The sequence below is a fragment of the Rhizobium sp. LC145 genome, assembly GCF_001005825.1.
In the GTDB taxonomy this organism is placed as follows: Bacteria; Pseudomonadota; Alphaproteobacteria; order Rhizobiales; family Rhizobiaceae; genus Neorhizobium.
Genome location: NZ_LBHV01000004.1, coordinates 500,563 through 556,615 on the forward strand (window position 1 = coordinate 500,563; position 56,053 = coordinate 556,615).

The 56,053-nt window shown below is 62.1% G+C and carries 57 protein-coding genes (2 of these 57 running past the window's edge); 22 read left to right on the plus strand and 35 right to left on the minus strand.

From position 1 onward, the window contains the following. Together YH62_RS13975 and YH62_RS13980 are read left to right on the plus strand one after the other, a co-directional pair. A protein-coding gene (locus YH62_RS13975; protein ID WP_046794817.1) for a cupin domain-containing protein crosses the window boundary here: on the plus strand, positions 1-115 show its final stretch. The gene continues 467 nt to the left of window position 1, outside the view; 115 of the gene's 582 nt are visible here — the last part of the coding sequence; the start codon falls outside the window, past its left edge; its stop codon occupies positions 113-115. A 266-nt stretch (positions 116-381) separates the two neighbouring features. After that, positions 382-1,830, plus strand: coding sequence for an NAD-dependent succinate-semialdehyde dehydrogenase (locus YH62_RS13980; protein WP_348625757.1), 1,449 nt, complete (start codon positions 382-384; stop codon positions 1,828-1,830). A gap of 120 nt (positions 1,831-1,950) precedes the next feature. On the opposite strand, the gene YH62_RS13985 is transcribed toward YH62_RS13980, so the two are convergent. The 11 genes from YH62_RS13985 to YH62_RS14035 all read right to left on the minus strand — a co-directional run bounded on the left by YH62_RS13985 (position 1,951) and on the right by YH62_RS14035 (position 13,450). Beyond that, the gene (locus YH62_RS13985; protein WP_046794819.1) at positions 1,951-2,982 is read right to left on the minus strand and encodes a sulfate/molybdate ABC transporter ATP-binding protein; all 1,032 of its coding nucleotides are present in this window, start codon (positions 2,980-2,982) and stop codon (positions 1,951-1,953) included. Beyond that, positions 2,979-3,890, minus strand: a complete 912-nt coding sequence (gene cysW / locus YH62_RS13990; protein ID WP_046794820.1) for a sulfate ABC transporter permease subunit CysW — start codon at positions 3,888-3,890, stop codon at positions 2,979-2,981. Before cysW ends, YH62_RS13985 begins: the two co-directional genes overlap by 4 nt. A 2-nt stretch (positions 3,891-3,892) precedes the next feature. After that, positions 3,893-4,714 carry a sulfate ABC transporter permease subunit CysT gene (gene cysT / locus YH62_RS13995; protein WP_046794821.1) on the minus strand — a complete coding sequence of 274 codons (822 nt, stop codon included), beginning with the start codon at positions 4,712-4,714 and terminating at the stop codon, positions 3,893-3,895. Between the two features lie 77 nt (positions 4,715-4,791). After that, entirely contained in the window at positions 4,792-5,778 is a 987-nt protein-coding gene (gene cysP, locus YH62_RS14000; protein ID WP_046794822.1) for a thiosulfate ABC transporter substrate-binding protein CysP, read from the minus strand. A 149-nt stretch (positions 5,779-5,927) separates the two neighbouring features. Further along, positions 5,928-7,007, minus strand: a complete 1,080-nt coding sequence (locus YH62_RS14005; RefSeq protein ID WP_046794823.1) for an enoyl-CoA hydratase/isomerase family protein — start codon at positions 7,005-7,007, stop codon at positions 5,928-5,930. Between the two features lie 26 nt (positions 7,008-7,033). Then, positions 7,034-8,629, minus strand: a complete 1,596-nt coding sequence (locus YH62_RS14010; protein WP_046794824.1) for a GMC family oxidoreductase N-terminal domain-containing protein — start codon at positions 8,627-8,629, stop codon at positions 7,034-7,036. A gap of 232 nt (positions 8,630-8,861) precedes the next feature. Then, a complete protein-coding gene (locus tag YH62_RS14015; RefSeq protein ID WP_046794825.1) occupies positions 8,862-9,860 on the minus strand; it encodes a branched-chain amino acid ABC transporter permease in 999 nt (332 codons plus the stop codon). 1 nt (position 9,861) lies between these two features. Further along, positions 9,862-10,749, minus strand: a complete 888-nt coding sequence (locus YH62_RS14020) for a branched-chain amino acid ABC transporter permease (RefSeq protein WP_046794826.1) — start codon at positions 10,747-10,749, stop codon at positions 9,862-9,864. A 4-nt stretch (positions 10,750-10,753) separates the two neighbouring features. Beyond that, positions 10,754-11,455 carry an ABC transporter ATP-binding protein gene (locus tag YH62_RS14025; protein ID WP_046794827.1) on the minus strand — a complete coding sequence of 234 codons (702 nt, stop codon included), beginning with the start codon at positions 11,453-11,455 and terminating at the stop codon, positions 10,754-10,756. A 1-nt stretch (position 11,456) separates the two neighbouring features. Continuing rightward, positions 11,457-12,239: an ABC transporter ATP-binding protein gene (locus YH62_RS14030; protein WP_046794828.1), complete on the minus strand. Its 783-nt coding sequence runs from the start codon at positions 12,237-12,239 to the stop codon at positions 11,457-11,459. 5 nt (positions 12,240-12,244) lie between these two features. Further along, complete coding sequence (locus YH62_RS14035) at positions 12,245-13,450, minus strand: ABC transporter substrate-binding protein (RefSeq protein ID WP_046794829.1); 1,206 nt, start codon at positions 13,448-13,450, stop codon at positions 12,245-12,247. Between the two features lie 177 nt (positions 13,451-13,627). On the opposite strand from YH62_RS14035, the gene YH62_RS14040 reads away from it, so the two are divergent. After that, on the plus strand, positions 13,628-14,539 hold the full coding sequence (locus YH62_RS14040; protein ID WP_046794830.1) for a LysR family transcriptional regulator: 912 nt from the start codon (positions 13,628-13,630) through the stop codon (positions 14,537-14,539). Between the two features lie 19 nt (positions 14,540-14,558). On the opposite strand, the gene YH62_RS14045 is transcribed toward YH62_RS14040, so the two are convergent. The 3 genes from YH62_RS14045 to YH62_RS14055 are packed head-to-tail and all read right to left on the minus strand — an operon-like array spanning position 14,559 to position 19,533. Next, a complete protein-coding gene (locus YH62_RS14045; RefSeq protein ID WP_046794831.1) occupies positions 14,559-17,711 on the minus strand; it encodes an efflux RND transporter permease subunit in 3,153 nt (1,050 codons plus the stop codon). Between the two features lie 22 nt (positions 17,712-17,733). Then, a complete protein-coding gene (locus YH62_RS14050) occupies positions 17,734-18,894 on the minus strand; it encodes an efflux RND transporter periplasmic adaptor subunit (protein ID WP_046794832.1) in 1,161 nt (386 codons plus the stop codon). Positions 18,895-18,930: 36 nt separating this feature from the next. After that, the gene (locus tag YH62_RS14055) at positions 18,931-19,533 is read right to left on the minus strand and encodes a TetR/AcrR family transcriptional regulator (RefSeq protein WP_046795093.1); all 603 of its coding nucleotides are present in this window, start codon (positions 19,531-19,533) and stop codon (positions 18,931-18,933) included. A 186-nt stretch (positions 19,534-19,719) separates the two neighbouring features. On the opposite strand from YH62_RS14055, the gene YH62_RS14060 reads away from it, so the two are divergent. Both YH62_RS14060 and YH62_RS14065 read left to right on the plus strand, forming a co-directional pair. Next, positions 19,720-21,654, plus strand: coding sequence for a PAS domain-containing sensor histidine kinase (locus YH62_RS14060; RefSeq protein WP_046794833.1), 1,935 nt, complete (start codon positions 19,720-19,722; stop codon positions 21,652-21,654). A gap of 55 nt (positions 21,655-21,709) precedes the next feature. After that, entirely contained in the window at positions 21,710-22,012 is a 303-nt protein-coding gene (locus YH62_RS14065; protein ID WP_046794834.1) for a BON domain-containing protein, read from the plus strand. Positions 22,013-22,077: 65 nt separating this feature from the next. On the opposite strand, the gene YH62_RS14070 is transcribed toward YH62_RS14065, so the two are convergent. Next, on the minus strand, positions 22,078-24,423 hold the full coding sequence (locus YH62_RS14070; protein ID WP_046795094.1) for a glucose/quinate/shikimate family membrane-bound PQQ-dependent dehydrogenase: 2,346 nt from the start codon (positions 24,421-24,423) through the stop codon (positions 22,078-22,080). A gap of 168 nt (positions 24,424-24,591) precedes the next feature. On the opposite strand from YH62_RS14070, the gene YH62_RS14075 reads away from it, so the two are divergent. Together YH62_RS14075 and YH62_RS14080 are read left to right on the plus strand one after the other, a co-directional pair. Next, positions 24,592-25,227 (plus strand): UdgX family uracil-DNA binding protein, encoded by a 636-nt coding sequence (locus YH62_RS14075; protein ID WP_046794835.1) that lies wholly within the window; start codon positions 24,592-24,594, stop codon positions 25,225-25,227. Between the two features lie 21 nt (positions 25,228-25,248). Beyond that, the gene (locus tag YH62_RS14080) at positions 25,249-25,974 is read left to right on the plus strand and encodes a glutathione S-transferase (protein WP_046794836.1); all 726 of its coding nucleotides are present in this window, start codon (positions 25,249-25,251) and stop codon (positions 25,972-25,974) included. A gap of 20 nt (positions 25,975-25,994) precedes the next feature. On the opposite strand, the gene YH62_RS14085 is transcribed toward YH62_RS14080, so the two are convergent. Both YH62_RS14085 and YH62_RS14090 read right to left on the minus strand, forming a co-directional pair. Next, positions 25,995-26,504, minus strand: coding sequence for a superoxide dismutase family protein (locus YH62_RS14085; protein ID WP_046794837.1), 510 nt, complete (start codon positions 26,502-26,504; stop codon positions 25,995-25,997). Between the two features lie 47 nt (positions 26,505-26,551). Then, positions 26,552-27,058 carry a sigma-70 family RNA polymerase sigma factor gene (locus tag YH62_RS14090; protein ID WP_245282090.1) on the minus strand — a complete coding sequence of 169 codons (507 nt, stop codon included), beginning with the start codon at positions 27,056-27,058 and terminating at the stop codon, positions 26,552-26,554. Positions 27,059-27,232: 174 nt separating this feature from the next. Here YH62_RS14090 and YH62_RS14095 point away from each other — a divergent pair, with 174 nt between their 5' ends. Further along, entirely contained in the window at positions 27,233-28,093 is an 861-nt protein-coding gene (locus YH62_RS14095; RefSeq protein WP_046794839.1) for a Ku protein, read from the plus strand. A gap of 2 nt (positions 28,094-28,095) precedes the next feature. Continuing rightward, complete coding sequence (gene ligD, locus YH62_RS14100) at positions 28,096-30,642, plus strand: DNA ligase D (protein WP_046794840.1); 2,547 nt, start codon at positions 28,096-28,098, stop codon at positions 30,640-30,642. Positions 30,643-30,645: 3 nt separating this feature from the next. Here the strand turns inward: ligD and YH62_RS14105 are convergent, their stop codons facing one another. Next, positions 30,646-31,449 carry a Ku protein gene (locus YH62_RS14105; RefSeq protein ID WP_046794841.1) on the minus strand — a complete coding sequence of 268 codons (804 nt, stop codon included), beginning with the start codon at positions 31,447-31,449 and terminating at the stop codon, positions 30,646-30,648. A 111-nt stretch (positions 31,450-31,560) separates the two neighbouring features. On the opposite strand from YH62_RS14105, the gene YH62_RS14110 reads away from it, so the two are divergent. Both YH62_RS14110 and YH62_RS14115 read left to right on the plus strand, forming a co-directional pair. Next, positions 31,561-31,761 (plus strand): hypothetical protein, encoded by a 201-nt coding sequence (locus tag YH62_RS14110; RefSeq protein ID WP_046794842.1) that lies wholly within the window; start codon positions 31,561-31,563, stop codon positions 31,759-31,761. 197 nt (positions 31,762-31,958) lie between these two features. Further along, on the plus strand, positions 31,959-32,138 hold the full coding sequence (locus tag YH62_RS14115; RefSeq protein ID WP_137326639.1) for a hypothetical protein: 180 nt from the start codon (positions 31,959-31,961) through the stop codon (positions 32,136-32,138). A gap of 25 nt (positions 32,139-32,163) precedes the next feature. Here YH62_RS14115 and YH62_RS14120 read toward each other — a convergent pair whose 3' ends face one another. Beyond that, positions 32,164-32,496, minus strand: coding sequence for a hypothetical protein (locus YH62_RS14120; RefSeq protein ID WP_046794844.1), 333 nt, complete (start codon positions 32,494-32,496; stop codon positions 32,164-32,166). A gap of 136 nt (positions 32,497-32,632) precedes the next feature. Between YH62_RS14120 and YH62_RS14125 the strand changes: the two genes are divergently transcribed. The 6 genes from YH62_RS14125 (at position 32,633) to glgA (ending at position 36,885) form a co-directional block, all read left to right on the plus strand. Further along, positions 32,633-33,217, plus strand: coding sequence for a cysteine hydrolase (locus YH62_RS14125; protein ID WP_046795095.1), 585 nt, complete (start codon positions 32,633-32,635; stop codon positions 33,215-33,217). A 228-nt stretch (positions 33,218-33,445) separates the two neighbouring features. Then, entirely contained in the window at positions 33,446-33,700 is a 255-nt protein-coding gene (locus YH62_RS29105) for a BON domain-containing protein (RefSeq protein WP_280950054.1), read from the plus strand. A gap of 22 nt (positions 33,701-33,722) precedes the next feature. Continuing rightward, on the plus strand, positions 33,723-33,920 hold the full coding sequence (locus YH62_RS14135) for a hypothetical protein (RefSeq protein WP_046794845.1): 198 nt from the start codon (positions 33,723-33,725) through the stop codon (positions 33,918-33,920). 91 nt (positions 33,921-34,011) lie between these two features. Continuing rightward, complete coding sequence (locus tag YH62_RS14140; RefSeq protein ID WP_046794846.1) at positions 34,012-34,509, plus strand: ferritin-like domain-containing protein; 498 nt, start codon at positions 34,012-34,014, stop codon at positions 34,507-34,509. 344 nt (positions 34,510-34,853) lie between these two features. Further along, positions 34,854-35,120, plus strand: a complete 267-nt coding sequence (locus tag YH62_RS14145) for a DUF2934 domain-containing protein (RefSeq protein ID WP_046794847.1) — start codon at positions 34,854-34,856, stop codon at positions 35,118-35,120. Positions 35,121-35,415: 295 nt separating this feature from the next. Beyond that, positions 35,416-36,885: a glycogen synthase GlgA gene (gene glgA, locus YH62_RS14150; protein ID WP_046795097.1), complete on the plus strand. Its 1,470-nt coding sequence runs from the start codon at positions 35,416-35,418 to the stop codon at positions 36,883-36,885. Between the two features lie 5 nt (positions 36,886-36,890). Here the strand turns inward: glgA and glgX are convergent, their stop codons facing one another. The 3 genes from glgX to YH62_RS14160 form a co-directional block, all read right to left on the minus strand. Further along, entirely contained in the window at positions 36,891-38,969 is a 2,079-nt protein-coding gene (gene glgX / locus YH62_RS14155) for a glycogen debranching protein GlgX (RefSeq protein WP_046794848.1), read from the minus strand. A 67-nt stretch (positions 38,970-39,036) separates the two neighbouring features. Further along, positions 39,037-39,252 carry a hypothetical protein gene (locus YH62_RS30105; RefSeq protein WP_137326640.1) on the minus strand — a complete coding sequence of 72 codons (216 nt, stop codon included), beginning with the start codon at positions 39,250-39,252 and terminating at the stop codon, positions 39,037-39,039. Continuing rightward, positions 39,249-39,542 carry a hypothetical protein gene (locus YH62_RS14160; protein WP_046794849.1) on the minus strand — a complete coding sequence of 98 codons (294 nt, stop codon included), beginning with the start codon at positions 39,540-39,542 and terminating at the stop codon, positions 39,249-39,251. Before YH62_RS14160 ends, YH62_RS30105 begins: the two co-directional genes overlap by 4 nt. A gap of 116 nt (positions 39,543-39,658) precedes the next feature. Between YH62_RS14160 and YH62_RS14165 the strand changes: the two genes are divergently transcribed. Further along, positions 39,659-39,940, plus strand: coding sequence for a hypothetical protein (locus YH62_RS14165; RefSeq protein ID WP_046794850.1), 282 nt, complete (start codon positions 39,659-39,661; stop codon positions 39,938-39,940). Between the two features lie 201 nt (positions 39,941-40,141). On the opposite strand, the gene YH62_RS14170 is transcribed toward YH62_RS14165, so the two are convergent. From YH62_RS14170 to coxB, 5 genes are read right to left on the minus strand one after another with little or no spacing between them, the layout of a single operon-like run. Then, positions 40,142-41,206, minus strand: coding sequence for a c-type cytochrome (locus tag YH62_RS14170; RefSeq protein ID WP_046794851.1), 1,065 nt, complete (start codon positions 41,204-41,206; stop codon positions 40,142-40,144). Continuing rightward, complete coding sequence (locus YH62_RS14175) at positions 41,203-41,847, minus strand: cytochrome c oxidase assembly protein (RefSeq protein WP_046794852.1); 645 nt, start codon at positions 41,845-41,847, stop codon at positions 41,203-41,205. Before YH62_RS14175 ends, YH62_RS14170 begins: the two co-directional genes overlap by 4 nt. After that, positions 41,844-42,227, minus strand: a complete 384-nt coding sequence (locus YH62_RS14180; protein ID WP_046794853.1) for a hypothetical protein — start codon at positions 42,225-42,227, stop codon at positions 41,844-41,846. The genes YH62_RS14175 and YH62_RS14180 overlap by 4 nt, the downstream gene beginning before the upstream one ends. 6 nt (positions 42,228-42,233) lie before the next feature. Further along, positions 42,234-44,750 (minus strand): cytochrome c oxidase subunit I, encoded by a 2,517-nt coding sequence (gene ctaD, locus YH62_RS14185; protein ID WP_046794854.1) that lies wholly within the window; start codon positions 44,748-44,750, stop codon positions 42,234-42,236. Then, positions 44,747-45,814, minus strand: a complete 1,068-nt coding sequence (gene coxB / locus YH62_RS14190) for a cytochrome c oxidase subunit II (RefSeq protein ID WP_082118344.1) — start codon at positions 45,812-45,814, stop codon at positions 44,747-44,749. Before coxB ends, ctaD begins: the two co-directional genes overlap by 4 nt. A gap of 198 nt (positions 45,815-46,012) precedes the next feature. On the opposite strand from coxB, the gene YH62_RS14195 reads away from it, so the two are divergent. Both YH62_RS14195 and YH62_RS14200 read left to right on the plus strand, forming a co-directional pair. Continuing rightward, positions 46,013-46,210, plus strand: coding sequence for a hypothetical protein (locus tag YH62_RS14195; protein ID WP_046794855.1), 198 nt, complete (start codon positions 46,013-46,015; stop codon positions 46,208-46,210). A gap of 48 nt (positions 46,211-46,258) precedes the next feature. Next, a complete protein-coding gene (locus YH62_RS14200; RefSeq protein WP_046794856.1) occupies positions 46,259-46,819 on the plus strand; it encodes a type 1 glutamine amidotransferase domain-containing protein in 561 nt (186 codons plus the stop codon). A gap of 60 nt (positions 46,820-46,879) precedes the next feature. Here YH62_RS14200 and YH62_RS14205 read toward each other — a convergent pair whose 3' ends face one another. The 4 genes from YH62_RS14205 to YH62_RS14220 form a co-directional block, all read right to left on the minus strand. Beyond that, a complete protein-coding gene (locus YH62_RS14205; RefSeq protein WP_046795099.1) occupies positions 46,880-47,896 on the minus strand; it encodes a DNA topoisomerase IB in 1,017 nt (338 codons plus the stop codon). 69 nt (positions 47,897-47,965) lie between these two features. Next, positions 47,966-49,660, minus strand: coding sequence for a sensor histidine kinase (locus tag YH62_RS14210; RefSeq protein WP_046794857.1), 1,695 nt, complete (start codon positions 49,658-49,660; stop codon positions 47,966-47,968). Between the two features lie 266 nt (positions 49,661-49,926). Beyond that, a complete protein-coding gene (locus YH62_RS14215) occupies positions 49,927-50,160 on the minus strand; it encodes a hypothetical protein (RefSeq protein WP_046794858.1) in 234 nt (77 codons plus the stop codon). A 66-nt stretch (positions 50,161-50,226) separates the two neighbouring features. Next, the gene (locus tag YH62_RS14220) at positions 50,227-51,063 is read right to left on the minus strand and encodes a BON domain-containing protein (protein WP_052760406.1); all 837 of its coding nucleotides are present in this window, start codon (positions 51,061-51,063) and stop codon (positions 50,227-50,229) included. A gap of 224 nt (positions 51,064-51,287) precedes the next feature. Between YH62_RS14220 and YH62_RS14225 the strand changes: the two genes are divergently transcribed. Beyond that, positions 51,288-51,794, plus strand: coding sequence for a hypothetical protein (locus YH62_RS14225; RefSeq protein WP_052760407.1), 507 nt, complete (start codon positions 51,288-51,290; stop codon positions 51,792-51,794). Between the two features lie 9 nt (positions 51,795-51,803). Beyond that, positions 51,804-52,253, plus strand: a complete 450-nt coding sequence (locus YH62_RS14230) for a YetF domain-containing protein (RefSeq protein WP_046794860.1) — start codon at positions 51,804-51,806, stop codon at positions 52,251-52,253. 18 nt (positions 52,254-52,271) lie between these two features. Here YH62_RS14230 and YH62_RS14235 read toward each other — a convergent pair whose 3' ends face one another. The 4 genes from YH62_RS14235 to YH62_RS14250 form a co-directional block, all read right to left on the minus strand. Continuing rightward, complete coding sequence (locus tag YH62_RS14235) at positions 52,272-53,375, minus strand: ABC transporter ATP-binding protein (protein ID WP_046794861.1); 1,104 nt, start codon at positions 53,373-53,375, stop codon at positions 52,272-52,274. A 5-nt stretch (positions 53,376-53,380) separates the two neighbouring features. Continuing rightward, entirely contained in the window at positions 53,381-54,262 is an 882-nt protein-coding gene (locus YH62_RS14240) for a carbohydrate ABC transporter permease (RefSeq protein ID WP_046794862.1), read from the minus strand. Then, positions 54,259-55,185 (minus strand): sugar ABC transporter permease, encoded by a 927-nt coding sequence (locus tag YH62_RS14245; protein ID WP_046794863.1) that lies wholly within the window; start codon positions 55,183-55,185, stop codon positions 54,259-54,261. The genes YH62_RS14240 and YH62_RS14245 overlap by 4 nt, the downstream gene beginning before the upstream one ends. A 117-nt stretch (positions 55,186-55,302) precedes the next feature. Continuing rightward, positions 55,303-56,053, minus strand: the 3' portion of a protein-coding gene (locus tag YH62_RS14250) for an ABC transporter substrate-binding protein (RefSeq protein WP_170986302.1). It continues 500 nt past the right edge of the window; only the last 751 of its 1,251 coding nucleotides appear in the window; the start codon falls outside the window, past its right edge — the gene reads right to left on this strand; its stop codon occupies positions 55,303-55,305.

A 56,053-nucleotide genomic window follows, 5' to 3' on the forward strand; every position in this document is an offset into this window, starting at 1 on the left:
TATCCTCAAAAAAGGCGATGCCTTCCTGTTCGACAGCCGCTTGCCGCACCGTTATCGCAATGTCGGGACGGAACTTTGCGAGATCGTCAGCGCCGTCACGCCGCCCTATCTCTGAGGCCGAAGAGGGATCAAAAAGCCGGGCCGCGGCGATTGAACCCATTGTCAATTATAGTGAGAATGCCTAGGTCTAGTGGCGCTGCGGCAAACCTCCCACAGGGTCCATCGCCGGAGCGCAAGCCGATGTCCAACAGGCAAGGAACGCTGCATTGGCCGGACCCCCGATGCCGACCTCGCCGCCATATACCAGAGCGGAATTCTTTTAGCCCGATCCTCCTCCCCAGCAGCGCATCGGTTCATAGCCTTTCGCGCGGCTTGTTTTGAATGAAGGTGCCTCCCATGACCTATCCGAACGTCAAGCTTTTCATCAACGGCGAGTGGCGCAACGCCATCGGCGGCGAGACCATTCCGGTCATCGACCCCGCGACCGAAGAAGTGATCGGTCAGATTGCCCATGCCCGCAAGGCCGACCTCGACCTGGCGCTTGAAGCGGCCGCCAAGGGGTTCAAAGTCTGGCGCGAAACGTCTGCCTTCGAGCGCTCCAAGATCATGCGCAAGGCCGCCGATCTGCTGCGTTCACGCGCCGAGACGATCGCGGTGATGATGACCCGCGAACAGGGCAAGCCGCTTGCGCAGTCCAAGATGGAGGTCATGGGCGCCGCCGACACGATCGACTGGTTCGCGGAGGAATCCCGCCGTACCTATGGACAGATCATTCCGGCCCGTTTCTCCGGCGTTTCGCAGCTTGCGATGAAAGTGCCGGTCGGACCGGTTGCCGCCTTCACGCCCTGGAACTTCCCGATCAACCAGATCGTCCGCAAGCTTTCGGCCGCCCTTTCCACCGGCTGCTCGATCATCGTCAAGGCTCCGGAAGAAACCCCGGCTTCGCCGGCCGAACTTATCCGCGCCTTCGCCGATGCCGGCGTCCCGGCGGGCGTCGTCAACCTGGTTTACGGTGTTCCGGCAGAGATTTCCGAATACCTGATCCCGCATCCGGTGATCCGCAAGATCTCCTTTACCGGCTCGACCCCGGTCGGCAAGCACCTGGCGGCGCTCGCCGGCAGGCACATGAAGCGCGCCACCATGGAGCTTGGCGGCCACGCGCCGGCAATCATCTTCAACGACGCCGATCTCGAAAAGGCGATCGAGGTGACGGCGGGGGCGAAGTTCCGCAACGCAGGTCAGGTCTGCGTCGCGCCGACCCGTTTCCTGGTGCAGGACGGCATCGCCGACAAGTTCCTCGACGGCTTCGTGAAGGCTGCACGGGCGATCAAGGTCGGCAATGGTCTGGAAGAGGGCGTCGCCATGGGGCCGCTTGCCAATGACCGTCGCATCCCGGCCATGGAAGACATGATCAACGATGCCGTGGCAAACGGCGCCGAGATCAAGGCCGGCGGGCGCCGGATCGGCAACAAGGGCTATTTCTTCGAGCCGACCGTGGTCGCCGATGTGCCGACTTCCGCCAAGGTGATGAACGACGAGCCCTTCGGGCCGCTTGCCATCGTCAACCGCTTCTCCACCTTCGAGGACGCGATCGAGGAAGCCAACCGCCTGCCCTTCGGGCTTGCTTCCTATGCCTTCACCGGCTCGGTGAAGACCGCGCACGAACTCGGCCGCCAGGTCGAAGCGGGCATGCTGACGATCAACCACAACGGCCTTGCGCTGCCGGAAGTGCCCTTCGGCGGAATCAAGGATTCCGGCTACGGCACGGAAGGCGGCTCGGAAGCGACGGAAGCATATCTGGAGACCCGTTTCGTCAGCCAGATGAGCTAAGGACGCGGCTCGCCCTCCCCTTGAGGGGGAGGGTCGGACCGAAGGTCCGGGGTGGGGTGACATTTCGGATCCCCGCAACAGATTTCACCCCCACCCGTCGCTTCGCGACGACCTCCCCCCTCAAGGGGGAGGTGGGGCAGCAAACACCTTCGCGCGCCTGACGGTCACGAAACCGCCCTCTCCTGCCTTCACGGTACGCTCGGGCGCCACGTCGAATTCCAGGTGCTCGCCGGCCTCAGTTGTCGCGATCACGCGGCGACCATCTGCCCGGTCGAGAACACGAGAAATAAGCGCCGGAATGCCCGGCCCCTGCTCCGACCAGTCGAGATCGCTTGGCCGCGCATAGAGCTCCGCCTTGCCTTCCGCCAGCCCCTCGACATCAATCGCCGTCCCGCCGACATGGGCCTTGCCGTCGCGCACCTCCGCCGAAAGCACATTGGCATCGCCGAGGAACCGCATCACGAAGGCCGACTGCGGATTGCGGCAGACCTCCTCCGGCGTGCCCTGCTGGACGATCTGCCCGTCCTTCAGGATCACCACCCGATCGGCGAGATCGAGGGCTTCTTCCTGGTCATGGGTGACGAAGAGCGTGGTAATGCCGAGTTCCTCATGGATTTCGCGTAGCCACCGGCGCAGATCCTTGCGCACATTGGCGTCGAGCGCCCCGAACGGCTCGTCGAGCAGCAACACCTTGGGATCGACGGCCAGCGCGCGGGCAAGCGCCACGCGCTGCCGCTGGCCGCCGGAGATCTGCGCCGGAAAGCGGTCGCCGAGGCCCTCCAGCCGCACGAGCCGCAAGAGTTCGGTGACACGGGCATCGATCGCTGCCTTCTCGCGCTTGACCTTGGAAACCTTCATGCCGAAGGCGATGTTCTCGGCCACTGTCATATGCGGGAAGAGCGCGTAGTGCTGGAAGACGAAACCGACGCCGCGATCCCGGACCGGAATATCGGTCGCGTCCTGTTCGCCGAAATAGATGTGGCCGCCATCGGAATATTCGAGCCCCGCCACCATGCGCAGGATCGTCGTCTTGCCCGAGCCGGACGGCCCGAGTAGCGCCACCAGTTCGCCGCTTTCGATATCGAGCGAGACGTCCTTCACGGCGCGGAAGGTATCGAAGGTTTTGACCACATGGTCGAGGCGGATCTTCATGAGGGCTTCTCCGCAGGATTGGAGGCGAGCGCCGGACGGGTGGCGGTTTTGCGGGCGCGGCCTGCGCCCTGCTTTTCCAGCGCCACCTTGGCGATGATGGTGAAGACGGCGATGATCGCCAGGATGGAGGCCGAGGCGAAGGCGCCGGCCGTCTGATAATCGTGATAGAGCAGTTCGATATGCAGCGGCAGCGTGTTCGTCTGGCCGCGGATATTGCCGGAAACAACCGAGACCGCGCCGAACTCGCCCATCACGCGCGCATTGCAGAGCACGACACCGTAGAGCAGCGCCCATTTTATGTTGGGCAGGGTGACCGAGATGAAGGTCCGCCAGCCGGATGCGCCGAGCGAGGTAGCCGCTTCCTCCAGATCGCGTCCCTGCGACTGCATGAGCGGAATGAGTTCGCGCGCCACGAAAGGCGCCGTCACGAACATGGAGGCGAGAATGATGCCAGGCAGAGCGAAGAGGACCTTGATGCCATGCGCATCGAAATAGGGGCCGAAAATGCCCTGCAGGCCGTAGACGAAGAGATAGGCGACACCCGCGACGATCGGCGAGACCGAGAAGGGGATTTCGATGAGAACCAGCAGGAAGCGCTTGCCCCGGAAATCGAACTTGGTGATCGCCCAGGCCGCGGCGACACCGAAGGCGGTATTGACCGGCACGGCAATGAGCGCGGTCACCACCGTCAGCAGGATCGCATGCCGCGTATCCGGATTGGCGATTGTAGCGCTATAGGTTTTCCAGCCCTGCTTGAACGCTTCGAAGCCGATGACGATGAGTGGCGCCAGGATGAGAAAGGCGCCGATCACCAGCACGGTGCCGATAAGCGCTCTGCGAAAGAGCGGTCCGTCGCCGACGCGCGGCGGCTTTCTGCGCCCGAGATTTGGAGTGAGATTTGCGCTCATGGTCAGCTCCTCACCGTATAGCGCAGCGCCCGCGCCTGCAGCGTGTTGGTGACCGCGAGCATCACGAAGGCGGTCAGGAGCAGCACGGAAGCGATGGCCGCAGCGGCCTGGTAGTCATATTCCTCGAGCCGGATGAAGACGAGGAGCGCGGTGATCTCCGTCGACATCGGCTGGTTGCCGGCGATGAAGATGATCGCGCCGAACTCCCCGAGCGACCGGGCGAAGGAAAGAGAGACGCCGGCGAGCAGCGCCGGCGTCAGAAGCGGCAGGATGACCTTGCGGAAGATTTCCCAATCCGAACCGCCGAGCGATTGCGCAGCTTCCTCCAGCGCCGGATCGAGGTCCTCCAGCACCGGCTGCACCGTGCGGACAATGAAGGGCAGCGAGGTGAAGCACATGGCGATCATGATACCGAGCGGCGTATAGGCCACCTTGATGCCGAGATCGGCAAGCACGGAGCCGAACCAGCCATTATTGGCGAAAAGCGCTGTCAGAGCGATGCCGGCAACCGCCGTCGGCAGGGCGAAGGGCAGGTCGACCATGGCATCGACGATGCGCCAGCCGCGAAAGCGATAGCGCGTCAGCACCCAGGCAAGCGCCAGCCCGAAGAAGAGGTTGAAGATCGTGGCGCCGAGGGCCGAGAGCACCGTCACGCGATAGCTCGCGACCGCTCGCGCGGAGGAGACGATCTGCCAGTAGTCGGCCGGACCGAGGCTCGCGGCCTTGAAGACCAGCGCGGCAATGGGCAGCACCACGATCAACCCGACATAGAAAAGGGTTACACCCAGCGAGAGGCGCAGCCCGGGCAGCACGTTGCGTTTCAATGTTCTTTCCCTGTCACGGCAAGACCCGGCGGGCTTTCGCCCGCCGGGTTCATGGGAGGAAAACTATGGTCAGGCGCTTAGCGGCTGCCGTAGATCTTGTCGAGAGTGCCGCCGGAGGCGAAGTGCTCTTCCTGGATCTTGTCCCAGCCGCCGAAGACGTCGTCGACATTGACGAGGCGGATTTCCGGGAACTTGTCCTTGAACTCGGCCCCTACCTTCTCGTCATGCACGCGGTGACCGAACTCGGCGGCGATGCGCTGGCCTTCCTCGGTGTAGAGGAAGTCGAGATAGGATTTCGCGAGTTCGCGCGAGCCGCGCTTGTCCGCGACCTTGTCGACGATCGCGACCGGGAATTCGGCAAGCAGGCTGACCGATGGGGTCACGCCCTCGACCTTGTCTGCGCCGTACTGCTTGGCGATGCCGCGCGTTTCCGCCTCGAAGGTGATCAGCACATCGCCGATCTCACGTTCGACGAAGGTCGTCGTTGCGGCGCGGCCGCCGGTGTCGAAAACCGGAACGTTGTCGAAAATCTTGGTGATATAGGCTTCGATCTTCTCCGCATCGCCATGATAGGCCTCGTTCGCCCAGGCATAGGCTGCGAGATAGGTATAGCGCGCATTGCCGGAGGTCTTCGGGTTCGGGAAGACTGCGTGCACGTCGTCACGGGCGAGATCGCCCCAATCCTTGATGTTCTTTGGGTTGCCGGCGCGCACCAGGAAGGACGGGAAGGAATAGAAGGGCGAGGCGTCGTTGGCGAAATCCTTCTGCCAGTCTTCGGAAACGAAGCCCTGCTTCACCAGGAAGTTCACATCGGTCACCTGGTTGAAGGTCACCACGTCGGCCTCGAGACCCTCGACGATCGAACGGGCCTGCTTGGAGGTGCCGGCATGCGACTGATCGACGGTGATGCCGGGGTGCTGCTTGATGAAAGCCTCGTTCTCGGCCGCGAAGAGCTCGCGGGCCACGTCATAGGAGGCGTTGAGGATGGTCGTCGGCGCTTGCGCGAATGCCGGCGCGGCGAAAAGCGCGGCAATGGCGGTGCCGAGGATCAGGAGGCGGTTCATGAAAGTCTCCGGTAATTCGTCTGATTGGCGACGAAACTACCGAGAGCGACGGAGAATCACGAGAAACCGGCAACCGCTGCCGGTCTCGCGGTTGGAATTTTCCTCCATTTTCAGAGGTATTTGGCGACGCTTTTCCTCAGCCTCCCGAGTCAGAGCCGGTGGTCGGGAAAGAGCACCGCATGTTCCGCCACCAGATAGCGGTCTATGTCAGCCTCGCTCACCTGCGAAAGCGCGGCGGGAGACCATTGCGGATTGCGGTCCTTGTCGATGATCGCTGCCCGAACGCCCTCGTAGAAATCGTGGTTGCGGAGAACCTCCGAGCCCGCCGCGAACTCCCGCTCCAGGCACTCCACCAGTCCGGAACTGCCGCGCCCAAGCCGGATCAACCGCAGCGCCAGCTTGAGGCTGGTCGGCGAGCGTTTTGCGATGATCTCCCGAGCATTCGCGGCAAACTCGCCCTCTTCCTTCTCCAATGCCGCAACTATCTCCTCGACCGTATCGAAACGGAAGGCACGATCGATGAGGGCGCGTTCCGCCTCCAGCCGGCTTTCGCCCGGCATCACGGCGAAACGGTCGATGACCGCCCGCACCTGCTCATCGGACGCCCCGCCCTTGAGCTCGCCGAGCGCTTCCACCAGCGCAGCGAGCCTTTCCGAAGGAACGCAGACATCCGCGAGGTTGGCGTAGATCGCATCCGCTGCGCCGATCACCTCACCGGTCAGTGCAAGCCAGGTACCGACCTCGCCGGGCGCTTTCGGCAGGAGCCAGGTCGCCCCGACATCGGGAAAATAGCCGATGCCGGTTTCCGGCATCGCGAGCCGCGTGCGTTCCGTGACGATCCGGTGCCGGCCATGCGAAGCGAGCCCAACGCCGCCGCCCATAGTGATGCCGTCCATCAGCGCCACATAGGGCTTGGCATAGTGCGAGATCAGGTAGTTCAGCGGAAACTCCTCCCGCCAGAAGCGCGTCACTTCCGGATCGCCGGCCTTCCCTGCCTGGTAGATGACGCGGATATCCCCGCCGGCGCAGAGCCCCCGCTCCCCCTCGCCCTTCAGCACGACGCAGGAAACTTCCGGATCGGCTGCGAAGTCCTCCATCGCCTGCCGCATCTCGCGAACCATTGGAAGATTGAGGCTGTTCAGCGCCTTCGGTCGGTTGAGGCGAAGAAGCGCTACGGTGCCGGCACGGCCCAGAAGGATTTCATCGTTCTGGATCAGGGGATCTTGCATGCTTGTCTCCGGTTCGATGCCAAGTGTTAGCGATTGTCGGCCAGGATCATCTCGGCCGCCTTTTCGGCGATCATGATAGTCGGCGAATTGGTATTTCCGGAGGTGATATTGGGCATGATCGAGGCATCGGCGATACGAAGCCTGCCGAGAGCGCGCATTTTCAGCCTGATATCGACGACGCTTTCCGGGTCAGCGCCCATGCGAGCGGTCCCGACCGGGTGGAAGATCGTCGTGCCGATATCGCCCGCCGCCCTTTCCAGATCCTCGTCCGTCTCATAGGAGGGGCCAGGTTTGTACTCCTCCGGGTGGTAGCGGGCGAAGGACGGCATCTTCACGATTTCCCGCGTGAGACGCATTGCCTGCACGGCGATGTCGCGATCGGCAGGCGCGGAGAGGTAATTCGGCGCGATGGCCGGCTGCGCGGCGAAATCCGGGCTCTTGGCGTGCACCGAACCCCGGCTTTCCGGCCGCAGATTGCAGACGCTCGCGGTCATGGCCGGGAAGGCGTGCACCGGATCGCCGAACTTGTCGAGCGAGACCGGCTGGACATGATACTGCAGGTCCGGCGTCTCCTTGTCCGGTCCCGAGCGGGTGAAGATGCCAAGTTGGCTTGGCGCCATGGACATAGGCCCCGAACGGCGGAAGGCATATTCGAGTCCGATCGACGCCTTGCCGAGAAGGCGCGAGGCCTTTTCGTTGAGCGTCGGCACGCCTGTGACCTTGTAGACCATGCGCAATTGCAGATGATCCTGCAGGTTTTCGCCAACGCCCGCCACTTCCTTTACGATCTCGATCCCGGCATTTTGCAGCACATCGCCTCGGCCGATGCCGGAAAGCTCCAGGATCTGCGGCGTACCGATCGCACCGGCGCTGAGCACCGTCTCGCGCAGCGCGCGCGCCTGTTTCATCCCGCCTTCATGCTGGAACTCGACGCCCCTCACTTCGCCGTTCTCGATGATCAGCCGCCGGACATGCGCTTTGGTCAGTACATTCAGGTTCTTACGGCTCAATGCCGGCCGCAGGAACGCTTTGGACGTATTCCAGCGGATACCAGAGCGCTGGTTGACGTCGAAATAGCTGGAACCCTCGTTATTGCCGCGGTTGAAATCCTCGATAATCGGGATGCCGGCCTCTTCGGCCGCCTTTTGGAAGGCATCCAGCACCGCCCAACGGACGCGCGCCTTCTCGACCCGCCATTCACCGCCCGCGCCGTGCATCTCGTCGGCGCCCTTATAGAAATCCTGGGATTTCCTGAAATAGGGAAGCACATCGTCCCAGCCCCAGCCGGTGCAGCCCATCTGCCGCCAAAGGTCGTAGTCGCGCGCCTGGCCGCGCATGTAGATCATGCCGTTGATCGAGGAGCAGCCGCCGAGGATCTTGCCGCGCGGATAGAAAAGCGAACGGCCGTTCAGCCCCTCTTCCTTCTCGGTGGTGAAGCACCAGTCGGTCCGCGGATTGTTGATGCAATAGAGATAGCCGACGGGGATATGCACCCAGTGGTAATTGTCCCTACCGCCGGCCTCCAGCAGCAGGACGCGGTTACGGCTGTCGGCGGACAGGCGGTTCGCTAGCACGCAGCCGGCGCTTCCCGCTCCGATGATGATGTAGTCGTAGTTTTCCATGCTACCGTTCCAACGTTAGCCTGCTGCGTCTTACTTCCTGTCATTCCTGTCCTCGGACTTGATCCGAGGATCCGTCACAGGAATCCAGTGCGCCCAAGTCCTTGGGCGCAGGAGATTCTCTTGCGCATCATCATGAGAGCCCTTTCACGGCGCGGACGCGCCGTGGCTGGATTCCTGTGGCAAGCACAGGAATGACGGGGACGTGGCAACTCACCCGATAAGATGCACCCTCTCACCGGTGCTCGAAGCCGAGCTTCCGGCCGAGCCGCGAGGCGTAGAATTCTCCGATGAGGCCGCGCCGGAAGAGGAGAACGCAGACCATGAACACGACGCCCGTGATGATCGTTACCGGGAAATCTGAGGTCGCGAGATAGTTCTGCAGCGTCACCACCAGCCCGGCGCCGAAGATCGGCCCGATCAGCGTGCCGATGCCGCCGAGCAGCGTCATCAGGATCACCTCGCCGGACATCTGCCAGGTGACATCCGTCAGCGTCGCGAACTGGAAGACCAGCGCCTTGACGCCTCCCGCCAGCCCCGCGAGCGCCGCAGACATCACGAAGGCACCGAGCTTGTAGCGGGCGACGGAATAGCCGAGCGAGGTGGCCCGCGCCTCGTTCTCGCGGATCGATTTGAGGATCATGCCGAAGGGCGAGTTGATGAACCGCCAGATGATGAGCAGGCCGATGACGAACACCGCCAGCACGAAATAGTACATGTTGGTCGGCTGGTTGAGATCGACGAGCCCGAAAAGGTGGCCGCGCGGCACGGACTGGATGCCGTCTTCGCCTTGCGTGAACTCCGCCTGCAGGCAGAAGAAATAGAACATCTGCGAGAGCGCCAGCGTGATCATCGCGAAATAGATGCCCTGCCGGCGGATCGCCACGAAACCCATGACGAGACCGAGAATGGCGGCGCCGGCGACGCCGAGCAGAATCCCGAGCTCCGGTGTAAGTCCCCATTCCTTTACCGCATGGGCGGTGAAGTAGGCAGCTCCGCCAAAGAAGGTCGCATGACCGAAGGAAAGCAGTCCGGTATAGCCGAGCAGCAGATTGAAGGCGCAGGCGAAAAGCGCGAAGCAGAGGAGCTTCATCAGGAAGATCGGATAGAAGAAGGCCGGTGCGATAACCAGGAGGGCCAGGCCCGCCGCGAGGAAGATCGCATAGGTCATCGATGCGGTGGCCGAACGCTCCGTCCGTTTCGCGGAAGTAGTGCTGTGGGTGAGATCGGTCATATCACGCATCCCTTCCGAAAAGACCGGCAGGCCGGATCAGAAGCACGATCGCCATGATGACGAAGATGACGATGTTGGACGCCTCCGGATAGAAAACCTTGGTCAACCCCTCCGCGATGCCCAACATGTAGCCGGTAAGGATGGCGCCCATGATCGAACCCATGCCGCCGACCACGACCACCGCGAACACCACGATGATGATGTTGCTGCCCATCAGCGGCGAGACCTGATAGATGGGCGCGGCCAGCACGCCGGCGAAGGCCGCAAGACCGGCGCCGATGCCGTAGGTGAGCGTGAGCAGCATCGGCACGTTGACGCCGAAGGCCTGCACCAGAACGGGGTTTTCCGTCGCCGCGCGCAGGTATGAGCCGAGCTTGGTCTTTTCGATGAGCAGCCATGTGCCGATGCAGGCGGCAAGCGACACGACCACCACCCAGCCGCGATAGATGGGCAAGAACATGAAACCGAGATTCGTTCCCCCGGCAAGCGCGGGCGGCACCGAATAGGGCTGGCCGGCAGCGCCGTAGAGATAGCGGAAGGTGCCCTCGATCGTCAGCGCCAGACCGAAGGTGAACAGCAGACCGTAGAGATGGTCGAGCTTGTAGAGCCGCGACAGCAGCGTGCGTTCGATCAGCGCGCCGAAAAGGCCGACGATCACCGGCGCGAGGATGAGCGCGAACCAGTAGTTGATGCCGAAATACTGCAAGAGCAGCATGGCGGCGAAGGCGCCGAGCATATATTGCGCGCCGTGAGCGAAGTTGATGACGCGCAGAAGCCCGAAGATGACCGCAAGCCCGAGGCTCAAGAGCGCATAGAACGAGCCGTTGATGAGGCCGATCAGCAACTGACCGAGAAAGGCCTGGAGCGGTATGCCGAAGATCATGGTCATGGCGTCATACCCCCAACACTTTATGCAGCTTGTCCATGCGGGCAGGCAGTTCTGAAACCGGGAAATCCGCCACCATTCTACCGTGATCCATCAGGTAGAAGCGGTCCGCGACGCGGCTTGCGAAGCGGAAGTTCTGCTCCACCAGCAGTACCGTCATGCCGCGTTCCTTGAGTTTCTTCAAAACCTCGCCGATGCGCTGCACGATGACGGGCGCGAGCCCCTCGGTGGGTTCGTCGAGGACAAGGAGGCGTACGCCGGTGCGCAGGATGCGGGCGATCGCCAGCATCTGCTGCTCGCCGCCGGAAAGCTTGGTGCCGGGGCTCGAACGCCGCTCCTCGAGATTGGGAAAGAGATCGTAGATTTCCCGGATCGACATGCCGCCTTCTGCGACGACCGGCGGCAACATCAGGTTTTCTTCGACAGTCAGCGTCGAGAATATGCCGCGCTCCTCCGGCACGAAGCCGAGGCCCACATGCGCCGTGCGGTGCAGCGGCACGGAAAGCATGTCCCTGCCGTCAAAACGGATTTCGCCTTTCCGCTCGCGAATGATGCCCATGATGGTGCGCAGCGTCGTGGTCTTGCCGACGCCGTTGCGCCCGAGAATGGTGATCGTTTCACCCTCGCCCACCGTCATATCGACGCCGTGCAGGACATGGCTTTCGCCATACCAGGCATTGAGATTGGAGACTTGCAGAAGAGGTTTCATCTTACGCCTCCTCCGTGCCCATGTAGGCGAGCCGCACACGCTCGTCCCGGCTGACGGCGGCGTAATCGCCTTCTGCGAGGATCTCGCCTCGCTGGAGCACGGTGACATGATGGCAGATATCGGCGACCACCGATAGATTATGCTCCACCATCAGCACCGCGCGCTCCTTTGCGACCTTGCGGATGATGCTGGAAACCGTGCCTATATCCTCCTGCCCCATGCCGGCCATCGGCTCGTCGAGCAGCAGGACCTTCGGGTCGAGCGCCAGCGTGGTCGCGATCTCCAGCACCCGCTTGCGGCCATAGGAAAGATCGGCGGCAAGCGCGTTGCGCTCGCGCTTGAGGCCCACTGCCTCGATGAGTTCGTCGGCGCGGGCGTTCAACCGGTTGAGCGAAGACATGGGCAGCCAAAACTGGGTCGAGAGACTGTTCGGCCGCTGCAATGCCACCCGCACATTGTCCAGCACGGTAAGATGCGGAAAAACGGCGGATATCTGGAAGGACCGCACCAAGCCCATCCGCGCCACCTTGTCCGGCGGTGTCTTGGTGATGTCGGAGCCAAGCAGGGTGATGGAACCGGCCGTCGGCTGCAGGAACTTGGTCAGCAAGTTGAACACCGTCGTCTTGCCGGCCCCGTTCGGACCGATCAGCGCATGCACGCGCTGATGCCGCACGTCCAGATCGACGTTCTTCACCGCAGCGAAGGCGCCGAAGTTCTTGCTGAGGCCGCGGGCGGAAAGCACCACCCGCGGCTCGTTGTCCGTCAATGTCGCGGAGACCGCCATGAGATTTACTTCACCAGCTCGCAGCCGCTCTTGGCAGGGTCCATATAGGCTTCCTTGCCGGGAATGGTGGCGAGCACGTTGAAGTAGTCCCACGGCTCCTTGCTGTCTTCCGGCTTCTTCACCTGCAGCAGGTACATGTCGTGGATCATGCGCCCGTTCGCCGCGACCGTGCCGCCGCGACCGAAGAAATCGTCCACCGGCATTTCGTGCAGCGCCTTGGCGACAGCCTCCGTCTCGTCGGTGCCGGCCTTCTCGATGGCCTTCAGATATTGCAGCACCGAGGAATAGGTGCCGCTATGCACCATGTTCGGCATCTTGTTGGTGCGCGCGAAGAATTTCTTGGCGAACTCGCGGCTCTGGTCGTCGAGGTTCCAATAATAGCCTTCCGTCAGCGTCAGGCCCTGCGCCGCCTCGAGCCCGAGGCCGTGCACTTCCGCAAGCGTGAAGAGCAGAGCGGCGAGGTTCTGGCCACCGGCGGTGATCCCGAATTCCGCCGCCTGCTTGATGGCGTTGGAGGTATCGAGGCCCGCATTCGCCAGCCCGATCACCTTGGCGCCGGAAGATTGCGCCTGAAGCAGGAAGGAGGAGAAATCGGTGGTCGCCAGCGGATGTCGGACCGCCCCGACGACCTGGCCACCGCTCGATTTGACGAAGTCGCTCGTCTGCTGCTCCAGCGAATAGCCGAAGGCATAGTCGGCGGTCAGGAAGAACCAGCTGTCACCGCCCTGCTTCACCAGCGCGCCGCCGGTGCCGACTGCCAGCGCATGCGTGTCATAGGCCCAATGGAAGCCGTAGGGGCTGCACTGTTTGCCGGTAAGGTCGGTGGTCGCCGCGCCGGTGACGATGTCGATCTTCTTCTTTTCCTTGCCGAGCGCCTGCACCGCGAGCGCGACCGACGAGGTCGTCAGCTCCATGATGGCATCGACCTGCTCGGTATCATACCACTGGCGGGCGATATTGGAGGCGATATCCGGCTTGTTCTGGTGGTCGGCATCGACGATCTCGATCGGCATGTCGAGCACCTTCCCGCCGAAATCCTCGACGGCCATCTTCGCGGCCTCGACCGAGGACTTGCCGCCGAAATCGGCATAAACGCCGGACTGATCGTTCAGAATGCCGATCTTCACCTTGCCATCGGATACGCTCTGCCCGAGCGCGGCGGTGCTGCCGGCCAGCAGAAATGCCAACGAGGCAATGAGATTCTTTCGCATGAATTTCTCCTCCCAGAGAGTGCCAGATTGCGAATCTGTTCAAAATTGGCGAGCCGCCCTCCTCAAAGCGGTCATTCCGACCCCATGGTTCCGGAAAACTCCGGTTGACGCAAGGAGGCGCACCCAATTAATTGCAAACAGCATCTGTGCATTTTTGAACAGAACTGCGGGAGGAGCATGAGCGGAAATCCGAATTTCACCTGGGACGATCTGCAATACTTCCTGGCGGTCGCCCGAACCGGGCAATTGTCGACGGCGGCCCGTCACCTGCGCACCAGCCACGCCACCGTTTCCCGCCGCATCGACCGGCTGGAATTCGCCCTCAAGGTGAAGCTCTTCGAGCGCAATCCGCGCGGCTATGTTCTGACCGCCATGGGCCAGCGCTTCATCGACACTGCGGAAAAGATAGAACTGGAGGCGGACCGCCTGCAGGCGGACATCGTCTCGGGCAGCACGGCGCAACGGGGCGTCGTCCGCCTGAGCGCGCCGGAAGGCTTCGCGAACTTCTTCTTCGCCCATCGGATGGGCGAGTTCACGGCGCAGCACCCGAACCTCTCGCTGGAACTGGTGACGATCCAGCAGATCATGTCGCTTTCCCGCAAGGAGGCGGATATCGCCGTCACCCTCGATCCGCCGAAGGGCGGGCCCTACCTCATCGAGAAGATCACCGACTACACACTCAACGTCTACGGCGCGAAAACCTATCTCGCCCGAAACGAGCCTATCGCCTGCAGGGAAGACCTCCTCGCCCATCCCTTCATCGGCTATATCGAGGATATGATCTTCGCGCCCGGCCTCGACTATTTGGGCGACGTGCACCCGGGCATCAAGCCGCGCTTCCAGAGTTCCAGCATTTTCGCGCAGCTGACGGCGACGCGAAACGGCCTCGGCCTTTGCGTGCTGCCGCATTTCATCGCCCGGCACCAGCCCGATCTCGAGATCGTGCTGCCCGATGAAGTCGACCTCTTGCGGAACTACTGGCTGATCCGGCATCGGGACCTCAGCCAGATCCCGCGCGTGCGGGTGGTGGCGGACTATATCGTCGCCGCCGTAAACGCCAACAAGGACGCCTTCCTCCGCAAATCGTGAGGAAGGCGTCCCGTGTCCATCATTCGGCAGCGATAGGAAAGTCCTTGCGCTCCTCGAAGAGATCGCGCTGGTCGGCGCCTGTCTCTTCCTTGTTTTTCGGCTCGCGGCCGAAGAACAAGGCGTAGCCGGCGGGCAGGACGAGTATGGTGAGCACCGTAGCGACCAGAATGCCGCCCATCATCGCATAGGCCATCGGTCCCCAGAACACCTCGCGCGAGATCGGGATCAGCGCGAGTATCGCGGTCATCGCAGTCAGCGTGATCGGCCGGAAGCGGCGAACCGCGGCACCCACGATCGCCTCCTGCCGGGGCATGCCGGCGGCGATGTCCTGATCGATCTGGTCGATGAGGATGATGGAATTGCGGATGATGATGCCGAGCAGCGCGATGACGCCGAGGATCGCCACGAACCCGAAGGGCGCGCGGGTGATGAGCAGCGCCATGGCGGCGCCGATCACCCCGAGCGGCCCTGTGGCGAGCACCAGCATGGCCTTGCCGAAATGCTGGAGCTGGATCATCAGCAGAAGCAGGATGACGAACAGCATGATCGGCGCCTTGGCGGCAATCGAGGCCTGGCTTTCGGCCGAGTCCTCCGCGCCGCCCTGGATCTCGACCCTGTAGCCGGCCGGCAGGCTGGCCCGGAGATCGGCCATGTTGCCGTAGAGGTTGAGGGCAACCTGGGTCGGCTCGATGCCGTCCGGCAGGGTCGCCTTGACGGTGATCGTCGGCAGGCGGTCGCGACGCCATTCTATGCCCTGCTCGAATACCGGCATGACCTTGGCGACCTGCGAGACCGGCACGAAGCCGCCGAAATCCGTCGGGATATAGACAGACTGCACGGCCGAAAGCAGATTGCGGCTTGCTTCCGGCTCGCGGGCGACGATCGAGACCGTCTCCTCGCCGTCGCGGAAATCATCGAGCGGAGCGCCGGAGGCGGCGGCCTGCAGCATCTGACGGATACGCTGCGAGGTGACCCCGAGCGCGCGGGCGCGATCCTGGTCGATCACCAGCTTCATGGCCGGCACCGGCTCCATCCAGTCGTCGTGGATCGCGCCGAAGTTCGGCTGTTCCTCGAAGCGGGCCTTCACGGCATCGGCGATGCGGCGAACTTCTGCCTTGTCCGGGCCGGTGACGCGCATCTGCACCGGCCAGCCGGTCGGCGGGCCGAGGAAGAGCCTGTCCACTTTGCCGCGCACGGACGGGAAATCCTCCGCCAGGATGGCGCGCAGCTTGACGATCAGCCGTTCGCGGGCATCCACGTCCTTCGCCATGACCAGAAGCTGCGCATAGTTCGGGTTACGAAGCTGCTGGTCGAGCGGCAGGAAGAAGCGCGGCGCACCCTCGCCGATATAGGTGGCGACGAAGGTCTTGTCTGGATCGGGCAGGATCTGTTCCTCGAGAGCCTTCGCTTGCCGCTCCACTTCCTTGATGCTCGTCCCTTCCGGCAGCCACATATCGACCAGGATCTCGGGCCGTGAGGATTGCGGGAAGAAGCTCTGCGGAATGAAGTTGAAGGCGTAGAGGCTGCCGCCGAAGGCGGCGAACGTCAGCAGGATGACGATGATCCGGTGGCGCACCGCCCAGCTGATCGTACCGCGCAGGCGATGGTAGAAGCGGGTGTCGTAGACATCCTTGTGCGTACCCGCATGGGCGCGCTGCTTGAGCAGCATATACCCGAGCCACGGCGTGAAATAGACCGCCACGAACCAGGAGGTGACAAGCGCGATGCCGACCACGAAAAAGAGCGAGCGCACGTATTCGCCCGCGGTCGAATCCGCAAAGCCGACCGGTATGAAGCCGGCAGTGGTGATGAGCGTACCGGTCAGCATCGGGAAGGCGGTCGAACGATAGGCGAAGCTCGCCGCATCGAGGCGCTCGAGCCCCTCCTCCAGCTTGCGCTCCATCATCTCGACCACGATCATCGCGTCATCGACCAGCAGGCCAAGCGCAATGATGAGCGCGCCAAGCGAGATGCGCTGCAGATCGATGCCGATATAGTACATGATGGCGAAGGTGGCTGCGAGAACCAGCGGGATGGCGATCGCGATCACGATCCCCGAGCGCCAACCGATCGAAATGAGCGAGACGATCAGCACGATCACCAGCGCTTCCATGAGCGCGCGGGTGAATTCGCCGATCGCTTCCGTGACGACTTCCGGCTGGTTCGATATCTGCTCGACGGCGACACCCACCGGCAGCGTCTGTTCGAAATTATGATAGGTATCCTCGACCGCGTGGCCGACATCGGTGACCTTGAACCCCTTGGCCATCACGACGCCGATCTGGACCGTATCGTGGCCGTTGAAACGGAACTTGCGCTGGAACGGGTCTTCCAAGCCTTCGCTGACGGTCGCGATATCGCCGAGGCGGATCACCTGATCGCCGCTGCGCAGGCGCAGTTCCCGGATGTCCTCGGGCGTGGTGATGTCGCCCTCGACCGCAATGCGCACGGATCGCTCGCTGGTCTCCACACTGCCGGCCGGATCGACATTGTTCTGACCGGCAATGGCGTCGCGGATATTGACGACGGTCAGCCCGCGCTCGGCCAGAGCCTTCGAGGAGACGTCGATATAGATCTTCTGCGGCTGGTCGCCGAGGATCACTGCCTTCTCCACGCCAGGCGTCCCAAGCAGCATGTCGCGCGCCTGGATGGCGATCTTCTTGAGTTCCGGATAACTGTAGCCATCGCCGCTGATCGCGTGCAGCGTGATGAAGGTATCGCCGAATTCATCGTTGAAATAGGGACCGAGAAGACCTTCGGGCAGCTCCTGCCGGATATCGCCTACCTTCTTGCGCACCTGATAGAAGGCGTCGGCCACCTCCTGGGCATTGGTATCGCCCTTGATCTGGACGGTGGTGATCGCAAAGCCGGCGCGCGTATAGGACCGGACGAAATCGAGATGCGGGGTTTCCTGCAGCTTGCGCTCGATCTTGTTGACCACCTGGTCCTGCATTTCTTCGATCGAAGCGCCCGGCCAGACCGATTGCACCACCATCACGCGGAAGGTGAAATCCGGGTCCTCCTTCTGGCCCATGTTCATCACGCCCAGGACACCCATGACGATGATGAGGCCAAACAGGAAGCGGGCGATACTCGGATGGCCGATCGCCCAGCGCGAAAGATTGAAGGGTTCCTTGCCGGAGGAAGGATTGGCCTTGTTGGAGGAGGTCATGGTCGTGTCCTTCGGTCCGATCTCAGGGCTTCACGGAAGCCGTGGACATGCTGTTGACGTTGCCGAACCGGGAACTCACCATTTCCGGCAGCTTGACCTTCATGTCTTCCTTCATGAACTGCGTGCCGGCGGAAACGACCACGTCCCCGGTCGAAAGACCTTCCGAAATGCGCACGCCGTGATCAGAAAAGGCGCCGACCGTGACGGGCTGCGACCTGACGGTTCCCGCCTGCCGATCCACGACCCATACCACGGCCTTGCCGTCCTTCTCACCGAGGGCGGCAAGCGGAATCGCATAGCCTGGAACGGCATTGTCCTCGGTCGCTTCGATCGTGGCGGTCATGCCGAGCAGGACGCGCGGGTTTTCCGGCAGGCTGACACGAACGGCAAAGGTGCGCGACTGGGCGTCGGCGCTGCCGGCGACCTCGCGGACGCTGCCTTCGAGAACGAGATCCGGATCGGACCAGAAGCGGGACTTGACGGTCTTGCCGGGACGGAACTGGCCGATATCCACTTCCGGAACGGCGATCTGCACCTCCTTGCCGCCATCGACCGCAACGGTGACGACCGGCGTCCCCGAGCCGACGACCTGGCCGATATCGGCGCTGACGGTCGTCACGATACCGTTCTGGCCCGACCTTAATTCGGTATAGGCAACCTGGTTGCGGGCCTCCTCGAGCGCGGAAGCGGCAGACTGCTGGGCGGAGACCGCCTGGTCATGGGTCAGTGTCGCCTGTTCCAGTTCGGACTTCGAGGCGATGTTCTTGGAAAAGAGGCTTTGAGCGCGACGGCGGGCGAGTTCGGAAATCTCTTCCTGCTTCGTCGCGGATGCGAGATCGGCCTCGGCGCGGCGCAAGGCAAGCTGGTAATCAACGGCGTCCAGCTTCGCCAGCACGTCTCCGGGACCGACGCGATCGCCCACGTCCACGAGACGCTCGGTGATCTTGCCGCCTACGCGGAACCCGAGATTCATCTCGGTGCGCGCCTTGACGGAGCCGGAATACTCCAGCCGCCGCCCCTGATCGGGTTCGCCGACCTCGACGACCTTCACCGGCCGGATAGTCTCCTGGGCGTTTGTAGCCCCCTCACCTTCCGAACATCCCGCAAGAAGAGCCAGCGCCGCTGCCACGACGCCTCCCTTGAACAATAGCGAAACATTACGCCGTGTAGTCGAAACGAACATGAGCCGCACTCCTGATGGCGGTGATGAACTTTAGCACTATCTCAAAGCCCGCAGGCCGAACTCGACGAGGTCTTCCGGTTTGCCGATCCGGCTCTCGAGCAGACAGTCGGCGACGAGCTGCGGATGGCACAGTATCACCATGCTCGACATGAAATTTTCCGCAGCGAGCTCGACATCCTGGTCGCGGAACTCGCCGGCCTCGACGCCTTCCTTGATCAGGACGGCGATAAGCGCGCGAATTTGCTCCAGATGCTCCTCGATAGCCGGCCATTGCTGCTCGATGGCGATGATGACCATCTCGTGAACCTTCTGCTCGTCTATCATGGTCTCGAGCGTGATGCGGTGCTGCTGCAGTATATGATCGCGCAGCCTCTCGGCGGCACTGACCGGGCGCCCGGCATTGGCCAGAGCCACCTGATAACTGGCCTCGAGCATGCGTTTGGCAAGAGCCTGGTGGATATCCGCCTTGGAAGAGAAGAAACGGTAGATGTTGGCCGGCGACATGCCAAGCTCACGAGCGATGTCCGCGACATTGGTCTTGGTGTAGCCGTAGTGTCGGAACAGCCGCTCCGCCGCATCGAGGATACGGGCGACGTTTTCCTGACGGTTCGCTTCGATGGCCTGAGCGTGGGGTTCCATCTCGGTTCGGCTTTCTTTACGTGTGACGAATTTCATTTTTCATCAGCATTAAATCGACATCGCTCCTTTGTCAACTTCCCGCTGCGGCTGCTGCGGCAGGAAATTCACCGAGAGGATGGAACAAAATTGGACGAATGGCATTATGATGCGTTGCCGCAGGGGTGCATTGCGGGGTGTCGAATAAACATGCTTGAAAACTCTGGTATCCCGCTGATGAACGAGGAGCGCTACCGGCTTCTCATCGAGGCGATTACGGAATACGCGATATACATGCTGGACGTCGAAGGCCGTGTCGCCAGCTGGAATCCCGGCGCTCGCCGGTTCAAGGGGTATGACCCCGACGAAATCCTCGGCGAGCATTTTTCCCGCTTCTACACCGAGGAAGACCAGTCCGCCGGCCTGCCCCAGCGGGCGTTGGAAACGGCTGCCACGGAAGGACGCTTTGAAAACCAGGGCTGGCGTGTTCGCAAGGACGGAAGCCGCTTCTGGGCGCATGTCGTCATCGACCCCATCCGGGACAGTTCCGGCAGGCTCGCGGGTTTTGCCAAGGTCACGCGCGACCTCACCGAACGCAAGCAGACCGAAACGGAGCTGAAGGGCAGCGAACAGAAGTTCCAGCTTCTCGTCCAGGGCGTCACCGATTACGCCCTCTACATGCTCGATCCGGAAGGCTACGTCACCAACTGGAACGTGGGGGCCGAACGCATCAAGGGCTATACCGCCGACGAGATCGTCGGCTGTCATTTCTCGCAGTTCTATACCGAAGAGGACCGCCTCGCCGGAGAGCCGCAGAAGAGCCTCGACACCGCCCGGCGCGAGGGTCGCATTGAGAGGGAAGGCCTGAGACAGCGCAAGGACGGAACCCGCTTCTGGGCGCATGTCATCATAGATGCCATTCACGACGAGCGTGGAGAACTGATCGGCTTTGCCAAGATCACCCGCGACGTCACGGAAAAGATGGAAGCGCAGAAGGCGCTGAACCAGGCTCGCGAAGAACTTTTCCAGGCCCAGAAGATGGAAGCGATCGGCCAGCTCACCGGTGGCATCGCCCATGACTTCAACAACCTTCTGATGGCGATCCTCGGCAGCCTGCAGATCCTGCGCAAGCGCATGCCCAACGACCCTTCGCTCAGCCCGCTGGTCGATAACGCCATCCAGGGAGCCGAACGCGGCGCCGCATTGACGCAGCGCATGCTCGCCTTCTCCCGCAGGCAGGATCTGAACATGCAGGCGGTGGACATTCCCGCGCTGGTCACGGAGCTGATGGATTTCATGCAACGCTCCCTGGGGTCGACGGTTCGGATCGAAACCAGGCTTGCCGAGCATCTGGCTCATGTGATGACCGACCCCGTGCAGCTCGAAACAGCGCTGCTCAACCTCGTCGTCAATGCGAGGGATGCGATGCCCGGCGGCGGGGCCATCATCATCGAAGCACGCGAGATCGACATCCCGGCGAGGCGGGGCAGCCTCAAGCCCGGCCGCTATGTGGAGCTCAGCGTCGCCGACACCGGCGAGGGCATGGACGAGGAGACCTTGATCCAGGCCACTACACCCTTCTTCACTACCAAGGGGGTCGGCAAGGGAACAGGGCTAGGTCTTTCCATGGTCCAGGGCCTCACCGAACAATCCGGCGGCAAGCTGGCGATCGAGAGCAGGAAAGGCGAAGGGACAAAGGTTTCGCTGTTCCTGCCGAGCGCGGATACTCCGGCATCCTCCCAACCCGCGGAAGCGGCAGCATCATCGGTGGCGGTTCCCAGGAAACAACTCACCGTTCTTGCCGTCGACGACGACGCGCTGGTGCTGATGAACACGACCCTCATGCTCGAGGACCTGGGGCATCAGGTGATCGAGGCTTATAGCGGCGTCGATGCGCTGAACACTCTCCGCAACGGCGACAACCGGATCGACCTTGTGATCACGGACCACTCCATGCCGCGCATGAGCGGCTCGGAGCTTGCCGCGGAAATTCAAGCACAGTGGCCGGATTTGCCGATCGTGCTGGCCACGGGCTATGCGGAACTGCCGAGCGGCGGCGACAACCGCCTTCCGCGGTTGGGCAAGCCTTTCTCCCAGGACCAGCTTCAGGATGTGATCACGACTGTATTGTGCACCAAGGCCTGAACAAAAGCGGGCGTGACGGCGTTGTTTTCCCGGTCCGACCAGGGAGAACGCCGCAATGGTATTCAAGCACCAGCATTTTCATGAGACGCCTGCCGAGGTGGAGGCGGAGTTCCCACCCCGCGCGACGGTGGAAAGCGCAGTTTCGGATGCGCTCGCGTCCGCGGGCGGAGTCGATGCCAGCGATGTGACGGTAACCGTAAAAGGCGGTGAGGTCACGCTGATGGGCACGGTCCAGGTGCCGGAGGAAATCGGGCGGGCCGAGGAAGTGGCCCGGAGCGTGTCCGGCATCACGTCAGTCCGCAACCTAATCCGTCACACCGCGCCTTCTTTCTTCAACGGTGGGCAAAGGCCACTCTGACCTACTGATCTTCTTCCTGAAGGAAGGGCAACCGCGTGTACGATTGCCCTTCTTTCAAACAAAGATCACCGTGGCAGCGCATAGGCGATGACATAGTCGCCGGGCTTGGTGCCGACCGATCCGTGACCGCCGGCGACCATCACCACGAACTGCCGGCCGTCATCCACCGCATAGGTCATCGGCGTCGCCTGTCCACCGGCCGGAAGGCGGGCTTCCCAGAGCTGGCGGCCAGTCGTGAGATCATAGGCACGCAGATAATCGTCCACGGCCGCACCGAGGAAAGCCACGCCGCCCTTGGTGATCATCGGACCGCCGATGCCCGGAACGCCGACCTTGAAGTGCAGCGGCAGCGGCGTCATGTCGTAGACCGTGCCGTTGCGGTGCTTGTAAGCGATCTCGCCGGTGCGCAGGTTCGCACCCGCCACATAGCCCCATGGCGGCGCCTGGCAGGGAATCTGCAGCGGTCCCAGGAACGGCCCCATATAGACGCCGTAGGGCGCGCCTTCGTTGCGGTTCAGCCCCTGTTCGCTACCCTTCTCGTCCGCACCCTTTGGCGGGATTTCCGAACGCGGGACGAGCCGCGAGGTAAAGGCGAGATAGGTGGGCATGCCGAACATGACCTGGCGCTCGGGATCGACCGCGACGCTGCCCCAGTTGAACGTGCCGAAATTGCCGGGATAGACGATCGTGCCCTGCAGCGACGGCGGCGTATAGCGGCCCTCGTATTTCAACTGGTGGAACTTGATGCGGCACACCATCTGGTCGAACATGGTGATGCCCCACATGTCCTTTTCTTGAAGCGTCTCGGGCTTGAACGTCAGCGCCGAGGTGGGCTGGGTCGGCGCGGTGAAGTCCTCCGGGATGGCTCCGCCTGGAGCCGGCTCTTCCGTCACCGGAATGATCGGTTCCCCGGAACGCCGGTCGAGCACGTAGATATCGCCCTGCTTCGTCGGCCCGACGAGCGCCGGCACCACGTTGCCGTCCGGTTGCGTGATGTCGAGCAGAACCGGCTGCGCGGGAACGTCCATATCCCAGAGGTCGTGATGAACGGTCTGCCGCACCCATCGATCGGCGCCGGTATTAATGTCGAGCGCGACGATCGAGGACGAATATTTCTCCACGTTTTCGCTGCGTCCCATGCCGAGCTGGTCCGGCACCTGGTTGCCGAGCGGGATGTAGACGAGGCCGAGCTCCTCATCGACGCTGAACACCGACCAGCTGTTCGGCGAATTGGTGCTGTAGGTCTGGCCAGGGGCCAGCGGCTGGGTCTGGGTGGGATTGCCGGAATCCCAATTCCAGATGAGCTGTCCGCTGTTGACGTCGTAGGCGCGGATGACGCCGGACTGTTCCTGGGTCGAATAGTTGTCGTTGACTGCACCGCCGATGATGATCTTGTTGCCGACGATCGCCGGCGGAGATGTGGAATAATAATATCCCGCCGGGTTGTACCTCATCCCGGTTTCCAGATGCAGCACACCCTGATCGGCGAAGGACGTGCATATCTCGCCGGTCTCCGCATTGAGGGCTATGAGGCGCGCGTCGGACGTCGGCAGATAGACGCGCTGGGCGCAGGCCGTGCCGGGTGCCGCTGCCGGATCGGCGTAATAGGTCACGCCGCGGCAGGTCTGGTGTTGCCGGTCGGGGTTCATTCCGGAATTGGAATCGAACTTCCACTTCTCCTGCCCGGTCGTCGCATCGAGCGCGATCGCCCAATTGTGCGGCGTGCAGAGGTAGAGCATATTGCCGACCTTCAGTGGCGTCACCTGATAGGTGGTCTCGCCGACATCGTCCGGCAGCTTCACGTCACCGGTCTGGTAGCGCCAGACTTCCTGAAGATCGGCGACGTTTTCCACATTAATCTGGTCGAGCGGCGAATAGCGCTGACCGTAAGGCGTGCGGCCATACTGGTGCCATTCCCCCGGAGGCACGTTGCCGCCAAGCGCGGGCGCCGCCGCAACCGCCTCTTCCGGAAGCTCTCCATCGATATTGTACGGGTCCATGAACATCGAAAGCACCGCGACCGCGACCGCGATCACGATCGATAGCGCCAGCGGCGTGGCGCTCGCGCCGTAGCGATAGCCCGTCGTGGGGCTGCTGAAACCGAGCGGCTTCCTTACCCATGGGGTGAGCAGCCACAGCCCGAGCAGGACGATGAGACCGCCGCGCGGTCCGAGCTGCCACCAATCGAAACCCACTTCCCATATCGCCCAGCCGAGCGATGCGAGGATGATGACCGCATAGACGCGCAGTGCCATCGCTCTTCGGAGAAACAGCAGGACGGCCGTCAGGATGAAGGCAAGTCCCGCAACGAGATAGTAAGCGCTTCCCCCGAGCAGCAGCAAATGGCCGCCGCCGATGGCCAGCGCGATCCCGATCAGCATGAATATGATCGCGGTGATCATGATGGTCATATCGGAAAATCCTGTTTCGCTGGAAGATCCCGGCACGACGACGCCGTGCTTCCCCGCCGCCTCAACACAACGCGCGCAAAAAAGTTCCAGGCCCAATCGCGGCGCGTGCAATTTTCCGGAACGACTCTACCCGCAGCATAGTTTTGAACGATCACGGAGATTCGATCAATGCTGACGTCGAATAAAGGACCGGCCTTCGAGACGCCCGGCGCGGAAGGCGGCACGCTTGTGGAGGTCCGGCGGGACGCGGAGGACTGCACCCGCTGCGACCTTTATCGCGACGCCACCCACATGGTCTTCGGCGAAGGACCGTCGAAGGCCGATATCGTGTTCGTGGGCGAGCAGCCGGGCGACAAGGAAGACTTGGCCGCCCGCCCCTTTGTCGGCCCGGCCGGAAAGCTCCTCGACAAATGCCTGGAGGAAGCCGGCATCGACCGCGACCGTTGCTACGTCACCAATGCCGTGAAGCATTTCAAGTTCACCCCGCGCGGCAAACGGCGCATCCACTCCAAGCCGAATGCGGGCGAGGTGCGGGCTTGTTCCTGGTGGCTTGCCGCCGAGCTGCGGCTCCTGAAACCATCGCTGGTCGTGTCTCTCGGAGCGACCGCCCTATATTCCCTGCTCGGGCGGCAGGCCAAGGTCACCCGCGACCGCGGACAAATCCTCAGCACGCCGAGCGGTGTGCCGGTGCTTGTGACCATTCATCCCTCCGCCCTGCTCAGGAGCCGGGACCGGACGGATGCCGAGATGAACCGCGCCCGGTTCGTCGATGATCTGCGAAGGATCGGTGATTTTTTGAAATGACAGAAGGACCGAGGATATCCCGTGGCATACGAACTCTATTACTGGGACGGCATTCAGGGCCGTGGAGAATTCGTGCGGCTAGCCCTTGAGGAAGCCGGGGCGCGCTATGTGGACGTTGCCCGGGGCAGCCGGGGAACCGCAGCGATGATGGACTACATTCATGGACGGCATGGCTTCGACATGCCCTTCGCCCCTCCGTTTCTGAAGGACGGCGATCTGGTGATCTCCCACGTCGCCAACATTCTCCACTATCTCGGGCCGAAGCTTGGCCTTCTGCCCGAAGATGAAAAAAGCCGCTGGTTCGCCCATGGCCTGCAGCTCACGATCACCGATTTCGTGGCCGAGGTGCACGACACCCATCACCCGCTGGGCTCGGACGACTATTACGAGGACCAGAAGGAAGCCGCCAAGGTGCGCGCGACGAATTTCCTGAAATACCGGCTGCCGAAGTTCATGGGCTATTTCAACCGCGTCGTCGGCGCCAATCCGACGCGGAGCGGCCATGCGGTCGGCGATCGGCTTACCCATGTCGATCTGTCGCTGTTCCAGCTTGCCGAGGGGCTCGCCTACGCTTTTCCACATGCGACCAGGAACCTCGACAGGGATTACCATCACCTCGGCAAGCTGCGCGAGATGGTGAGAGACCGGCCGAACGTCGCGGCTTACCTGCGTTCGGACCGGCGCTTGAGCTTCAACGAATCCGGCATATTCCGGCACTATCCGGAACTCGACGATGGGTCGGCGTAAGATGCTGCCGACGTCCGCATCTATTCGATGACGGCGCAGGCAAGCCGGTTGCCGGCGTCACCCGAAGGCTGGCTGGAATAATCGTCCTGGCCGCCATGCACCATCAGCGCGCGGCCGGTGATGCCGTTGTCACCCCCGCCGAGCGTGACTGCGCTGTTGAAGACCTGGGCGCGAAGCGTGCCGTCCGCTCCCACATACTGATTGGGCATGTCGCCCGCATGCGGCCCGTTCTCCGCCTCATAGCCATGCCGTGCGCCGGTCGGGTTGAAATGGCCGCCCGCCGATTCATGGCCGGTCGTATGATCGCAGGTTCCCGTCTCATGAACATGGAAGGCCACCCATTGACCAGCCGGAAGCCCGCTCACCTCGATCTCGATCAGGACGCCGGTCTTCGTGCCGGTCAGCGTCGCCGTGCCGACGTCCTTGCCGTCGGCGCCGACGAATTTCGCCGTGGCCGTCGCCGGCTCCTGCGCGATTGCGGCGGCTGCCAAAAGGGTCGGGAAAAGGGCTGCTGCGAGGGTTCGTCTCATGCCTTGTGCTCCTCTATGGTTCCGACGAGCCGCGGCAGAATGCCCGCTCAGCTCGCTTCCTCCCCCAGTTCCTGAAGAATCTGATGCCGCGCCCGATTGAGGCGGCTCTTCACCGTTCCGACCGCGCAGTCGCAGATCTCGGCGGCGGTCTCGTAGCTCTCGCCCAGGATGGCCACCAACGTCAGCACCTCGCGGTAATGCGGAGGAAGTTTCTGCAGGGCCTCCTGCACTTCCTTGGCGCGCATGCTGACCTCCTGCGTCGCAGGTATGGGCGTATCGCCGGAAATATTGTCTTCGATACCCGGAGCCTCCCGGCCCAGCACCTTGGCGCGCGTATAGAAAGTGTTGCGCATGATGGTGAACAGCCAGGATTTCAGCCTGGTTCCAGGCTCGAACTTGTCGAGATTGGCGAGTGCCTTGGTTAGCGTTTCCTGCACCAGATCGTCCGCATCGGTCGGGTTGCGGCAGAACGTACGGGCGAAAGCGCGCAGAGCCGGTATCAGCTTTACTATGTCCGCACGTGCAGGCTCGCCATTCAACTGTGATTCAGACACCGTTGCCTACCTCTTCGAAGTCTCGATGGCGGGAATGACGGTGGCAAACGCACGCCACGTATATTTGGTTCCCGGAACATGAACGGGCTGTTCATCTTCGTGACGGAACAAACTTCGCCCTGCCCCTGTTGATAGTTTTTTCCGGCTGTTTCGGCTTTTCATGGAGTACCGATCATGGCACCGCGCGCGAACTGGAAAGGCTATCTGAAGGTCGGCGAGCTGAGCTGCCCGGTGGCCCTTTATACGGCTGCCTCGACCTCGGACAGGGTGAGCTTTCACATCATCAACCGCGAGACCGGCAATCGGGTCCACCGCCAGATGGTCGATGCGGAAACCGGCCGGGAGATCGACAGCGAAGACATCGTGAAGGGTTTCGAGGTCGCAAGCGGCGAATACGTCATCCTGGAGCCGGAGGAAATCAAGGCCGCCGTCCCGGAAAGCGACAAGACGCTTTCGCTGGAAACCTTCATACCCTGCAATGGCGTCGATACGCTCTATCTCGACCGGCCATATTATCTGGCCCCCGCCGATAAGCCTTCAGCGGAAATCTTCGAGCTGATCAGGAAGGGGCTCCAGGAGAAGGACGTGGCGGCGCTTGCCCGCACCGTACTCTTCCGCCGCCTGCGCACGCTTTTGATCCGGCCCTCGAACGAGGGGCTGATCGCCACCACGCTGAACTACGACTACGAGGTGCGCTCGTCCAAGGAGGTCTTCTCCGACATCAAGGAATTCAAGATCGAGGGCGAGATGCTCGATCTCGCCAGGCACATCATCGACACCAAGAAGGGCGAATTCGATCCGACCGAGTTCGACGACCGTTATGAAGCGGCGCTTGCCGAACTCGTGAGAGCCAAGATCGAAGGCCGCAAGCCGCCGAAAAAGCCGAAGCGGGAAGAAAAGAAGGTCTCCAATCTTCTCGACGCGCTGCGCCAGAGCGCCCGCGGTTCGGCGCCATCCACCGGCAAGCCTCAAAGGAAAACCGCGCACAAGACTGCGCCTCGTAAAACTGCCGCTCCCCAGAGAAAGGCTGGCTGAACATGGCGCTCGAAACCTACAACCAGAAGCGTAACTTCAAGGCCACGCCCGAGCCTGCCGGAAAGGCCTCGCGAACCCGAAAAGCGAAGAAGACCGGCAATAGCTTCGTGATCCAGAAACACGCGGCGACAAGGCTGCACTACGATTTCCGGCTTGAAATGGATGGCGTGCTGAAAAGCTGGGCAGTTACCCGCGGCCCGAGCCTCGTGCCGGGTGAAAAGCGGCTGGCGGTGCATGTGGAGGATCACCCCCTCGATTACGGCGGCTTCGAAGGCACGATCCCGCAAGGCAATTACGGCGCGGGCGCCGTGCTGCTGTGGGACCGCGGCACATGGGAGCCGATCGGCGATCCGCACAAGGGCTACAAAAAAGGCCACATGGAATTCGAGCTGAAAGGCGAGAAGCTGGAGGGCCGCTGGCACCTCGTGCGCATGGCCAATCGAGAAACGGAGAAGCGCGAGAACTGGCTGCTCATCAAGGGCGAGGACGAATTCGCCCGCGCCGAAGGCGATCCCGATGTGCTGGAAGAGAAACCGCTTTCGGTGAAGACCGGCCGCGCGATCGAGGAACTGGAGGGCAGAAAGAACAAGAGCAATAGCCGAGGAAAGACGGCCAAGGCAAAAACCGCCGGCAGGGCCGAACCCGAGGCAGGCTCCGTCCCGGATATTTCCGGTCTCAAGGGAGCCAGGAAGGCTGACTTTCCGGATTTCCTCGAGCCGCAGCTTGCGACACTGGTAAAGACCGCCCCGTCCGGCAAGCGCTGGGTCCACGAAATCAAGCTCGACGGTTACCGTCTTCAAGCGCGCATAGAAGATGGCAAGGTGAAGCTTCTGACCCGGACGGGTCTCGACTGGACCGAGAGGTTCGGCAAGGAAATCGTCGCGGAATTCCGCAAGCTCAAGGTGGAAACCGGGATCATCGATGGTGAAGTGGCGGTCGAAAACGGCACGGGTGCCACGGATTTCTCGCTGCTGCAGCAGGAACTCAGCGCCGGCCGCAGCGATCGCTTCACCTTCTACGCTTTCGATCTGCTTTACCTGGACGGCTACGATCTCACCGGCGCACCGCTCCTGAGCCGCAAGGAGGCCTTGCAGGCCCTGCTGGCGGAAGCCGGCCAAAGGCTGCGCTACAGCGAGCACTTCGAGGATGAGGGAGGCCTGGTGTTGAAACATGCCTGCCGTCTGAGCCTCGAGGGCATCGTTTCGAAGATCGCCAACGCGCCCTATCGTCCCGGTCGCGGCAGGGACTGGCAGAAGTCCAAGTGCTCCGCGCGCCAGGAATTCGTCATCGCCGGCTACGTTCCCTCCTCCGTCTCCGACAAGGCGATCGGTTCGCTGGTGATGGGCTATTACGAAAAGGGCAAGCTGCTCCATGCCGGCCGCGTCGGCACCGGCTATACCAATGCGGTCGCCCGATCGCTCTTGAAGACGCTCAACGAATACCGGATCGACAAGAGCGCGTTTGACGAAAAGCTCGCGGCGGTGGAAAAGAAGGATGTTGTCTTCCTGAAGCCCGAGCTGGTGGCCGAAGTCGAATTCCGCGGCTGGACGGCCGATGCGCATATTCGCCACGCCGCGTTCCGGGGTCTCAGGGAAGACAAGAATCCGAAGGACATTGTCCGGGAGGGCGGACCGGTGAATGCAGCCGAAGAACCGAAGACGCCGGCCCGCACGGTCAACCTGACCCATCCCGACCGCCTCTACTGGCCGGATGCGGGCGTCACCAAGGCCGGGCTGGCCGATTATTACACCCAGGTCTGGCGGCTGATGGCGCCTTTCGTCGTGAACCGGCCGCTCGCGCTCGTGCGCGGTCCCGACGGCATCACCAAACAGCTCTTCTTTCAGAAGCACGTCTGGAAGGGCATGACGAAACACGTGGTCCCGGCGCCCGACCCGACCGATCCGGACGAGATAGATATCGCCATCCGCGATCTCGATGGGCTGCTCGGCCTGGTGCAGGGAGCCGCCCTCGAAATCCACCCCTGGGGCTCGACGCTCGACCATTGGGAAAAGCCGGACATGGTCAATATCGATCTCGACCCCGGCGAAGGCGTCACCTGGGACAGGATCATCGAAGCTGCCTTCGAGGTGCGCGAGCGCTTCGAGGCGATCGGATTGACGGGCTTCGTCAAGACCTCCGGCGGCAAGGGCCTGCATGTCGTGGCGCCGGTAAAGCCCAAGGCGGAATGGCCGGATGTGAAGACGGCCATGAAGGCACTTGCCGACGGCATGGCCGGCGACAGCCCCGACCTCTACGTCTCGACCATCACGAAATCCAAACGCAAGGGCAAGATCCTGGTGGATTACCTGCGCAACGGCCGCGGCGCCACGGCGGTTGCGCCCTACTCCACCCGCGCGCGCGCCGGCGCTCCGGTTTCCATGCCGATCGCCTGGGAGGAACTGACCGGCGCGATAGGTCCGGCCTACTTCACCGTCAACAATGCCCTTCCCCGGCTTGCACAGATGGCCGCCGATCCATGGGCGGATTTTCGCCGGGCGGAGGCGGAGATCGCGGTCAGCGGAAAGACAAAGCGCGCCGGCAGGAAATAGGCCCTATTTGCGGGAAGAGCGCTCGGCGGCAAGGCTCTTCTTGAGCGCGCTCATGATGTCGATGACATTGCTGGGGCGCTCCTCCGCCGGCTGCTCGGCGCGCTTCTTCGTCTTCTTGCCTTTCTTGCGCTCGGAAATGATGTCGAGCAGCCGCTCCTGGACCGGATCATCCGCCAGGGAAGGTTCCCAGGATTCCGTCCGCTCCTCGATGAGCTTCTTCATCATCGTCAGGTGCTTGGCATCCGGTTTCGCATCTCTCGCATTCTCGAAATAGGGCTCCGGATCGCGCACCTCGTCACCGTAGCGGAGCGTCCAGACGACGATCCCCCGGTCCTTCGGCACGAGCATCACCGCCCGCTCGCGGCGGTACATGACGAGCCGTGCGATGCCGGCCGTGCGGGTCTTCGCCATGGCTTCCCGGATGACTGCGAAGGCTTCGGCGCTCACCTCGTCGTCAGGGGCGAGATAATGCGGCCGGTCGTACCAAAGCCAGCCGATCGACGCGGTGGGCACGAAAGTCTCGATGTCGATGGTGCGGGTGCTTTCAAGGCCGACATCCTCGATCTCCTCGTCCTCGAAGAGCACATATTCATCCTCGCCCTTGGGGTATCCCTTCACCTGGTCGTCGTCCTCCACCGCTTCCCCCGTCTCAGCATCGACATACTGGCTGAGCACGCGGTTATGGGTTTTGCGGTTGAGGTTGTGGAAGCGCACCTTGGCGCTTTCGGAGACCGCCGGCGTCATGGTGACCCTGCAGGTAACCAGGGACAGTTTGAGATAGCCTTTCCAGAAAACACGCGGCGCCATCGGGAGAATTCCTTGCCTCGACCGCAAGGCAAACGTCATCGCCGCCCGGAAGTTCCGGAACAAACTATTGCCGCAACCGTTTGGGCGGAACAAAGACAGGAGGGTAAAACCATGAACAACAAAGGCGCCCCTAAACCAGAAAAGGATGTGGATAAGAGAACCGTCCAACGCTCCGCGCGCGAACGCCAGGAGGCCAGCGAGCTGGAAGAACAGCTCGAAGAAGGTCTCGAAGACACCTTTCCGGCGAGTGATCCGATCTCGACAACCGTGACCTCGATACCTTCCGGAACTCCGAAACCGCCGCGTCGTTGAGCGCCCATACCCATTTCTACCCTCGTGGACAGCGCCTGCAAGCCAGGTCGCCGGCCAGGTCGCTGGATGTGTTCCATTTACTTTTTCGGGGAATTTCCGAAACTTATGATGTTGGTGTATGGAGGACTGGTGTAAAGTTCGATAAGCGGAGTAACTATCGGCATTGATGTGCCGGTTTGGACGCTTCAGAGGTCGGGATGACGAAAAAGATCGCTCCAGTCTCGGAGACGGAATTGAAATTGGGTCGTCGAGTGAGCCGCGAGGTTTCCGTACTCCTGATGGAGATACAGAAGGAACCGGTCCCCGATCGCCTGTTGCAGCTTGCCCTCGAGCTGCAGAAAGCCCTCAACGACAAGCTGGCTGAGCGGCCCGACTGAGCGAGCCTCGCTCCACCTCCAGTTCCTAATCGAGCTGGGTCGAGATGATATTGTCCACCTTCACCTTGCCAGCGACAATCCCTCGCGGACCTTCCGGACTGAACCTGCCGCTGTCGTCTTCTATCACCGTGTAGAGCTTTTCATTGCGGAAGGTGCTCGCCATCTCGGTCGAATTGCCTTCGGCGGGAGAAGCATCGATATCGGTGAAATCGAGTTCCGCCTGGCTGGCGACGAGCCGCGCATCGCCGGGCGTTCTCGCCCGTACCACGACCTCTCCCTGCGAGGGGGAATTCTGCCAATTCGGATCGTCCGCGGCAGCGATCGGCACGAGCCGATAGACCTTCAAAACTTCCTGCATCGGTATCTCTCCCGGAATTGCCTTGCGGGGCAAACGTTCGCCCCGCCCGCCGGTTCCCCCGAGAACGTGTCGGGAACCTCGCAAGGCCGTGCCCGTTTCTTCAGACCTCCTTTCAAACCGGTCGATCGGGATTTTCATGGAAGACCCAAGGCACTGCCGCCATCTCTGTGTCGACATGCAGCGCATGTTCGCTGAGGATACGCCCTGGAACGTGCCGTGGATGCAGCGCGTACGCGAGCCGGTGGCGGCGATTTCGCAAGCCCACCCGAGCGAGACCATATTCACCCGTTTCGTACCCGTGCGCGAGCCGTCCGAAGCGCGCGGCACATGGCGGAACTACTACCTGAAATGGCCGATGATGACCCGCGAGGTTCTGGGAGATGCGGTGGTCGACATTCTCCCCGAGCTTCGGGCGCTGGCGCCTCCCGCCGTGGTCCTCGACAAGCCGATCTACTCGCCCTGGCTGGACGGCCGCCTGCATTCCTTCCTGCAACAGCACGAGGTGACGACGCTGGTGATATCCGGGGGCGAAACAGACGTCTGCGTGCTCGCGGCCGTGCTGGGTGCCGTCGACCTCGGCTATGCGATCATCCTCGTCCAGGACGCGATCTGCAGCGCATCGGATGAGACGCATGACGCCTCGCTCGAGCTTTACGCCAACCGCTTCTCGACGCAACTGCGCCTGTCAAGCGCAGCCGAGGTCATCGACTGGTGGCGCTAAGCGGCTGGATATCCTTGGCGGAACCTTTGGCGCGGCCACCGGTTGTCTTTGGAAAGGGAAAGTCCCCAGAAGACAAGGAGGTGTCCCTCGATGAAAGACGAGCAACCGAAGTCCGGCCGCCCCGGCGAAACCTCTCAGTGGCCCCGTTGGGAAGGGCCGGCTGAAAGCCGCCCGAGCGGATACCTTCCGGGCGAGGCGAACATCTTCGCCGACAATCCTCAACAGCAGGTGCATCGCGGCAAGGGACCGAAAGGATACCGGCGCGCCGACAGCCGCATCGAGGAGGACGTGAACGAACGGCTGACCCAGGACCCCTTCATCGACCCGACGGATATTGCCGTATCCGTGAAAGACGGAGTGGTTACGCTTCAGGGCCATGTCGCGAGCCGGGCCGACAAGCGCCGGGCCGAGGACTGTGCGCTTGACGTGCACGGCGTGTCGGATTGCCTCAACAACCTGCGCATCATGCCGGAACGGCATTAGGCGCAAGTGAAAGGAGAAAGCGATGGCCGACAATCTCTGGTTCTTCGCCGTGGCGATCGGCCCGATCCTGCTCGGCGCCGCCATCTTCTACGGCATCATGCATCGTCGCCGGCTGAGCCGCGGCGAGCAGCACCGGCAGGAAGACGCCGTGGAACATCTTTACGATAAGCCGCCGGGTGGCCGCGAGCCTTCCACTCATCAGTCCACCCATCCGCGTTGAGCGGATCTACTATCAGGAACCTTCCAGCCCTCCGCTGGTTAGATGCCTCGCGAACCCTCGCCACGAAACACCCCGAACAAGGAGAGAGACAATGGCCACCAAGACCCTCGATGATCTTTTCTACGAGACCCTCAAGGACATCTATTACGCCGAGCGCAAGATCGTGAAGGCCCTGCCGAAAATGGCGCGCGGCGCCCGGAGCGAGAAGCTGAAAGCTGCGTTCGAAAAGCACAAGGAAGAAACCGAAGGCCAGATCGAGCGCCTGAACCAGGTTTTCGAGATCATCGGCAAGCGTGCCCGCGCCAAAACTTGCCCGGCGATCGACGGCATCATCGAGGAAGGCGAGGACATCCTTGACGAATTCAAGGGAACGCCGGCTCTCGACGCCGGCCTTCTGGCAGCCGCCCAGGCCGTCGAGCATTATGAAATCAGCCGTTACGGCACGCTGCGCGCATGGGCCAAGCAGCTCGGGCTGAAGGACGCCGTGAGCCTTCTGGAGGCGACGCTTGCCGAAGAGACCAAAACCGACGAGGCACTTACAGGCCTTGCCGAAGCTGCTCTGAATTCCGCCGCCCAGAAGGCAGCCTGACAGACATCAGAAATCGGGGCGCCGATGGCGCCCCCTCCTACCTATTTTTTCCCTAATGAAACCACCGGCTCCCTGATAGCGGAAACGTTCGACGGCGCCAGGAAACGTAGCTTCACGCCATCGATAATATAGGCCCGGCCGGTTGCGTCCGAGACTGGATCGCAGTACCTTTCGATAGGAATGCTTTTGCCCGGCCGAGTAACTTTTCCGGCCGTTGAAATGCTCCGTAACCGGGCAGATTTTCGCATTCCAATCTGCGGTCACGCGAGCAGAGATTTTCATTTTCCATACCCGGAACTTTTTCATTCCCGCGACGTTCGGGATTGGGCGAATGGAGACGAAATATGGAAGCCGAGGAAGACTGGATCAGGAAACGGGCTTATGCTTTGTGGGAAGCGGAAGGATATCCTTCCGGCAAGGACAGGGAACATTGGGAGAGGGCAAAACTCGAATATGCCACCCTTGTTTCCGCGCCGGCCAAACCGGCAACGGTCCGCCGCAAACGCAGTGAAATTTCCGAACTGACCGCTTCTTCGGAACCTGCCGTCAAGTCAGTCCCCCTGAAGGCGCCAGCCAAGAAGCGCGCGAAGAAAGTTTCGCTGGAACAGTGACGCCCGGCGAGGCCGGATCACGACCATATTCCGATGTCGTTCTACTGCGGCAAGCACCGTTGCCGCGGGCGTGATCTCTTACGCTGGAAACCGCCATGGCATCTGAACGCACGTATCCTTCAAATTCTGTCCCGAAAGGGAACGCCGGGCGTGTTCCCAATGTTTGGATCAATGAAGATCAAGCACGGAGGCAGGCATGACGAGCGTTCCCTTTCCAGCCAACATGCACGACGAACGGCACGACTTGGCGGATCGTGGAGCGGCTTTCGTCGATCACCCGATGGAAGCTCCTCGGATGAAGATCCTGTCCGTGACCTCGGAGATCTTTCCCCTGGTGAAGACCGGCGGCCTCGCCGACGTTACGGGCTCTCTCCCGAAGGCGCTAAAGCCCTACGGGGTGGAAACGACATCGCTGGTACCCGGCTATCCGCGCGTCATGAAGCAGTTGAAGAACGCCTTGCCGCTCATGGTTTTCGAGGATCTCCTCGGTGAAAGGGCTTCGCTGCTTCACACCAGGATCGATGATCTCAACCTTTTCATCCTCGACGCACCAACGCTCTATGATCGTCCCGGCGGTCCGTACGTAGACGAGCACGGGATCGATCATCCCGACAACTGGAGACGCTTCGGCGCTCTCTCGCTCGCCGCGGCGGAAATAGCCCATGGGGCCTTGCCCGGCTGGCAGCCGGACCTTGTCCACACGCATGACTGGCAGTCCGCACTTACCTCCGTCTACATGCGCGAAATGGGCTGCTCCACGCCGGTGGTGATCACCATCCACAACATCGCCTTCCAGGGACAGTTTCCGGCCTATCTGCTCGGACCGCTTCGCCTGCCGCCAAGAGCCTACTCCGTCGATTGCATGGAATATTTCCGAGACATCAGCTTCCTCAAGGGCGGGCTCCAGACGGCCGACGCGATAACCACCGTCAGCCCCACCTATGCGCGCGAAATCCTCACCCCCCGTTTCGGCATGGGTATGGATGGCGTCCTGAGCCAACGGGTCGCGGTGCTGCGCGGCATCGTCAATGGCATCGATCTCGACATATGGGACCCCGCGACGGACCCCTATCTGCCGCACAAATACGACATCAACTGCCTGCGCCGGAAACGCCAGAACCGCGCCGTGCTCATGGAAACACTGGGGCTCGACCCCACCGACGGTCCCGTTTTCTCGGCCGTCAGCCGTCTCACCTGGCAGAAGGGCATGGACATGCTCGCCGACGCGGCCGATGAAATCATCTGGAATGGCGGCAGGCTCGTCGTGTTCGGCCAGGGCGACCACCACGTGGAAGATCATCTTCTGGCGACGGCCGCGCGCTATCCCGGCCGGATGGCCGTCCGCATCGGCTACGACGAGCCGATGGCCCACCTGATCCAGGGCGGCTCGGACGCCATAATCCAACCCTCCCGCTTCGAGCCCTGCGGTCTGACGCAGCTCTATGCGCTGCGCTATGGCTGTGTGCCCGTGGTTTCCCGCACCGGCGGCCTTTCGGAAACCATCATCGATGCCAACGATGCCGCAATGTCGGCGCGGGTGGCGACAGGCTTCCAATTCCATCCGGTCAACACAGGCGGGCTGCGGCTTGCGCTACGCCGGGCGGCGCATGCCTATGCCGATCGCAAGAACTGGGCACGCCTTCAGAACCAGGGCATGAAGACGAAATTCTCGTGGGAGCGCAGCGCCCTGCAATATGCGGCGATCTACGCCAATCTCACGCGCCGCTCCGCGATCACGATCGGCCAGATCCGCATCACGCATTGACGCGGCTAAGGCCTTCGGAAGAGCGCGAGGCTGCGGCCTTCGAGTTCGAAATCCTTCTCCATGACGATCCTCTCGCCGTGTCTCGATAGATCGGAAGTTGTGAGCTCCAGCACCCAGCCTTCCTTGCCGAATTGCGGAATGCGGAAAGGCACGTTGCCTTCGAACGGGTTGAAGAGCAGCAGCACATCCGACCAGACACCGTCCTGGCCTTCGAGATCAGCGCGGGACAGATGAAGGCCGAGCGTCGTGCCGTCATCCCAGTGCTCCGGCTTCTGTTCGCCGCCCCCGGCATTGAACCAGTTCACCTCCATGCCGTCGCGCCAGTTCTCGCGGCGAAGCAGGGGCTGCTCCTGGCGAAGCTTGATGAGGTGGCGGGTAAATTCGCGAAGCTCCTCGCAGGTCTCGGGCAGGTTCTCCCAATGCACCCAGGAAAGCTCGCTATCCTGGCAGTAGCCGTTGTTGTTGCCCATCTGGCTGCGGCCGAACTCGTCGCCAGCAAGCAGCATCGGCGTGCCGTGCGAGAAGAACAGCGTCGCAAGGAAATTGCGCTTCTGGCGCTCGCGGATCGCGTTGATGCCTTCGTCGTCGGTCGGACCTTCCGCCCCGTAATTGTAGCTTCGGTTGTCGTTATGGCCGTCCTTGTTGCCCTCCCCGTTCGCCTCGTTGTGCTTGTCGTTGTAGGAGACGAGGTCGTTCAGCGTGAAGCCGTCATGGGCGGCGATGAAATTGACGCTCGCCCAGGGCCTGCGGCCGCGCTGATCGTAAAGATCGCCGGAACCGAGCAGGCGTGCGGCGAAATCATTGGAGACATTGGTGCTTTTCCAATAGTCGCGCACGGTATCGCGATATTTATCGTTCCATTCCGCCCAGCCCGGCGGAAAGCCGCCGACCTGATAGCCGCCGGGGCCAATATCCCAGGGTTCGCCGATCAGCTTGACCGTCGAGAGCACCGGGTCCTGCGTCATCGCATCGAAGAAGCCGCCGCGCTGGTCGAAACCCTCCGGCTCGCGACCGAGGATGGTGCCGAGATCGAAGCGGAAACCATCGACATGCATGTACTCGACCCAGTAGCGCAGCGAATCCATGACGAGCTGGAGCACCCGCGGATGCGAGGTATTGACGGTATTCCCGGTACCCGTGTCGTTGATGTAGTAGCGGTGCTGGTTCGGCATCGTCCGGTAGTAGGAGAAATTGTCGATGCCCTTGAACGAAAGTGTCGGGCCGAATTCGTTGCCTTCGGCGGTATGATTGTAGACCACGTCGAGGATCACCTCGATGCCTGCGTCGTGGAAGGCGCGCACCATTCTCCGGAAACCCTGGATGCCCTCGGGCCCGTAGTAGCGGGGAGCCAGTGCGAAGAAACCGAGCGTATTGTAGCCCCAGTAATTCCTGAGCCCCTTGTCCAGCAAGTGCTGGTCGTCGGGGAAATAATGCACCGGCATCAGCTCGACCGAGGTGATGCCGAGGCTCCTGATGTAATCGACCGATGCCTTGTGCCCCATGCCCTCGAAAGTGCCGCGCAACGCCTCCGGGATCGCCGGATTGAGCTGCGTGAAGCCCTTCACGTGCGTCTCGTAGACGATCACAGCAGGCCAGGGGATATTCGGCCTCTCGTGATCCTGCCAATCGAAAGCGTTCGGATCGATCACCCGGCATTTCGGCATGAAGGGCGCGCTGTCGCGTTTGTTGAAGCTGAGGTCCTTCTTTTTGTGCTGGAGATCGTAGCCGAAATGCGCCGCGTTCCATTGGATGTCGCCGACGAGCTCCCGTGCATAGGGATCGACCAGCAGCTTGTTGGGATTGAAACGGTGGCCGTTTTCCGGCTCATAAGGTCCGTGGACCCGGTAGCCGTAAAGCGCACCGGGCTTGAGGCCTGGAATATAGCCGTGCCAGACTTCGTTCGTATACTCCGGAAGCTCGAGGCGGGCCGTTTCTATTCTGCCGCTGCTGTCGAAGAGACAAAGCTCGACGCGTTCGGCATGGGCGGAAAAGATTGCGAAGTTGACGCCTTCGCCGTCGAAATTGGCGCCGAGCTGGTTCCACGAGCCCCGCTCAACGATAAACTGGGTTGATTTCGTATCCATGCCGCACCTTTAGGACAGACGCGTATTAATTGCGCGGCACGGCATTTCGTTCCCTGACGGGATTTGGCTATCGCTGGGTTGTTCCCGATGGTGATGTGGCCGGGCTTTGCCCGCCGGTTCCCGTCTGAGGCGTCGGGTCCTGGTCGGCCGGCGCCGTATTGCCGGTCTGGCCCGATTGCTCCGGAGACGTGTTGTCCATCGGGTCCGCCTGGTTGTCGTTGGAACTGTCGCTGCAAGCGGCAAGAAACAGCCCGGCCGTAAGGGCCGCTATGGCAGGTCTCATTTCTTCTTGTCTCCGTTGTTCTGCCCGTCGTCCTTATGACGGCGATGCGCGTCAAGCGCGATGACCTTCTCGATCGCCGCAACGTCTGCCGCCGCGGCAACCGGCACCGGATCGCTCGCAACCGCCTGAAGCACTTCCGGCGAGAGGGCGCCGTTGCGGATGACATATTCCAGCGCTTCGCGCGTCTGACGTTCGGCCTTGAGCTGGGCATAGAGAGCAAGGATCAGCCGATCCCTGATATCGTGACCGCCCCTGCCCGATCCCGATCCCGATCCGGCAAGTTCTGCCATGGGCGTTCCTCCAAATCTGTCATCGGATTAACTTTCGGTCGCTGCCATTGTTCCCTCTGGGGGACACTCCCCTATCTGGAAAGAGGGAAGACCTAGAACCCGAGAGGAGGCAATAAATGACCGCGATGACCGCGCAGGAATTGGAGGGCCGGCTGAACGCCCATCGCGAGCTGATGATCGACCTGCTCGCGGCAATGATCGGTGGGGAGGTTACCATCACCGCCTTCCTGCAGAGGCTGCGGGACGACGCGACCTTCAAGGACAACGAGGAAGATCCCGGCGTGATGCCGGAAGACGGCTTCGCCATCGAAAATTCCGGCGCAAGAGAGGTCCGCGCGATCCTGGAAGCTGCCCGCGCACGGGCAGCTGCGGACCGACTTGCGGACCGCCGTTCATAATTGTGACGAACTTGCCACCATTATGGCGATTTGGTGGAACCGCATGGGGTACTGCTTCGTTCTCCGCCTATAGGAGCGATGGAGGCATCTATGGTCAGAGAATGGGTGGAGGCCGCAAGTTTCATCCTTGTGGTGGCGGCATGTTATCTGATGATCGTGCCGGTCTGAGGCCGGCTCGCACGTGACGCACCCTTCGTGCGTCTACTCCGCCTGCAGCTCACGGCGGGAAAAATAGGCCGCGAGCGCCTCGATATCCCCATCATCCATATTCTTCGCCGCCTCGGTCATGAGGTGGCTGTAGCGCGTGCCGCCGCGAATGCCTTGCCGGAAAAGGCGGAGCTGATTTTCGATATAGCGGGCGCTCTGCCCCGAAAGCCGCGGATAGGTTGGATTGCCGCCCGCCCGCTCATGACAGGTGAGGCAGGCGGGAATCTTATCCTCAGCCCTTCCCCTCACCGCAAGCGCGCGCCCGCGCTCGACAAGTTCCTCTTCCGCCGATGCGGGTAGCCGCTCGGGCCTTTCCTGCCCGGCGTAATGCTTCGCGAGCTCCTGCAGCACGTCGTCATGCAGCGAGCCGGCGGCCACTTCCATGATGCCGCTTGCCCGCTTGCCCTCGACATAGCCCCGCAGGCTTTCCAGGAGATAGGGCTCCGATTGGCCGGAAAGGCTCGGGATGAGGCTTCCTCCCTCAAGGCGGCTTTCCGCGTGGCAGGCCTCGCAAGTCGCGAGCGTCTCCGAAAAGGCATTGGTGAAGACGGGGCGGCTGAAGCCCGCCAGCCGCTGATAGCCTTCCATGTCGAGTTCGGGCAGCTTGCGCAGGAAAGCGACCATTGCCCAGACCTCGTCGTCACGGCTCTCAGCCGGCCAACCCGGCATGCCGGTGAAGCGCACCCCATGCTTGACGATCTCGTAGAGCTGCTCGTCGCTCCAGGTCGGAACGGCCATTCTCAGGTCCGGCGGCACGGGCAGCATGGAAAGGACCGCCTGCGATCGCTCCGCCACCGGCGAACCATGGCAGATCGCGCAACCCGCCTCGTAGTGACCGGCGGCCGGAGGCAGCAAGGCGGGATCGGTGAGCGGCGGCGCCTTCACCCCGATGGCTGCCGTTTTGACCGAATTGCGCATCACCCAATGCAGGAACCAGTCCGTCACGCCCCAATGGCCGGTGCTCGCCCGCACGCCGACGAGGCCCGACCAGCCGACGATGAGGCCGAGGATCGGCAGCAGGATGACGATGACGATGAAATGCTTCCTGCTGATCCTCATCGCCCTGCACTCCCGGTCTCGTTCGGGATGCCCGCGTTCAGGCTGCGCGACAGCAGGGCCACGCCTCCAGCGAGATAGACGATGGCGCCCACCAGCAACATCACCACGCCGCCCGCCTGCTGATCAGCGATGGCCGAAAGCGGAATGCCGAAACAACTGACTTCCCCGGTTCCGTAAAGCGGCCGGGGAGAGAGGGAAAGCAAGGCTCCCAGCAGCGTCATGTGCATGGAGGTGAAGATGAGGCCGAAAGTGCCAGCAAGCCGCCGCTCCTCCCGGCCCACTGCCGCCCCGCCGAGACAGGAGAGCCAGAGGACGACGCCGGCGACGAAGAAGGAAGCCTGCTCGACAACGGTGAATATGATCGAGCTTTCCGACAGCGCCCGCAGCGCCGGCAGATGCCAGCCCCATACGGCAAAGAGCTCCACTATCGAGGCGAGGACCGGAGTGATCCAGTGCCGACCTGCCGTCACGTCGAAACGGCTACCGGAAAGGCCAAGGGCGACAAGCGGCGCGCCGCCGGCCACCACACCCATGTGAACGACCATGTGCACGGTGAAGGACGTGCGGTCGGCCAAGGGCAGCACAAGCCCCCAGAGCGCGGTGAGAAACATGAGACCGGCGAGCAGGGAGAATGTCTTCATTGCTGGCACCCCGCGATGAAGATCAGCGGGATTGCCACATAGATCACCGCGACGAAGCTGAGGCCCGAGAGGAGTAGCGTCGCAAATCCCTGAAAGAGCTTGCGGTCCTCGCGGGTCGGGTCGTCATGTGGCGGATCGTCCGAGCCGAACCCCCATTGCCGCCAGGCAAGGAGTGCCGCGATGACGATCATCGCGAGCGCGAGCAGCGTGAAGATGCCGAGACCGATCCTCATCGTGTCGATCGAGATTTCGACCGCCATTTCCTTGGCGCAGAAGATGGCCATGGCGACGTAACAGACCAGGAAGTGCACGGCCCAAACGACAGGCGCCGTGAACAATGTCCAGAGAGTTTCGACCTCGCGCGGGATAAAGCTCTTCATCTCCGGTCACCTCGCCAATGGGAAAAGGCCGATCACGCTGAAGGTGACAACGGCGGTGACGGCCATGAAGTGCCAATAGAGAACGACGTTGCAGATGTCCTGGTCGTATTCCGCCGTCATCCGCCCCGTCAGGCTGCGGGCGAGGCAGTAGAGCTGCATGATCGCTCCGACGGCGCCATGGGCGACGGTCCAGATGGCCACGATCCAGACGATCGCCGGATAGACATGCGCGGTCGGCTCCATGCCGTGGACATAGGGGCCGGCGAGACCCGCCGCGGAACCGGCGACCGTCAGCACGAAGGCGGCCACAAGGCCCAGCCGTGCGGCTGCGATCCGGCCACGGCCATTGAGTTCACGGGCAACGACCATCACGCCCCAGGCGATCAGGAAGAGAACCAGCGCGACCATGGGCCAGAAGACGCCCGGCCCCGCAATGCCGGCGGTGAAGTCCTCATGGATCGTCCAGTAGAAGAAGTAGCCGAAGATCAGGCTCGCAAAGGCCGTTCCGTCACCGACCATCGTGATGAACATAGCCCACCAGCCGACGGACGCCGGCCCCGAGACATAGATCGGCAGCTTCTCGCCGAGCCCCACGTCCATCTCGGGCGCCTCGGGAATGGGCGCGGTTCCTGTCCAAAGCCAAACGAGCACAGCGATCAGGGTGATGATCGCGCAGACGATCGTGGTGATCCACCAATGGAAGGTGAGCGCGATGAAGACGCCGCCGAGCGCCAGGGCGGCGATGATCGTAACATAGGAGACGCCGCCGACGCGCAGGCACTGGATCGGCTTCGCGTCGAGCACCGAAGTCACCAGCGTTTCGCGATAGCCCGATTTCGCATCCGGCAGGTAGAAGCGGCCCGCTTCGATATCCTCTTGGAGGTTGGGCTGGTCCCAAAGTGGATAACGGCTGTTGATGATCGGCACGGAACGCATACCCCAGGTCTCGTCGGGATCGTTGGTCCATTCCAGCGTTCCCGAATTCCAGAGATTGAGGTTCCTTTCGGAGGGCTTCGGCCTCGGCCGCACCACATCGATGACGAAGGTCGCGACACCCGTGGCGAAGATGAAGGCGCCGATGGTCGAGATAAGATTGAACCAGTCCCAGCCGATCCCTTCCGGATAGGTGAAGACCCTGCGCGGCATGCCCCGCAGACCGGAGAAGTGCATAGGAAAGAAGCCGATGTTGAAACCGATGAACATCAGCCAGAAGGCGACCTTGCCCCAGGCGTCGCTCAGCTTCTTGCCGGTGAAGAAGGGGAAATAATAGTAGACCCCGGCGACGACCGGAAACAGCATGCCGCCGATCAGTACGTAATGCAGGTGAGCGACCACGAAATAGGTGTCGTGCGCCTGCCAGTCGAACGGCACCAGCGCCACCATGACGCCCGTCAGCCCGCCGATCACGAAGATGATGATCCCGCCCGCCCCGAAGAGCATGGGCACGGAGAAGATCACCCGGCCCGCCAACATGGTGGCGATGAAGACGAAGATCTGCACGCCCGTCGGGATGACCACGGCTTCGGAGGCCGCTGAAAAGAAGGCGAGCGATATCTGCGGCAGTCCGGTGGTGAACATGTGGTGGACCCAGAGCCCGAAGCTTAAGAACCCCGTGCCCACGGCGGCGAGCACGATCCACGAATAGCCGACGATCGGGCGCTGCGCGAAGGTCGGCACGATCATCGCCATCAGCGCGATCGCCGGCAGGAAGATGATGTAGACTTCCGGATGGCCGAATATCCAGAAGAGGTGCTGCCAGAGCAGCGGATCGCCTCCCCGTTCCGCATCGAAGAACGGCCAGTCGAACATCCGCTCCATCTCGAAGAGGATGTCGCCGGCAATCAGCGGCGGAAAGGCGAAGAGGATCATGCCCGCGACGATCAGCAGGTACCAGGCGAACATCGGCATCAGGTTGACGCGCATGCCGGGCGCGCGGCACTTCATGATGCCGACGATGATCTCCACGGCCGCCGCGATCGACGCCACTTCGATGAAGGATAGACCGAGCAGCCAGATATCCGCACCGATGCCGGAAAATTCCTTGTCGGTGGCAAGCGGCGGATACATGAACCAGCCGGTATTCGGCGCCGAATTGAAGAAGATCGAGCCGCAGACGAAGATGCCGCCGATGAGGAAACTCCAGTAACCGAAGGCAGAAAGGCGCGGAAACGGCAGTTCCCGTGCGCCGAGCATGGACGGCAGGAGGAAGATCGCGATCGCCTCGAAGATCGGCACCGCGAAGAGGAACATCATCACCGTTCCATGCAGCGTGAACGCCTGGTTGAAGAAATCCGCCGTCAGGAGATCGTTGTTGGGCACGACGAGCTGCAGCCGTATCAGGAGAGCGAGAAGGCCGGCAAACAGCATGAAGATGAAGGCCGTCACGCCGTACCAGAGACCGATCTGGCTGTTGTTCACCGATGTCCAGTAGCGGATGCCTTTCGGCGTTTCCCACACGTCACGCAGCCGCGCCTCCTGGGCCGCTCTCTCCTCCGGTGAAAAATTGCCGAGCTCCCTCTTCATCTGAGCTCCTTCAGATAGGCGGCGATCCGCTCGACGTCGTCCTCGGGCAGCATGCCGAAAGAGGGCATCCTCGCCTGCGGTTTGATTTCGGTGGGATAGCGGATGAAGCGCGCGATATGCTCCTGCGTATTTGAAAGGGTTCCCGCGCCGACCGTCGCCCGTTCTCCGAACGCGGTCAGGTCTGGACCGATCGTCCCTCTCGCCTCGGTGCCGGAAATGGCATGGCAGGCGGCACAGCCGTGGCGCAGGAACAGCGCAAGGCCGTCCCCTCCGGTATTTGCCGAAGCGGCCGTGCGCGCCGAAAGCCAGGTGTCGTACTCGGCCGGTTCGAGCACCAGAACGGAAAAGGCCATCAAGGCGTGGGAGGGACCGCAGAATTCGGCACAGACGCCGCGATAGGTGCCGGGCCGCGATGCCTCCAGCATCAGCCGGTTGGTTCGCCCGGGGATCATGTCCATCTTGCCGCCGAGCGCGGGAATCCAGAAGGAGTGGATGACGTCCGGCGATTTCACCTCGAAAACCACCGGCTCGCCGACGGGCATCCGCACCTCGTTGGCCGTCTCGAAGGCGAGCTCACCATCCGAACCGAAATAACGCACCCGCCACCAGAACTGTTCGCCGGTGACCTCGATCCGCCGCATGCCGCCATCCTCTCCCTGAAACCAGGGGCGGATGTTCGGCATCAGCCATACCGCATAGGAGAGAAGGGCTGCGAGAATGAGCACGGGCAGGATCGCGCCGCACCAAAGGATCACCCGTCCTGCCGCCGCCTCCGAAAGGGCTTCACGCTTGAGACGTCCCGCATAGATGAGCGCGCCGACGACGGTGACCCAGATCAGCACGGCACCGACAAGCATGGTGAAGAAGAGCGTTGCTATGTCCCGTGCCTCCGGTCCCGCGGGATCGAGGGTGGATTGCACGCCGGAACAGGAGGCAAGCAAGAACGAGAGACCGAGGAAAATGCCGCAGGAGAACGGAAAGCCCCGGAAGGGAACGCCTCCACCGAAGCCGGCTTTCGATCGGATTGGCCGGCATTTGCTGCCGGTCAAGCGGTCATTTTTCATTCGGCACATGTTCGGCGAGCGGGGCTGGAGGTTGCAAACCGCAAAAACATTCCGCCAAAAACACGCTTCTCCGTAATTTGTTCCAACAGAGCGGTAACAAACTGTAACCGGCGGAGAAAAATTTGGAACGATTCCGGCTAGGAGGGGTTAGTCGTCTGCGTTGGGTTTGACCCCAATTTTCGCGACGGGAGAGAGATCATGCGAAACCTCATTGCCATGCTGAAGGAAAAATTCGTTCGGGCGGCTTCGATAAAGAAATGCGTGCAGCAGCAGAACGGCGAGATGCAAGTCGTGGTTCCGGAAGCCGTCGTGCTTCCGCTGCCGAAGGCACCGCGCGAGGAGATCAGCGTGCCGGCTTCCATCAACGGGCGGGATTTGTCGACCGGCCGCCTCTGACGGCGGCTGAAATCTCAAGCACGAAATCTCATGTGAAAGGAGTTCGCGATGGCTGCCATCGAGTCCGCAACCATTCTCATCCTTGCAGCCGACGGCTACGAACGTTCTGAATTGCGCGTGCCGCTGGAGGAACTGCGAAAACGCGGCGCCAAGGTGAAGATCGCCTCGATCAAGACCGGCGAAATCAAGAGCTGGGACCAGAAGGACTGGGGCGACACCGTACCCGTCGATCTCGCAGCCGCGGACGTCGAGACCGAGGAATTCGACGCGCTCGTCCTGCCGGGCGGTCAGATCAATCCAGACATTCTGCGCGCCAACGACGATGCAATGCGCGTCGTGCGCGATTTCGTGAAGAGCGGCAAGCCGGTGGCTGCCATCTGCCATGCGCCCTGGCTGCTCGTCGAAGCGGACGCGTTGCGTGGACGCAAGGCCACTTCCTATCATTCGATCCGCACGGATGTCCGCAATGCCGGCGCCACATGGGAGGACAAGGAAGTGGTCACCGACAACGGCATCATCACCTCCCGCTCACCAAAGGACTTGCCGGCCTTCGTCGCGAAAATCGTCGAGGAAGTACAGGAAGGCCGCCACAATCGCCGGGCAGCGTGACCGCCACGCTACGCTCTCAGAGCTCGGCGACAACCGCCCGCGATCATTCGCGGGCGGTTTCTATTCCGAGGTAGCCCACAGAAAGGCAAGCAGCCGGCGCTCATCCACCCGAAGGCCTCTCGGGCAGGATATTTCCTCCCCCAAAAGCTTCTCCAACGGCGAGATATCCTCCGAAAGCGCAAGTATGGAAGGATGGATATAGCTGGACCGGCAGACCGCCGGCGTATTGTGCAGCGCTTCCGCCGCCGCCTTGCACAAGGTCTTGATCTTGGGCCGTCTCCCCTCCTCCTTCACGATATCCCAGGCCTTGCGGAACGCAGCAAGGCTTCCGCCCCACGTGCGGAATGTCTTGGCCGATACGGCAAACCCGGCCGCCTTGGCGAGATAGGCGTTCAGCCTGCCGGAATCGACCGGATGCGGCACGCCGTTCTCATCCGGCCACGAGAACAACTGGCGCCCCGGCAGATCGGCGATCTCCTCGAATATACGCTGCAGCCGCCGGTTTCTAAGCGTGTGGCGGACGCGCTTGCCGCCCTTGGCCGTGAAGCGCAGCAGAACGGCATCGTCGGAAACGGTCATATGGCGCTTCAGAAGCGTGGTGGCACCATAGGTGCGGTTCTCACGCGCATAGGCCCGGCTGCCGACCCGCAAGTGCGTAACGTCCATCAGCGCCACCAGCGCGGCGATCACCGCATCCGACTTGTCCAGGCCCTGAGCGAGATCGCGTTCGGCGCGGCGGCGGATGCGCGGCAAGGCCTCGGCAAACTGGATCAACTGGTCGAATTTCTGCTCGCTGCGGAAATTCTGCCAGTCGGGGTGGTAGCGATACTGCTTCCGCCCTCGTGAATCATAGCCGGTCGCCTGTAGGTGGCCATTCGCATCCAGGCATATCCAGACATTCTCATAGGCGGGCGGCAGCCCGAGCGCGTCGATCCTCGCCCGTTCCTCCGGATCGGTCAGAAGCTCTCCATCCGGCAGGCGATAACAGAACCCTCGCCCCCGCCGGAGCCGGCGAATGCCCGGTTCCGTGTCGCTGACATAGGTAAGCCCGATGGATTTGAGGGAGGCGGCATCGATTTCGATGGTCTTCGGAAGTGCGTCCATGGCCGCTTAACGGCAGCCACGAAACGAAGTTCCTCGCGCGGCTCAATTGAAGGCGAGATCCTTGAGGCTTTCGGAGGAATCCCGCTCGAAGGCCGCACGGGGTGCCGTCAGTGTCCAGCGCAAACCTTCGTTCAGGAACTGCATCTCGACGGTTCCGCTGAAGGCGGCCGAAGCGTGTCGCTGGACGATAGTCGTGCCGAAGCCTGTCCGGGAAGGTTCCTTGGCAGGCGGACCATCCAGCTCCTCCCATCGGATGCGAAGCTTCGTCTCGTCGTCGACCTCGAGGTTTTCCCAGGTGAGGCAGACCTTGCCCTGAGGCACGGAGAGAGCGCCGTATTTGACGGAATTCGTAGCGAGCTCGTGCAGGACGAGCCCGAGGTTCTGCACCGCCTCCGCCTTCAACGTGAAATCTTCGCCGCGCATCTCCACCCGCTCGAAGGCTTCCGCGAAAGTACCCAGTTGGATTTCCACCACACGGCGGATCGACACGCCGGCCCATTGCTCCCGCGCCAAGGCTTCGATGGATTTGCCGAGCCCTTGCAGACGGTTGCCGATCGCCTTCTGGAATTCCTCCATCGTCGTGTCCTGGCGGGCGAGCTGCCGCATCATCGCCTGGACGAGCGTCAGGATGTTCTTCGTGCGATGAACGAGTTCATGGAGAATGAGGTGTATGCGGTCCTCGGCCTGGCTCCGGTCGAAGGAGGCGTTGGAAAGGGCGATGGCGATCTGGTTCGCCTCGGTGATCTTCGTTTCGACCGGCGAGACGATCTCGCCCTTGCCGATCCTTTCCGCCATTTCGGCGATCTGCCGGATCGGAATACGAAGCTGGCGCGCAACGAGCCAGGCGAACAGCATGCCGATGGCAAGGAACAGGAGGCTTCCCCCGATCAACTGCCGCATCGTCGAAAGGATGCTCGCCTGTGCCGATTCGATCGGTCCCCAGACGATCGCCTTCCACGACCATCCGGTAACCTGGGCATAGCCGTACATCTGCCGCGGGGCTCCGTCGACATCCTCGATCGTGCCGCTGAAGCCGCTCATCAGGCGCAGGGTCTCTTCCGGAAATGTGCTGCCGAAAGCGAGGCTTTTGTCGCCGCTGGAAGTCACGACCTTGCCGGTGCCGTCCACCACCGCCACCGACCAGTCCTTCACCAGCCCTTCGGTCGAGACCAGCCTTTGGAGATCTTCGACGTTCTGCGTCATGATGAGGGCGGCACCCACATGCGAAAGAGACCGCGGCAACGGCAGCGTGATATTGAAGACGAAACGGCCGCTCGTCGCTCCGAAGAAGACGTTGGAAACCTCGGTCACCCGCGATTTGAGCGCCGATTCCAGCGAGCCCACATTGGCGACCTTACCGAGAGGAGTGCCGAACGGCACCCGCGTGTTCAGGCGCTGCTGGCCGTCACGGTCGACGAGGATGACATAGACCGAATTCGAACGCAGGCTGTTCTGGGTTCGATTGTGAAAGGAGCGCAGGTCGCCGTTTTCGAGTTCCGGCGATGTGGCGAGGATGCGAAGCGTCGTCGACATGTCCTGCAGCTCGCGATCGATCGCACGCGCCACGAGCTGGGCGTCCTCCGCCGTTTCATTGGAGAGAATCTCGCGCTCGTTCGACTCCAGTTCCATCATCAGGAACGCGACGAACACAAGCAGCGGCACGGCGACCACCGCCGCGAGCGCGACCAGGTAGACACCGATGGACGCGGTTGGAAAAAGACGCGAAACCCTAATCATTTCGCGCCCTTGCCATACGCGGCACACTGCAGGGGCAACAAGCTCCCGCACGCATTTTCATTTCGTATCCCGCCCTTTTGCTAATATAGCAACGAATACTTTTCTATCCGCTTTTGCAGGCAGGGCCAAGGATTGATTGCCGGCAATGTTCCTTCTTCTTCATCAATGGGGGATCGGCCACAGGTAGGCGGCAGCCGCCCTGCAATCATGGATCCAGGGCGGCTGAAGGGCTCATCGGCTGAATAGATGGGCGATATCGCGGGGCGTCAGGAGGTGTGCTTGTGCCGTTCGCCGACGTCGAAATTGAGAGACCATTCGCTCTTCGGCGCCTTCCGTCCGGGAGGCATCTTGTGCGCCGTCGCATCTTCCGACCCGGTGATCTTCGTCGGCTTGGCACTCGCCACGCCGCTGGCTTTGGCACCTTCTCTGGTTCTTGCGAATTGCCCTTCGGCGTCGCGCCGAATGGTATCCGCCTTGTCGTCCTTGCCGGATTTCGTCATCAAACCGCTCCGCTTTCCCATGGACGCCCGGATGGCGCCCTCACTTTTGGCCTGTGAACCCGCATCTCAGACGGTGGTCGAACCACTCACAACGTCGGTAGAAGTGTTGTTCACCCGCAGATTGTTTTGCACGTGCCGAACGCCGGAGACGTCATCGGTGAGGTCTTCGGCACGTCGCTTGTCCCAACGGCTGGATACGAAACCATCAAGGGTGACCTCGCCCTCCTTCACGGTGACCGAAACGTTCGACGCATCGAGAAGCGGATCGTCGCTGAGGCGGTCGTTGACGTCCTCTTCGATGCGCGCATCCGAACGCCTGTAGCCGCGCGGCCCCTTACCTCGGTGCTCGTCCATCGCGCGGCGCTGCTCGGCTTCCTCGTCGCCGAACCAGGAAGCGACCTCGTCGCCCGCCCGCTCCATGAAGCCGCGCCGGCGGCCACGATCGGCGCCATAGTCTCGCTCGCCGCGGTAGCCCGAGCGATCATCGGAACCATAGCGCTCCGGGCCGTAGCCATAATCCGCTCCGTGACCGTAACGATCACCATAAGGCTGGCTGAAGCGATCGCGATTGCGGCCGGGCTCGTAGTGCAGGGTTGATGGTTGCGCGCGATAGGATTCGCGGGCCCAGACACGCGACTGGTCATTGTCGCCGTAGCCGCTGTCATAACCGAAATCGTCCGCAGCCCATTGCTCGCCGCGTCCGTAGCGCGAGCGGTCCTCGTCGCTTCGGCTGAGACCGCGTCGCCCCGGATTACTCTCCTCGCTGCGCTGGTAATCGCCGAAGCCCCGGACGTAACCTGTGTCACCCGGGCGATAATCGCCTGTTTCGCGGGAGGGATCCCGCTCGTCCCGCGTACGGTCGTTTCTGTATCCACCCGAGCGGGAATAAGGTCCGTTCGCCATTGCTTGTCTCCTCGATTTTCGGCTTGCTTCCACCGATCACAGAATACCAACCGAACCGCGGCGGCATGGGATTTGTTCCGCCATTTCCACCCTCCCGCAGCCTCAGGTGACGCTGTGACGCGCGATTTCCGACAAGCAGGTTTCGCCCGGAGGAACAACAAAGCCGGTTCGGGAATTTCCCTCCGGAATGGATTTGTTCCAGGCACACTTTCGCGAGAAAAGCCGTGGCCGATCAAAACAGACCGGTTCTACCCGATGGAGAGCTGACCGCCGTCAAGGATGAGCGCTCCTTCCAGGAGAAGACGTGGATCACTGAGCGCGTGGCCTGGATCGGCTTTGCCCTTCTGGTTATCGCAGCGCTGCTGGGTCTTGCTGGCGGCGGCGGGTGGGCTGCGCAGCGGGAAGGCCGGTACGGCTCTGCTCAAATGAAGATACCGGCGATCACCCGTTCCGATGCCCCGACCGAGCTGACGGCTCTCTTCGACGAGGCTGGCGAACGCAGCCTCGTCCTTTCCGCGGAATTCCTCGATGCCTTCCAGATCGAAGCCATCCAGCCTGCCCCCGAAGCCGTCCGGATCGAAGGGGAAAACCGCATCCTCCGGTTTCCGCCGGGTGAAGACGCGCCCTTGAGGGTGCGGCTTTTCCTGAAGACGCATTCAGCAGGGTTGTTCCGCTTCAATGCCGGCACGCCGGGCCGGACCTCGCCATTCACTCTGATCGTCCTGCCATGAGGTGAACCCATGGAATCCGTTATCCGCGGCGTCACGATGTATCTCGTCCTGCTCCTGATCATCCGGCTTTCGGGCCGACGAACGCTGTCGCAGATGACGCCGTTCGACCTGGTCCTGACCCTGATGATCTCCGAAACGACGCAGCAGGCGATGGTAAGAGAGGACCATTCGATCGCCAACGCGGTGATCCTGATCGTCACGCTTGTGGCGAGCGATATTCTCCTCTCCCATGTCAAGAGGTGGTGGCCGGCTGCCGGCAAAGCAATCGACGGCGTGCCGACCATGCTGATCGTCGAAGGTCAGGTGGATGAGCGGGCGCTCAAGCAAAGCCGCATCGAAATGACAGACATCATGGAAGCGGCGCGCCAAAGCCAGGGCATCCCGAAGCAATCGGAGATACGCTTCGCGATACTGGAGGCAAGCGGCAACATCAGCATCATTCCCTTCAAGGAAAGCTGACGCTCCGCCGGCCTGATCTCAGTCGATGCGCTCGCCGCTCTCCGGATCGAAGACGACCGCCTTGTCGAGATTGAAGGCGAACGGGAACTTCTGTCCCGGCGCAACATGCACGTCGGCGCGCGTGCGGGCGGTGAAGCTCATGCCGTGCAGCCTGCCGGTCACGAAGGTATCGGAGCCGGTCGGCTCCACCATCGTGACATCGGCATCGATATGGGCGATCGAGCGCGCCTGCGGATCGGCAAGCCCCGCATCGCTGATCGCTTCCGGCCGAAGGCCGACGATGACCTCCTTGCCCTGCGGCAATGCGGCTGAGACCGAAGGCGGTATGGCGATGGTGACATCGTCGCCGAAGAGGACGATGCGAGAGGCGCCGTCGCTGGAAACGACCTTGCCCTTCAGCATGTTCATCGCGGGAGAGCCCATGAAATCGGCGACGAAGAGATTGGCGGGATGGTTGTAAATTTCCGCGGGCGTGCCGACCTGCTGCACGGTGCCTTCCTTCAGCACGACGATCTTGGTGGCGAGCGTCATGGCCTCGATCTGGTCATGCGTCACATAGACGATCGTGGCGTTGGTATTCTGGTGAAGCGCCTTGATCTCGGCACGCACCTCGACACGCAGCTTGGCGTCAAGATTGGAGAGCGGCTCATCGAACAGGAAGACGCGCGGCTGGCGCACCAGCGCCCGGCCCATCGCCACACGCTGGCGCTGGCCGCCGGAAAGCTGGCTCGGCCGGCGCTTGAGCAGGTGCTCGATCTGCAGCGTCTTGGCGACCGACTTCACGGCCTCCGCGCGGGCGCTCTTGTCGACGCCGCGCATTTCGAGCGCGAAGGCGATATTCTCCTCCACCGTCATGTTGGGATAGAGCGCATAGGACTGGAAGACCATGGCGATGTCGCGCTTCGACGGATGCAGGTCGTTCACCACATGCCCGTCGATGACGATATCACCGGAGGTCAGCGGCAGAAGGCCGGCGATCGCGTTGAGCAGGGTCGACTTGCCGCAGCCAGACGGGCCGACCAGCACCAGGAACCCGCCCTTTTCCAGCTCGATGTCGATCCCTTTCAGAACTTCGGCATTGCCGATCTTCTTGCGCAGGTTCTTGATCTGAAGAAAGCTCATATGCCTTATCCCTTGACTGCGCCGGCCATCAGGCCACGCACGAAATAGCGTCCGGCGACGACATAGACGAACAGCGTCGGCAGCGCGGCGAAGACCGCGGCGGCCATGTCGACATTGTATTCCTTGACGCCGGTGGAGGAGGAAACGAGGTTGTTGAGCGCCACCGTCATCGGCGATGCCTCGCCGGAAGAGAAGGACACGCCGAACAGGAAGTCGTTCCAGATATTGGTGAACTGATAGATGATGGTCACGACGATGATCGGACCGGAGCTCGGCAGCAGGATGCGCCAGAAGATCCGGAAGAAGCCCGCGCCGTCGATCATCGCGGCCTTCACCAGCTCGTCGGGGAAGGCCTCGTAATAGTTCCGGAAGAACAGCGTGGTGAAGCCGAGGCCGTAGACGACGTGGACGAACACCAGTCCCGCGGTCGAGTTTGCAAGGCCGAAAGTGCCGAGAACGCGCGCCATCGGGATGAGAACCGCCTGGAATGGAATGAAGCAGGCAAACAGCATCATGCCGAAGACGAGCTTATGGCCGGGGAAGCGCCACTTGGTGAGCACATAACCGTTCAGCGCGCCGAGCAGCGTGGAGATGACGACGGCCGGCACGACCATGCGGATCGAGTTCCAGAAATAGCCCTTGATGCCGCCGCAGGTGACGCCGATGCAGGCTTCGCCCCAGGCTTTCACCCAGGCGGCGGTCGAGGGATCGCGCGGCAGGGCCAGCATGTCGCCGGCGCGGATCTCGTCGAGCGATTTCAGCGAGGTCGTGATCATCACGTAAAGCGGCAGCAGATAAAGCAGCGCCAGAATGATGAGGCACGCATAGATGACATAGCGCGCCGTATTTGCCGAGCCTGCGCTGACGGTTTCCTGGGCGGCGCTCATTGGTGCTTCTCCCGGAGCTCGGAATAGAGATAGGGAACGATGATCGCGGTAATGCCCATCAGCATCATGACGGCGCTTGCCGAACCCACGGCCATCTGGCTGCGCGTGAAGGTGTAGGAATACATGAAGGTGGAGGGCAGTTCGGTGGCGTTGCCGGGGCCGCCGCCGGTAAGCGCGATGACGAGGTCGTAGGACTTGATCGCCATATGCGCCAGAACGATGAAGGCCGACAGGAATACCGGACGCAGCAGGGGAATGATGATGCGGCGGTAAATGGAAACCGTCGGCGCTCCGTCGATCTGCGCCGCCTTGATGATTTCGCCGTCGATGCCGCGAAGCCCCGCCAGGAACATCGCCATGACGAAGCCGGAAGCCTGCCAGACGCCGGCGATCACGACGGTGTAGATCGCCATGTCGGTATTGACGAGCCAGTCGAATTTGAAGCTCTCCCAGCCGAGATTATGCATGGTCTTTTCAAGGCCGAGGCCCGGGTTCAGGAACCATTTCCAGGCCGTGCCGGTGACCACGAAGGAAAGCGCCATCGGGTAGAGGAAGATCGGCCTCAGCACTCCTTCGGCGCGGATGCGCTGATCCATCAGGATCGCGATGAAGAGGCCTATCGCAATGCACAGCCCGATGTAGAGCACGCCGAAAATGGCGAGGTTCTTCATCGCCATATACCAGTTCGGCTGCGACCACAGGCGATAATAGGCATCGAGCCCGACCAGATCGTAGACCGGCAGGATGCGGGAACGGGTAAAGGACAGATAGACGGTCCAGAGAATGAAGCCGTAGACGAAGACGAGGATGATCGCGAAAGAGGGCGCGAGCACGATCTTCGGAAGCGTTCCGCGCAGCCTGTCCGCGAAGGAAGGCCCCGAACGGCGCTGCTCCACGACGGGAACGGGTTCAATTGTCGTCATGATGATAACCTCCGGCCTGGGACCAGATGGAGAGAGTGGCAGGCAAGCAGGAACTTGCAAAGCGGCCGGGAATATTCCCGGCCACCTCTGATGACGGATATGTCGTAAAGGACGCGATCACTGCGCCGCGGCGACGGCTTCCGGCAGGCGCTGCAGTGCCTGCTCGGTCGTGAGCTGGCCGTTGAGGTGCTGCGTCACGACGTCGAATACGGCTTCCTTGACGGCGCCGGGCTGGGCATGACCATGGGCCAGCGAACCGGCGAGCGTGCCGCCAGAAGCAGCCTCCGCAAGGTCCTTCATGCCCTTCTTGCCGCAATCGTCGAACTCGGTATCCGGAACATCTGTACGGGCCGGAACGGAGCCCTTCACGGTGTTGAAGGCAATCTGGAAGGCCGGATCCTCGACGGCCGAAGCCATCTTGAGCTGGGCGTCGCGCTTTTCTTCGCCGATATCGAACATTACGAACTGGTCGGAGTTGAAGAGCACCGAGCCCTGGGTGCCGGGAAAGCGGATGCAGACGAAATCGGTGCCTGGCTTCTTCTCGGCGCGCAGCCATTCACCCTTCGACCAGTCGCCCATCTGCTGGGCGCCGGCCTTGCCTTCGATCACGAGAGCGGTGCTCAGGTTCCAGTCGCGGCCGGAGAAGTTCGGGTCGAAATAGGTGCGCAGCTTCGACATCGTGTCGAACACCTTCCTCATCGTGTCGCCGGAAAGCGATTCCGGATCGAGCTCGATGACGGCCTTCTTGTAGAAATCCATGCCGCCGGTCGAAAGAACGACGGATTCCCAGAGCGTGCCGTCCTGCCACGGCTGACCGCCATGAGCGAGCGGGGTGATGCCCTGTTCCTTGAACTTGTCGAGCAGCGCA

Bases quoted from the DNA above. Each gene is read 5' to 3' on its own strand.
- YH62_RS14035 (WP_046794829.1), bottom strand. From the start codon at position 13,450: ATGCGAAAGAATCTCATTGCCTCGTTGGCATTTCTGCTGGCCGGCAGC.
- YH62_RS14170 (WP_046794851.1), bottom strand. From the start codon at position 41,206: ATGAGGATCAGCAGGAAGCATTTCATCGTCATCGTCATCCTGCTGCCG.
- YH62_RS14055 (WP_046795093.1), bottom strand. From the start codon at position 19,533: ATGGAACCCCACGCTCAGGCCATCGAAGCGAACCGTCAGGAAAACGTC.
- YH62_RS14065 (WP_046794834.1), top strand. From the start codon at position 21,710: ATGGTATTCAAGCACCAGCATTTTCATGAGACGCCTGCCGAGGTGGAG.
- YH62_RS14060 (WP_046794833.1), top strand. From the start codon at position 19,720: ATGCTTGAAAACTCTGGTATCCCGCTGATGAACGAGGAGCGCTACCGG.
- YH62_RS14120 (WP_046794844.1), bottom strand. From the start codon at position 32,496: ATGCAGGAAGTTTTGAAGGTCTATCGGCTCGTGCCGATCGCTGCCGCG.
- YH62_RS13980 (WP_348625757.1), top strand. From the start codon at position 382: ATGAAGGTGCCTCCCATGACCTATCCGAACGTCAAGCTTTTCATCAAC.
- YH62_RS14045 (WP_046794831.1), bottom strand. From the start codon at position 17,711: ATGACCTCCTCCAACAAGGCCAATCCTTCCTCCGGCAAGGAACCCTTC.
- YH62_RS14135 (WP_046794845.1), top strand. From the start codon at position 33,723: ATGGCCGACAATCTCTGGTTCTTCGCCGTGGCGATCGGCCCGATCCTG.
- YH62_RS14010 (WP_046794824.1), bottom strand. From the start codon at position 8,629: ATGGAAAACTACGACTACATCATCATCGGAGCGGGAAGCGCCGGCTGC.
- glgX (WP_046794848.1), bottom strand. From the start codon at position 38,969: ATGGATACGAAATCAACCCAGTTTATCGTTGAGCGGGGCTCGTGGAAC.
- glgA (WP_046795097.1), top strand. From the start codon at position 35,416: ATGAAGATCCTGTCCGTGACCTCGGAGATCTTTCCCCTGGTGAAGACC.
- YH62_RS14105 (WP_046794841.1), bottom strand. From the start codon at position 31,449: ATGGCGCCGCGTGTTTTCTGGAAAGGCTATCTCAAACTGTCCCTGGTT.
- YH62_RS14085 (WP_046794837.1), bottom strand. From the start codon at position 26,504: ATGAGACGAACCCTCGCAGCAGCCCTTTTCCCGACCCTTTTGGCAGCC.
- cysP (WP_046794822.1), bottom strand. From the start codon at position 5,778: ATGAACCGCCTCCTGATCCTCGGCACCGCCATTGCCGCGCTTTTCGCC.
- YH62_RS14215 (WP_046794858.1), bottom strand. From the start codon at position 50,160: ATGACGAAATCCGGCAAGGACGACAAGGCGGATACCATTCGGCGCGAC.
- YH62_RS13985 (WP_046794819.1), bottom strand. From the start codon at position 2,982: ATGAAGATCCGCCTCGACCATGTGGTCAAAACCTTCGATACCTTCCGC.
- ligD (WP_046794840.1), top strand. From the start codon at position 28,096: ATGGCGCTCGAAACCTACAACCAGAAGCGTAACTTCAAGGCCACGCCC.
- YH62_RS14125 (WP_046795095.1), top strand. From the start codon at position 32,633: ATGGAAGACCCAAGGCACTGCCGCCATCTCTGTGTCGACATGCAGCGC.
- ctaD (WP_046794854.1), bottom strand. From the start codon at position 44,750: ATGAAGAGGGAGCTCGGCAATTTTTCACCGGAGGAGAGAGCGGCCCAG.
- YH62_RS14210 (WP_046794857.1), bottom strand. From the start codon at position 49,660: ATGATTAGGGTTTCGCGTCTTTTTCCAACCGCGTCCATCGGTGTCTAC.
- YH62_RS14115 (WP_137326639.1), top strand. From the start codon at position 31,959: ATGACGAAAAAGATCGCTCCAGTCTCGGAGACGGAATTGAAATTGGGT.
- YH62_RS14095 (WP_046794839.1), top strand. From the start codon at position 27,233: ATGGCACCGCGCGCGAACTGGAAAGGCTATCTGAAGGTCGGCGAGCTG.
- YH62_RS14075 (WP_046794835.1), top strand. From the start codon at position 24,592: ATGCTGACGTCGAATAAAGGACCGGCCTTCGAGACGCCCGGCGCGGAA.
- YH62_RS14110 (WP_046794842.1), top strand. From the start codon at position 31,561: ATGAACAACAAAGGCGCCCCTAAACCAGAAAAGGATGTGGATAAGAGA.
- YH62_RS14025 (WP_046794827.1), bottom strand. From the start codon at position 11,455: ATGAAACCTCTTCTGCAAGTCTCCAATCTCAATGCCTGGTATGGCGAA.
- coxB (WP_082118344.1), bottom strand. From the start codon at position 45,814: ATGAAAAATGACCGCTTGACCGGCAGCAAATGCCGGCCAATCCGATCG.
- YH62_RS14165 (WP_046794850.1), top strand. From the start codon at position 39,659: ATGACCGCGATGACCGCGCAGGAATTGGAGGGCCGGCTGAACGCCCAT.
- YH62_RS14200 (WP_046794856.1), top strand. From the start codon at position 46,259: ATGGCTGCCATCGAGTCCGCAACCATTCTCATCCTTGCAGCCGACGGC.
- YH62_RS14005 (WP_046794823.1), bottom strand. From the start codon at position 7,007: ATGCAAGATCCCCTGATCCAGAACGATGAAATCCTTCTGGGCCGTGCC.
- YH62_RS14220 (WP_052760406.1), bottom strand. From the start codon at position 51,063: ATGGCGAACGGACCTTATTCCCGCTCGGGTGGATACAGAAACGACCGT.
- YH62_RS14235 (WP_046794861.1), bottom strand. From the start codon at position 53,375: ATGAGCTTTCTTCAGATCAAGAACCTGCGCAAGAAGATCGGCAATGCC.
- YH62_RS14175 (WP_046794852.1), bottom strand. From the start codon at position 41,847: ATGAAGACATTCTCCCTGCTCGCCGGTCTCATGTTTCTCACCGCGCTC.
- YH62_RS14245 (WP_046794863.1), bottom strand. From the start codon at position 55,185: ATGACGACAATTGAACCCGTTCCCGTCGTGGAGCAGCGCCGTTCGGGG.
- YH62_RS14040 (WP_046794830.1), top strand. From the start codon at position 13,628: ATGAGCGGAAATCCGAATTTCACCTGGGACGATCTGCAATACTTCCTG.
- cysW (WP_046794820.1), bottom strand. From the start codon at position 3,890: ATGAGCGCAAATCTCACTCCAAATCTCGGGCGCAGAAAGCCGCCGCGC.
- YH62_RS14030 (WP_046794828.1), bottom strand. From the start codon at position 12,239: ATGGCGGTCTCCGCGACATTGACGGACAACGAGCCGCGGGTGGTGCTT.
- YH62_RS14240 (WP_046794862.1), bottom strand. From the start codon at position 54,262: ATGAGCGCCGCCCAGGAAACCGTCAGCGCAGGCTCGGCAAATACGGCG.
- YH62_RS14180 (WP_046794853.1), bottom strand. From the start codon at position 42,227: ATGAAGAGCTTTATCCCGCGCGAGGTCGAAACTCTCTGGACATTGTTC.
- YH62_RS14160 (WP_046794849.1), bottom strand. From the start codon at position 39,542: ATGGCAGAACTTGCCGGATCGGGATCGGGATCGGGCAGGGGCGGTCAC.
- YH62_RS14145 (WP_046794847.1), top strand. From the start codon at position 34,854: ATGGAAGCCGAGGAAGACTGGATCAGGAAACGGGCTTATGCTTTGTGG.
- YH62_RS14015 (WP_046794825.1), bottom strand. From the start codon at position 9,860: ATGACCGATCTCACCCACAGCACTACTTCCGCGAAACGGACGGAGCGT.
- YH62_RS14140 (WP_046794846.1), top strand. From the start codon at position 34,012: ATGGCCACCAAGACCCTCGATGATCTTTTCTACGAGACCCTCAAGGAC.
- YH62_RS14230 (WP_046794860.1), top strand. From the start codon at position 51,804: ATGGAATCCGTTATCCGCGGCGTCACGATGTATCTCGTCCTGCTCCTG.
- YH62_RS30105 (WP_137326640.1), bottom strand. From the start codon at position 39,252: ATGAGACCTGCCATAGCGGCCCTTACGGCCGGGCTGTTTCTTGCCGCT.
- YH62_RS14050 (WP_046794832.1), bottom strand. From the start codon at position 18,894: ATGTTCGTTTCGACTACACGGCGTAATGTTTCGCTATTGTTCAAGGGA.
- YH62_RS14020 (WP_046794826.1), bottom strand. From the start codon at position 10,749: ATGACCATGATCTTCGGCATACCGCTCCAGGCCTTTCTCGGTCAGTTG.
- YH62_RS14195 (WP_046794855.1), top strand. From the start codon at position 46,013: ATGCGAAACCTCATTGCCATGCTGAAGGAAAAATTCGTTCGGGCGGCT.
- YH62_RS14070 (WP_046795094.1), bottom strand. From the start codon at position 24,423: ATGACCATCATGATCACCGCGATCATATTCATGCTGATCGGGATCGCG.